The sequence below is a fragment of the Massilia agrisoli genome, from assembly GCF_020831365.1.
GTDB classification, from domain to species: domain Bacteria; phylum Pseudomonadota; class Gammaproteobacteria; order Burkholderiales; family Burkholderiaceae_D; genus Telluria_A; species Telluria_A agrisoli.
The window spans coordinates 1-57,671 of sequence record NZ_JAJHPV010000010.1 but is presented as its reverse complement, the minus strand read 5'-3'; the positions used below and the strand labels follow the sequence as shown (position 1 = coordinate 57,671).

46 protein-coding genes and 1 tRNA gene (1 of these 47 running past the window's edge) are annotated in these 57,671 nt (G+C 64.2%); 13 read left to right on the top strand and 34 right to left on the bottom strand.

Annotated elements, in window-relative coordinates; translation table 11 throughout:
* The 7 genes in view from LMJ30_RS06750 to LMJ30_RS06720 are tightly spaced (at most 14 nt apart) and all read right to left on the bottom strand, a layout consistent with a single transcriptional unit that may run on beyond the window.
* Positions 1 to 409: the 5' portion of a hydrolase 1, exosortase A system-associated gene (locus LMJ30_RS06750; protein ID WP_229431576.1), read on the bottom strand. It extends 434 nt beyond the left edge of the window; the window shows 409 of its 843 coding nt (coding positions 1–409); its start codon is at positions 407 to 409; the stop codon falls past the left edge of the window.
* Positions 406 to 1,245: a hydrolase 2, exosortase A system-associated gene (locus LMJ30_RS06745; protein ID WP_229431575.1), complete on the bottom strand. Its 840-nt coding sequence runs from the start codon at positions 1,243 to 1,245 to the stop codon at positions 406 to 408. The genes LMJ30_RS06750 and LMJ30_RS06745 overlap by 4 nt, the downstream gene beginning before the upstream one ends.
* Positions 1,246 to 1,491, bottom strand: coding sequence for an acyl carrier protein (locus LMJ30_RS06740; protein WP_229431574.1), 246 nt, complete (start codon positions 1,489 to 1,491; stop codon positions 1,246 to 1,248). It lies immediately after the preceding gene.
* Positions 1,492 to 1,502: 11 nt separating this feature from the next.
* Positions 1,503 to 2,558 carry a GNAT family N-acetyltransferase gene (locus tag LMJ30_RS06735; RefSeq protein ID WP_229431573.1) on the bottom strand — a complete coding sequence of 352 codons (1,056 nt, stop codon included), beginning with the start codon at positions 2,556 to 2,558 and terminating at the stop codon, positions 1,503 to 1,505.
* Complete coding sequence (locus LMJ30_RS06730) at positions 2,555 to 3,727, bottom strand: aminotransferase class I/II-fold pyridoxal phosphate-dependent enzyme (RefSeq protein WP_229431572.1); 1,173 nt, start codon at positions 3,725 to 3,727, stop codon at positions 2,555 to 2,557. The genes LMJ30_RS06735 and LMJ30_RS06730 overlap by 4 nt, the downstream gene beginning before the upstream one ends.
* 14 nt (positions 3,728 to 3,741) lie before the next feature.
* A complete protein-coding gene (locus tag LMJ30_RS06725; RefSeq protein WP_229431571.1) occupies positions 3,742 to 4,764 on the bottom strand; it encodes a polysaccharide deacetylase family protein in 1,023 nt (340 codons plus the stop codon).
* Positions 4,765 to 4,778: 14 nt separating this feature from the next.
* Positions 4,779 to 6,089 (bottom strand): putative O-glycosylation ligase, exosortase A system-associated, encoded by a 1,311-nt coding sequence (locus LMJ30_RS06720; RefSeq protein WP_229431570.1) that lies wholly within the window; start codon positions 6,087 to 6,089, stop codon positions 4,779 to 4,781.
* 177 nt (positions 6,090 to 6,266) lie between these two features.
* On the opposite strand from LMJ30_RS06720, the gene LMJ30_RS06715 reads away from it, so the two are divergent.
* The 3 genes from LMJ30_RS06715 to LMJ30_RS06705 all read left to right on the top strand — a co-directional run bounded on the left by LMJ30_RS06715 (position 6,267) and on the right by LMJ30_RS06705 (position 10,995).
* Positions 6,267 to 7,844 (top strand): acyl-CoA ligase (AMP-forming), exosortase A system-associated, encoded by a 1,578-nt coding sequence (locus tag LMJ30_RS06715; RefSeq protein ID WP_229431569.1) that lies wholly within the window; start codon positions 6,267 to 6,269, stop codon positions 7,842 to 7,844.
* A complete protein-coding gene (locus tag LMJ30_RS06710) occupies positions 7,841 to 9,067 on the top strand; it encodes a pyridoxal-dependent decarboxylase, exosortase A system-associated (protein WP_229431568.1) in 1,227 nt (408 codons plus the stop codon). Before LMJ30_RS06715 ends, LMJ30_RS06710 begins: the two co-directional genes overlap by 4 nt.
* A 95-nt stretch (positions 9,068 to 9,162) precedes the next feature.
* Positions 9,163 to 10,995 (top strand): asparagine synthetase B family protein, encoded by a 1,833-nt coding sequence (locus tag LMJ30_RS06705; protein WP_229431567.1) that lies wholly within the window; start codon positions 9,163 to 9,165, stop codon positions 10,993 to 10,995.
* Positions 10,996 to 11,097: 102 nt separating this feature from the next.
* Here LMJ30_RS06705 and LMJ30_RS06700 read toward each other — a convergent pair whose 3' ends face one another.
* The 14 genes from LMJ30_RS06700 to LMJ30_RS06635 all read right to left on the bottom strand — a co-directional run bounded on the left by LMJ30_RS06700 (position 11,098) and on the right by LMJ30_RS06635 (position 29,675).
* Entirely contained in the window at positions 11,098 to 12,870 is a 1,773-nt protein-coding gene (locus tag LMJ30_RS06700) for a DUF4214 domain-containing protein (RefSeq protein WP_229431566.1), read from the bottom strand.
* 207 nt (positions 12,871 to 13,077) lie between these two features.
* Positions 13,078 to 14,469 carry a phenylacetate--CoA ligase family protein gene (locus LMJ30_RS06695; RefSeq protein WP_229431565.1) on the bottom strand — a complete coding sequence of 464 codons (1,392 nt, stop codon included), beginning with the start codon at positions 14,467 to 14,469 and terminating at the stop codon, positions 13,078 to 13,080.
* On the bottom strand, positions 14,466 to 15,578 hold the full coding sequence (locus tag LMJ30_RS06690; RefSeq protein ID WP_229431564.1) for a glycosyltransferase family 4 protein: 1,113 nt from the start codon (positions 15,576 to 15,578) through the stop codon (positions 14,466 to 14,468). Before LMJ30_RS06690 ends, LMJ30_RS06695 begins: the two co-directional genes overlap by 4 nt.
* Positions 15,571 to 16,791, bottom strand: a complete 1,221-nt coding sequence (locus LMJ30_RS06685; RefSeq protein WP_229431685.1) for a TIGR04063 family PEP-CTERM/XrtA system glycosyltransferase — start codon at positions 16,789 to 16,791, stop codon at positions 15,571 to 15,573. Before LMJ30_RS06685 ends, LMJ30_RS06690 begins: the two co-directional genes overlap by 8 nt.
* A 44-nt stretch (positions 16,792 to 16,835) precedes the next feature.
* Positions 16,836 to 18,734 (bottom strand): XrtA/PEP-CTERM system amidotransferase, encoded by a 1,899-nt coding sequence (locus LMJ30_RS06680; RefSeq protein WP_229431563.1) that lies wholly within the window; start codon positions 18,732 to 18,734, stop codon positions 16,836 to 16,838.
* Positions 18,722 to 19,903: a TIGR03088 family PEP-CTERM/XrtA system glycosyltransferase gene (locus tag LMJ30_RS06675; protein WP_229431562.1), complete on the bottom strand. Its 1,182-nt coding sequence runs from the start codon at positions 19,901 to 19,903 to the stop codon at positions 18,722 to 18,724. Before LMJ30_RS06675 ends, LMJ30_RS06680 begins: the two co-directional genes overlap by 13 nt.
* The gene (gene xrtA, locus LMJ30_RS06670) at positions 19,900 to 21,444 is read right to left on the bottom strand and encodes an exosortase A (RefSeq protein ID WP_229431561.1); all 1,545 of its coding nucleotides are present in this window, start codon (positions 21,442 to 21,444) and stop codon (positions 19,900 to 19,902) included. Before xrtA ends, LMJ30_RS06675 begins: the two co-directional genes overlap by 4 nt.
* Positions 21,435 to 22,628: a TIGR03087 family PEP-CTERM/XrtA system glycosyltransferase gene (locus tag LMJ30_RS06665; protein WP_229431560.1), complete on the bottom strand. Its 1,194-nt coding sequence runs from the start codon at positions 22,626 to 22,628 to the stop codon at positions 21,435 to 21,437. Before LMJ30_RS06665 ends, xrtA begins: the two co-directional genes overlap by 10 nt.
* 3 nt (positions 22,629 to 22,631) lie before the next feature.
* On the bottom strand, positions 22,632 to 23,726 hold the full coding sequence (locus LMJ30_RS06660; protein ID WP_229431559.1) for a FemAB family XrtA/PEP-CTERM system-associated protein: 1,095 nt from the start codon (positions 23,724 to 23,726) through the stop codon (positions 22,632 to 22,634).
* A complete protein-coding gene (locus LMJ30_RS06655) occupies positions 23,726 to 24,598 on the bottom strand; it encodes an XrtA system polysaccharide deacetylase (RefSeq protein WP_229431558.1) in 873 nt (290 codons plus the stop codon). The genes LMJ30_RS06660 and LMJ30_RS06655 overlap by 1 nt, the downstream gene beginning before the upstream one ends.
* Positions 24,576 to 25,613 (bottom strand): XrtA/PEP-CTERM system-associated ATPase, encoded by a 1,038-nt coding sequence (locus LMJ30_RS06650; protein ID WP_229431557.1) that lies wholly within the window; start codon positions 25,611 to 25,613, stop codon positions 24,576 to 24,578. The genes LMJ30_RS06655 and LMJ30_RS06650 overlap by 23 nt, the downstream gene beginning before the upstream one ends.
* Positions 25,614 to 25,630: 17 nt before the next feature.
* Positions 25,631 to 27,166, bottom strand: a complete 1,536-nt coding sequence (locus tag LMJ30_RS06645; RefSeq protein WP_229431556.1) for a TIGR03016 family PEP-CTERM system-associated outer membrane protein — start codon at positions 27,164 to 27,166, stop codon at positions 25,631 to 25,633.
* Positions 27,159 to 28,115, bottom strand: coding sequence for an XrtA-associated tyrosine autokinase (locus tag LMJ30_RS06640; RefSeq protein ID WP_229431555.1), 957 nt, complete (start codon positions 28,113 to 28,115; stop codon positions 27,159 to 27,161). Before LMJ30_RS06640 ends, LMJ30_RS06645 begins: the two co-directional genes overlap by 8 nt.
* A gap of 24 nt (positions 28,116 to 28,139) precedes the next feature.
* Positions 28,140 to 29,675, bottom strand: a complete 1,536-nt coding sequence (locus LMJ30_RS06635; RefSeq protein WP_229431554.1) for an XrtA system polysaccharide chain length determinant — start codon at positions 29,673 to 29,675, stop codon at positions 28,140 to 28,142.
* 458 nt (positions 29,676 to 30,133) lie between these two features.
* Here LMJ30_RS06635 and LMJ30_RS06630 point away from each other — a divergent pair, with 458 nt between their 5' ends.
* The 6 genes from LMJ30_RS06630 to LMJ30_RS06605 all read left to right on the top strand — a co-directional run bounded on the left by LMJ30_RS06630 (position 30,134) and on the right by LMJ30_RS06605 (position 34,898).
* On the top strand, positions 30,134 to 30,937 hold the full coding sequence (locus LMJ30_RS06630; protein ID WP_229431553.1) for a S1 family peptidase: 804 nt from the start codon (positions 30,134 to 30,136) through the stop codon (positions 30,935 to 30,937).
* A gap of 152 nt (positions 30,938 to 31,089) precedes the next feature.
* Positions 31,090 to 31,725 (top strand): XrtA/PEP-CTERM system exopolysaccharide export protein, encoded by a 636-nt coding sequence (locus tag LMJ30_RS06625; RefSeq protein WP_371872982.1) that lies wholly within the window; start codon positions 31,090 to 31,092, stop codon positions 31,723 to 31,725.
* 347 nt (positions 31,726 to 32,072) lie between these two features.
* On the top strand, positions 32,073 to 32,642 hold the full coding sequence (locus LMJ30_RS06620) for a hypothetical protein (protein WP_229431552.1): 570 nt from the start codon (positions 32,073 to 32,075) through the stop codon (positions 32,640 to 32,642).
* The gene (locus tag LMJ30_RS06615) at positions 32,639 to 32,920 is read left to right on the top strand and encodes an HPr-rel-A system PqqD family peptide chaperone (RefSeq protein ID WP_229431551.1); all 282 of its coding nucleotides are present in this window, start codon (positions 32,639 to 32,641) and stop codon (positions 32,918 to 32,920) included. Before LMJ30_RS06620 ends, LMJ30_RS06615 begins: the two co-directional genes overlap by 4 nt.
* Positions 32,914 to 33,831: an HprK-related kinase A gene (locus LMJ30_RS06610; protein WP_229431550.1), complete on the top strand. Its 918-nt coding sequence runs from the start codon at positions 32,914 to 32,916 to the stop codon at positions 33,829 to 33,831. Before LMJ30_RS06615 ends, LMJ30_RS06610 begins: the two co-directional genes overlap by 7 nt.
* Positions 33,828 to 34,898, top strand: a complete 1,071-nt coding sequence (locus LMJ30_RS06605) for a nucleotidyltransferase domain-containing protein (RefSeq protein ID WP_229431549.1) — start codon at positions 33,828 to 33,830, stop codon at positions 34,896 to 34,898. The genes LMJ30_RS06610 and LMJ30_RS06605 overlap by 4 nt, the downstream gene beginning before the upstream one ends.
* A 102-nt stretch (positions 34,899 to 35,000) precedes the next feature.
* On the opposite strand, the gene pepA is transcribed toward LMJ30_RS06605, so the two are convergent.
* From pepA to LMJ30_RS06575, 6 genes are all read right to left on the bottom strand, one after another.
* Positions 35,001 to 35,855 carry a flocculation-associated PEP-CTERM protein PepA gene (gene pepA, locus LMJ30_RS06600; RefSeq protein WP_229431548.1) on the bottom strand — a complete coding sequence of 285 codons (855 nt, stop codon included), beginning with the start codon at positions 35,853 to 35,855 and terminating at the stop codon, positions 35,001 to 35,003.
* Positions 35,856 to 36,046: 191 nt separating this feature from the next.
* On the bottom strand, positions 36,047 to 37,162 hold the full coding sequence (locus LMJ30_RS06595; protein ID WP_229431547.1) for a nitroreductase family protein: 1,116 nt from the start codon (positions 37,160 to 37,162) through the stop codon (positions 36,047 to 36,049).
* A 12-nt stretch (positions 37,163 to 37,174) separates the two neighbouring features.
* Positions 37,175 to 38,083, bottom strand: coding sequence for a ThiF family adenylyltransferase (locus LMJ30_RS06590; RefSeq protein WP_229431546.1), 909 nt, complete (start codon positions 38,081 to 38,083; stop codon positions 37,175 to 37,177).
* Between the two features lie 55 nt (positions 38,084 to 38,138).
* Positions 38,139 to 38,903, bottom strand: a complete 765-nt coding sequence (locus tag LMJ30_RS06585) for an N-acyl amino acid synthase FeeM domain-containing protein (RefSeq protein WP_229431545.1) — start codon at positions 38,901 to 38,903, stop codon at positions 38,139 to 38,141.
* A 183-nt stretch (positions 38,904 to 39,086) separates the two neighbouring features.
* Positions 39,087 to 41,861, bottom strand: a complete 2,775-nt coding sequence (gene prsT, locus LMJ30_RS06580) for an XrtA/PEP-CTERM system TPR-repeat protein PrsT (protein WP_229431544.1) — start codon at positions 41,859 to 41,861, stop codon at positions 39,087 to 39,089.
* 251 nt (positions 41,862 to 42,112) lie between these two features.
* Positions 42,113 to 42,586 (bottom strand): c-type cytochrome, encoded by a 474-nt coding sequence (locus LMJ30_RS06575; RefSeq protein ID WP_229431543.1) that lies wholly within the window; start codon positions 42,584 to 42,586, stop codon positions 42,113 to 42,115.
* Between the two features lie 234 nt (positions 42,587 to 42,820).
* Here LMJ30_RS06575 and LMJ30_RS06570 point away from each other — a divergent pair, with 234 nt between their 5' ends.
* The gene (locus LMJ30_RS06570; RefSeq protein ID WP_229431542.1) at positions 42,821 to 43,879 is read left to right on the top strand and encodes a polysaccharide deacetylase family protein; all 1,059 of its coding nucleotides are present in this window, start codon (positions 42,821 to 42,823) and stop codon (positions 43,877 to 43,879) included.
* Here the strand turns inward: LMJ30_RS06570 and LMJ30_RS06565 are convergent.
* Entirely contained in the window at positions 43,876 to 44,766 is an 891-nt protein-coding gene (locus LMJ30_RS06565; protein WP_229431541.1) for a hypothetical protein, read from the bottom strand. The two genes, LMJ30_RS06570 and LMJ30_RS06565, sit on opposite strands and share 4 nt — an antisense overlap.
* Before the next feature lie 160 nt (positions 44,767 to 44,926).
* Positions 44,927 to 45,002, bottom strand: a tRNA-Arg gene (locus LMJ30_RS06560).
* Positions 45,003 to 45,173: 171 nt separating this feature from the next.
* Here LMJ30_RS06560 and LMJ30_RS06555 point away from each other — a divergent pair.
* Positions 45,174 to 46,079, top strand: coding sequence for a c-type cytochrome (locus LMJ30_RS06555; RefSeq protein WP_229431540.1), 906 nt, complete (start codon positions 45,174 to 45,176; stop codon positions 46,077 to 46,079).
* 165 nt (positions 46,080 to 46,244) lie between these two features.
* Here the strand turns inward: LMJ30_RS06555 and LMJ30_RS06550 are convergent, their stop codons facing one another.
* Positions 46,245 to 48,287 (bottom strand): M13 family metallopeptidase, encoded by a 2,043-nt coding sequence (locus LMJ30_RS06550; protein ID WP_229431539.1) that lies wholly within the window; start codon positions 48,285 to 48,287, stop codon positions 46,245 to 46,247.
* Positions 48,288 to 48,369: 82 nt separating this feature from the next.
* Positions 48,370 to 50,592 (bottom strand): TonB-dependent receptor plug domain-containing protein, encoded by a 2,223-nt coding sequence (locus tag LMJ30_RS06545; protein ID WP_229431538.1) that lies wholly within the window; start codon positions 50,590 to 50,592, stop codon positions 48,370 to 48,372.
* A gap of 269 nt (positions 50,593 to 50,861) precedes the next feature.
* Between LMJ30_RS06545 and LMJ30_RS06540 the strand changes: the two genes are divergently transcribed.
* A complete protein-coding gene (locus LMJ30_RS06540; RefSeq protein WP_229431537.1) occupies positions 50,862 to 52,307 on the top strand; it encodes a S41 family peptidase in 1,446 nt (481 codons plus the stop codon).
* A 20-nt stretch (positions 52,308 to 52,327) separates the two neighbouring features.
* Here the strand turns inward: LMJ30_RS06540 and LMJ30_RS06535 are convergent, their stop codons facing one another.
* The 3 genes from LMJ30_RS06535 to LMJ30_RS06525 are packed head-to-tail and all read right to left on the bottom strand — an operon-like array spanning position 52,328 to position 56,168.
* Entirely contained in the window at positions 52,328 to 53,398 is a 1,071-nt protein-coding gene (locus LMJ30_RS06535) for a sugar-transfer associated ATP-grasp domain-containing protein (RefSeq protein WP_229431536.1), read from the bottom strand.
* A 28-nt stretch (positions 53,399 to 53,426) separates the two neighbouring features.
* Entirely contained in the window at positions 53,427 to 54,929 is a 1,503-nt protein-coding gene (locus tag LMJ30_RS06530; protein ID WP_229431535.1) for a lipopolysaccharide biosynthesis protein, read from the bottom strand.
* A gap of 12 nt (positions 54,930 to 54,941) precedes the next feature.
* A complete protein-coding gene (locus LMJ30_RS06525; RefSeq protein ID WP_229431534.1) occupies positions 54,942 to 56,168 on the bottom strand; it encodes a glycosyltransferase family protein in 1,227 nt (408 codons plus the stop codon).
* Positions 56,169 to 56,428: 260 nt separating this feature from the next.
* On the opposite strand from LMJ30_RS06525, the gene LMJ30_RS06520 reads away from it, so the two are divergent.
* Positions 56,429 to 57,550 carry a beta-ketoacyl-ACP synthase III gene (locus LMJ30_RS06520; RefSeq protein ID WP_229431533.1) on the top strand — a complete coding sequence of 374 codons (1,122 nt, stop codon included), beginning with the start codon at positions 56,429 to 56,431 and terminating at the stop codon, positions 57,548 to 57,550.
* Positions 57,551 to 57,671: the final 121 nt, after the last annotated feature.

Sequence of the window (57,671 nt, the reverse complement as noted above, 5' to 3'; positions counted from 1 at the left end):
CCCACGGATTGGCCAGCACCACGCCAGTGACGCGCGCATCCTGCGGCGCGTAGAAAAGCGCGGCAGACGCGCCGTCGCACAGGCCCCACAGCACCACTTCGGTCACGCCGTATTCCGCGCCAGTGAAATGGTCGACAGCTGCGCGCAGGTCGTCGTCGATGTCCTCGAAGCTGCGCGGATCGCCCTGGCTGTCGCCCATTCCCCGGTAGTCGAAACGCAGCACCGGTGTGCCCCGCGCGGCCAATTCGCGCGCCAGCAAAGCAAACTGGCGATGGCTGCCGACACGGTATTGCGGACCGCCGACGACGATGATCACGCCGCGCGCACGCGCTTGCTCCGGCATTGTGGCAACGCCGTACAGCCAGTCGCCGCGGCACTGGAAGCGCAGCGCGCGCTGTTCGACGTTCATGAGCGCATGCTTTCAAAGGCGATGCAGGTCGCGTCGAGCAGCGCGGCGGATTCGGCAATCTCCTGGCTCGACCAAAATGGCGGCCCTGCCACCGGCGACGCGGTCAAGGCCACCCCGCCGGCACGCCACGCCTCACCGGTACGCACGGCGGCGGGCGGCATCGGACGCACGGCTTCGGCCACCATCTCGAACCAGTGCGCCGGGCAGGACAGCGGCGCGAGCGCGCGCAGGTCCAGCGCGCCGATATCGGCCGCCAGCGCGCCGGTGATTTCATAGCCGCCGATTTCCAGCATCTCGCCGGCGGCCAGGGCGGTGCGCAAGGTAGCGGTATTGGACGCTTCCGCTCCGTTGGCGCCAGCCATGCTGCCCGCCAGCTTCAGGCGCAGCAACTGGGTGATGAATGCCTCGCCGCTGGCCAGCGGCTGCCACAGCACGATGCCGGCGATACCGGCGCGGGTGCGCGCGAAGTCCAGCGCCAGCAACGCGCCCATTCGCAGGCCGAGCAGGTACAGGGGGGCGTCCAGCCGCGCGGCCAGCCAGTCGGCGCCAGCCGACAGGTCGCTCGTCCATCCGGCCCAGCGAACATCGCGCAGTTCGCCGTCACTGTCGCCGCAGCCTTCGAGGTCGATCTGCAGCACGCCGAAGCCAAGCGCGGCGAGGCGGCGCGCCTGCATCGCAAGCATGCGGCGCGACTTGTTCAGCTCATCGCCGAACGGCGGCGTAACCAGCACGGCGCCGAGGCACTTTCCGCCGGCAGGCGGATGGAAAACACAGAATCGCTGCCCCCCGGGAGACCCCAGGAAAAACGGTTCAGCGCCTGGATTTTCCCGGGTCATTTACGCGGTTTTTTCAGCGACGAAGTTGGCCAGGCTGCCAAGGGTGGCGAAGGTGCGGGCACTGATTTCGTCGTCTTCCACCGTGATGCCGAACTGCTCTTCGAGCGCGCCGATGACGTTGACGACTGCCATCGAATCGAGCTCGGGCAGGCTGCCCAGCAGGGGCGTGCCGGCATCCATTTCGGCCTGGTCGCCGGACAGGGACAGCACATCAATCAGGAGTCGTTTTACGTCGTCGAGGTACATGATCATTTTCTTCAGTTTGAATCGGGGCTGGCTTCCAGCCGCGCTGCCTGGCGCCGCGGACGGGCTTTCAGGAGTTGTTTGAGGGCGCCGAGGACGGGCCAGCGGAACGCGGTGACATGGTACATCGTGCGAACCTCATCAGTCCAGCGCGTGTGCCACTCCATCACCTTGCCATAAAACTCGATCACGCGTACATCGCCGCTGTCGAACAGCGCGCGGAACTGCTCTTCGCGCATCAGCAGCGTCGGCGACAGTCCTTGCGGCGCCGAAGCATCGTAAGCGGTTTTCAGGATGATCACGGTACCGTCCACCGCCAGGCACAAGTCCATCGCCACCAATTGCTCGCCGAACCAGTAGCGGTAAATGCGGCCCTGCCCGCGCGCGCACGCCGACTCGAACAGCGCGCGGTAGAAGCGGCCCTGCGCGGTCGATGCCTGCACCGCCGTGCCCTGGCCTGCCTTCCAGCCCGATTGTTCCAGCCGCGCGTAGTCGTCGATGGCGGCCGCGGCTTGCCCGGCGCCGGTCACCACATCCATGCGCGTGGCGATGCCTTCGCGCGCCAGCCGCGCGCGCTGCTTCTTCAAGTTGCTGCGCAGGTTTTTGCCCCGGCCAGCCCAGTAGTCGTCGAAGCTGCCCGACACCGTCACGCGCGCCGTGGCGATATAGTCCATGGTCGACACCCCGGCGCCGCCAGCGGGCCGCGCCTCCAGCGCAGGATCGCGCTGCAGGAGGCTGAGCACCAGCGGAAAACCGGGCAAGGCCCGCATCAGGCCAGCCATCAGCACGCCGGTATCGAGACCGGGCTGCTGGAGCCACATGCCCACCGGCGCCTGCGAAGGCTGGAAAGTCTCCCACGTGCCGGCGCGGCGGCGCGACAGCAGCGCCATGGCGACTGTCGCGCCGCCCTCCTCGCAGCGCGCCAGCACTTCCCCCTTGCCGAAATGCGTCAGCAACTGCGTCACGAATTCCGGTTCCAGCAGCGGCGACGCCAGCGTGGCCGCGTTAAGCACGCGCCACTGCTCCGCGCGCTGCGCGAAGGACGCCGCCGGTTCAATGGTCCATTTCATGCCGCGCCCACCACGGAACATATCGTAGCGGCCAGCCATCGGATCTCCGCATCCGTCAGCTCCTGGTGGCATGGGAAAGCGAACACCCGGCGCGACAGTTCGATGCTGTCGGGGCAGTCCACGCCGGGCCAGAGCTTTTCGGCGAAACGGATCACCGGCACGCCCGCCATTTTGAGCGGGGCAAAAATGCGCTCGGGATCGGCAACGACAACCGGGAACGCCCATGGGTACACGTCGGCGGGCAGCGCAGGAAACAGCGGAGCCATGCCCGGCAGGCCGGCGAGCGCAGCCTGCAAGGCGAGGTAGTTGGCGCGGCGGCGCTGCGCGATGCGCCCGCGCGCGGCGAAGCGCAGCACCAGCCGCGAAAACAATGAGGACCGCTTGTCGAGCCAGCGCGGGTCGAAATCATAGCTACTGTCCGACGATGACGGCGTCAGGGCGGCCGCTGCGCTCTTGCCCTTGCCCTTGCCGCGCCTGAGCAGCTTCCACAAGCCGTCCTTCAGCGCCAGCGGAAGCCGGGCCGCCGGCAGGCGCCCGTACTCCAGCCCGCGTTCAACGGCGGCCAGCGACGCCTTCAGTTCAAAGCCGATTCCTGCCGAGCGCAGGTCTACTTTTGCCAGGCTGTGGCGCGACGACACCAGGCAGCCGCCTTCGTAGATCGGCAAAAACTTCATCGTGCTGCCGATGGCGTAGTCGCCGAAGGAGCCGAGCGGACGGCCGCCGCTGGCCCCGAAAAAGCTGTGCGCGCAGTCTTCCACCATGGCCAGCCCATGGCGGTCGCAAAAAGCGCGGATCGCGGCCAGGTCCTGTGGAAAGCCGAAGTAATTGACCGCCACCAGTGCCCGCGCGCCCTGCGCTTTGGCCGCGATGTCGTCGAGGTCCGCCGATGCGTCGCTGCGGACCCGGTAGAACACCGGCTCGGCGCCGGCCGCCACGATCGGCGGAATCATCGACAGGCTGTGATAGGCCGGCACCAGCACCCGGTCGCCCGGCGCCAGGCCGATGGCGCGCATCGCCAGCGCAAGCGCAATGCGCCCGCTGGTGACGAGGCGCACCTCGCCGCTGTCGGTCATGGCGCTGATGTGGGGATCGCGCGGGCCAAGCAAGGCGCCGGCCGACAGCACCGGCGTGACCGGCACGTGCGCCCTTGGGTAAGCGTGGCTTGCCATGACGCGTTTGCCGGTCAGGCCGCGTTGACCGTGCGGGCCAGGTTCTGGATCATGCGCAGGGTGAAGCGCAGCTGGCCGGCGCCTTCGGGCGTGAAGCGCGGCAGCTGGAACAGGTCGGCACGCGCCGACGCGGCTCCCCAGGCGGTGGACACGGCGGCCTCGAACCCGGCTGCCTTGACCATGTCGACATGCTCGGCGCCGTAATCGCGGTGCGGTTTGCCGTTCGGGTAGGCGAACCAGCGCACCGGCGCGCCGGTGATGTCTTCAAGCTCGCGCTTGCACTCGGCGATCTCCTGGCGCGCCGCGTCAGGCGGCATGTTCGACAGGATCGGGTGGTTGACCGTGTGGGCGCCGATTTCCATGCCGGCCTGGTGCAGCGTCCGCACCTGGCTGGAGGTCATCATCAGGTCGCCCGGCTGGCCTTCCGGCAGCATGCCGCACAGGCGGTCCACCTGGGCTTCGCGCGCATCGAGCGGCAGGTACTTGAGCGATTCGAGCAGCGCGTCGATCGCATCCTGGCGCGCCTTGATCGAGTCGAGCGTCAGCTGGCCGTAGCCCAGGCTGCGCAGGTCGAGCGATTCGGGCGCGGTGCGGATCACTTCAATGACCTTGTCGTTCCACATGCGCCCGCCGTTCAGGAAGCCGGTCGCCAGGAAAAAGGTCGCCGAGATGCGGTGCTTGAGCAGGATTGGCAGCGCGATTTCGACGTTGTCCGCATAGCCGTCGTCGAAGGTGATGCAGGCCGCGCCGCGCGGCAAGGTGCCGTTGCGCAGCCCTTCCACCGCTTCGCTCAGCGAGATAATGGTGAATGCCTGGCCCAGCTGCGTGAGTTGTTCGTCGAAGCGCGCCGCATCGAGCTCGCTCGGGAACAGGGGGTCGGCCTCCGGCCGCACGCGGTGGTAAATCAGGATCGACAGCCTGTTTTTCAGGCTGGTGGCGACCACCGCCTGCATCAGCAGGCGGCTGGCCAGCGAATCGAGGAAGGAGCCCTTGCGGCCCGACATCCCGGCGATTGAGTTAGATCCCGCAAGCGGCATTCGTGCGATCCGGTTCAGTGGTAGTGAGGGACAGGCTTGCGGAGCGGCGCGTGCCGGCTCACGATCGGCGACCCGGCAGGCGCTTCTTTTGCGACGGTTTCCTCGACAAGGCGCCCGAGGATAACCACCATGGCCATCACATAGTAAGGAATGTCGAAATAGGCGAGGCTGAGGAAGGCGCCGCCGACCCCGAAACCGATCAGGCTGACCTGGATCATCGACGCCAATTCGGCCGCCCACGCCAGGTCCTCCCTCTGCTTGCAGGTGCGCCTGATCCAGCTCGCCCTGCGCCAGGTGAGGAAGGCCAGTGTCAGGTACAGGGCCAGCCCGACGAAGCCATGCTCGCCCATGACCTGGAAGTAGATACTGTGGGCGACGTGGACGTCGGTCGGATCGGGCGCGTAGATGGCGAAAATGGCCGGGGTCCAGGTGATGAAACCGCCCCCGGTCAGCGGGTCGTCCTTGGCCAGGTTGAACGCCATGACCCAGGCATTGATGCGGCCGACCGCCGACGCATCTTCATCGTAGGTCGCGATGGTGTCCATCCGCTCGGTCCACTTGGCCGGCATGAAATTGATCGCGAACGGAATCACGATGGCCATCACCAGGCCCGATTTGACCTTGCGCGGGCTGCGCAGCCACAGCACGACGACCATTGCGGCGATGCCGATCAGGGCGCCGCGCGAGTAGGAACCGAGCGCCGACAGGCCGCACATCAGCATCGCGATCAGGATGCCCCAGCGCGCCCAGACGTTGGTCTGGCGGCGCAGCAGGTAATACATCAGCGGGATAATGGTGACGAAGGCCAGTGCGACTTCGTTGTTACCGTAGATGAAGCTGTCCGGCGGACCCCATACGCGTTCGCCGCCGCCGCTGCGGATGGTGAACAGGCCGCCCTTGATGCCATAGAAGGCCAGTGCGCCGCACATCGTATAGAGCAGCATGTGCAGCTGGTCCTTGGTCCGCACCAGCATGATGGTCACCAGCGTCATCAGGAGGATCTTCATGACCTTCTCGAGCATATCCAGCGACAGCTCGGGCAGGAAGGCAGCCGCAGTCGTCACGCACATCCATAGCGCGAACGCGATGACCACCTTGACGATCGGCGTCATGGGCAGGTTCTTGGGCTGCTTCGATATGATCAGCGAGTACAGCGTGATGCCGGCGACCAGCGCGGCCCACGGGAAGGAATAGGCGAAGCCGTACGTCAGGCGGTGCGGGTTCATCACGCTGATCCATACCCACATCATGATGCCGATATGGGGCCGCCTGAAAATCAGGGGCAGCAGGGAGACAATAATCAGGGTGAGGACAATGTCTCTCATAGCAATCCAGGGGTAATCAACGATCAAAATACTTTACGCTTTGACATTCTTCCACGGGCGAAATCAAATTTCCCGATAGAATGGATGCCGTCCCGAACAATAGCGCATTTTTAGTATTCTTGAAACATCGCTACGTTACAATCGTACGCGGTGTTGACCACGAAAAAAAGGTAATTGATGACCCGGTTAATCCACGAATTCATCCTGCGTTCGGCGCGCGTTGCGCCCGGCGCGGAGGCGCTGGTCGACGGGGACGTGCGGATCTCGTATGGCGCGCTGGCGTCGCAACTGGAACTGGTCGCCGCCCGGCTGGCTGCGCACGGGCTGGAAAGCGGCGGCCGGGTCGCCGTCTACCTCGACAAGAATGTGGAAAACGTCGCGTCGATGTTTGGCGCCACCCTCGCCGGCGGCGTGTTCGTCCCCCTCAATCCGCAACTGAAAGCGCCGCAAGTGGCGCATATCCTGGCCGACTGCCAGGCGCGCGTACTGGTCACGTCAAACGCGCGCCTGCGCACGCTGGCGCCAGTGCTGGGCGACTGCGCCGGCCTGACCCTGGTGCTCGTCACCGGCAGCGGCGAGCGCGCCGCCCTGCCCGCCCATGTCATGGTGCTTGGGTGGGACGAGTTCCTGTCCCAGCCTGTCCAGGCGTCGCCGCATCCCGGGCGCATCGACGCCGATATCGCCGCCATTCTTTATACCTCGGGCAGCACCGGCAGCCCGAAAGGCGTTGTTTTATCGCACCGAAATCTCGTTGCGGGCGCGGAAAGCGTTGCTTCCTACCTCGGTAATACCCCGGAAGACCGCATCCTTGCCGTGCTGCCGCTCAGTTTCGACTATGGACTGAGCCAACTGACCACCGCCTTCAGCGTGGGCGCCACCGCGGTACTGATCAATTATTTGTTGCCGCGCGACATACTCGACGCGGTCGAGGCCGAGCGCATCACCGGCCTGGCCGCGGTGCCATCGCTGTGGATCCAGCTCGCGCGCCTGCCGTGGCCGGCCGGCTGCACGCTGCGCTACCTGACCAATTCCGGTGGCGCCATGCAAAGGCCGACGCTGGACGCCCTGCGCCAGGCCCTGCCCGGCGCTACGCCCTACCTGATGTACGGCCTGACCGAGGCATTCCGCTCCACTTACCTGCCGCCCGACCAGCTCGACCGCCGCCCCGACTCGATCGGCAAGGCGATCCCGAACGCCGAGGTGATGGTGCTGCGCCCGGACGGCAGCCAATGCCAGCCCGGCGAACCGGGCGAGCTGGTACACCGTGGCGCGCTGGTCTCGCTCGGCTACTGGAACGACCCGGCCCGCACTGCCGAACGCTTCCGCCCACTGCGCCCGGTCGAAGCCGGCCTGCCGCTGCCCGAAATCGCAGTCTGGTCGGGCGACACCGTGCGCAAGGACGAAGAAGGCTACCTGTACTTCATCAGCCGCAACGATGAAATGATCAAGACCTCGGGCTACCGGGTCAGCCCGACCGAGGTCGAGGAAGTGGCATGCGCCATCGACGGCGTACAGGAAGTGGTGGCCTTCGGCGCCGCCCATCCGGCGCTGGGCCAGGCCATCGTGCTGGTGGCCAGCGCCACGATCACCGAGGCCGAACTGCTGGCGCACTGCAAGCGCCAGCTGCCGGCCTACATGGTGCCGTCGAAAGTTGTCATCACTGGCGGCGCGCTGCCGCGCAACCCGAACGGCAAATTCGACCGCAAGCTGCTGGCCACCGAGTATGCCAGCGCATTTACCGGAGGCGCCCAATGAGCCGGCCGCACGCGCCGCTGACGCAGTTCGCCGTGGTCGACGACTGCCTGCAGATCGGCGGCATGCCGCTGACCCGGCTGGCCGAACGCGCCGGCCGCACCCCCTTCTACGCCTACGACCGCGCCGCGATGACCGCGCGCGTGGCCGAGCTGCGCGGCCGGCTCCCGGCCGGCATCCACCTGCATTACGCGATGAAGGCCAACCCGATGCCGGCGGTGGTCCAGCACATGGCCACGCTGGTCGACGGCATCGACGTCGCCTCCGGCGGCGAACTGCGCACCGCGCTGGACACCCCGGTCGATCCGGGCCGGGTCAGCTTCGCAGGCCCGGGCAAGAGCGACGCCGACCTGTCGTGCGCGATCGCGTCCGGCGCGGTTTTGAACATGGAGTCGGAAGGCGAAATGGCGCGCATTGCCGCCATCGGTGCGCGCCTCGGCCTGCAGCCGAAGGTCATGGTCCGGGTCAACCCTGACTTCGAACTGAAATCGTCGGGCATGAAGATGGGCGGCGGACCGAAGCAGTTCGGCGTCGACGCCGAGCGCGTGCCAGCCATGCTGGCCGAGATCGGCCGCCTTGGACTGGGCTTCGAAGGCTTCCATATCTTCTGGGGTTCGCAAAACCTGAAGGCCGAAGCGATCTGCGAGGCGCACGACAAGACCTTTGCGCTGGCAGCGCGGCTGGCAGCCGACGCCCCGTCGCCGGTGCTGACCCTGAACATCGGCGGCGGCTTCGGCATCCCCTACTTCCCCGGCGAGCAGCGCCTCGACCTGGCGCCCGTGGGCGACAACCTGGCGCGCCTGCTGCCGCATGCAAAAGCTGCGCTGCCCGACGCCCAGGTGGTGATCGAGCTTGGCCGCTACCTGGTTGGCGAGGCCGGCGTGTATGTCACCCGCGTCATCGAGCGCAAGGTCTCGCGCGGCCAGGTGTTCCTGGTGACCGACGGCGGCCTGCACCACCACCTGTCCGCCTCGGGCAATTTCGGCCAGGTGATCCGTAAAAACTACCCGGTCGCCATTGGCAACCGCATGGCCGGCGGCGAACGCGAAACGGCCAGCGTGGTCGGCCCGCTGTGCACCCCGCTCGACCTGCTGGCCGACCAGATGGAACTGGCCAAAGCCGATGCCGGCGACCTGGTTGTCGTGTTCCAGTCGGGCGCGTACGGGCTGTCCGCCAGCCCTGTTGCCTTCCTGGGACACCCGAGCGCAATTGAAATTATGCTTTAGCAATTAATTGGTAAAATGTACAGAATGTGTCATTGGTGTTTTGTTTAACGATTAATTAGCGAGTAAGTCATGCCGAAAATGATGGGGTTGCAGCAATGAGCGGCTTATGTGGATTCATCGGATACGGCGCGAGCGCCACCGATAACCGGGCGGTCATTGAAACGATGGCTGCGCCATTGGCGCGCTTTCACAGCGCCCCTCTGCAGAGCATGCAGGGCCGCAAGAGCGCTGTCGGCGTCGTCGCCAGCGCCGCGACCAGCCATGTATACCAGCGCGATGGCCTGATGGTGGCCCTGTGGGGACTGCCGGGCAAGGGTATCGGGCAAGGCGCCGACAGCGTCGCCGCCGGCATCGCCCAGGCATGGCGGCGCGATCCGGATGCGCTGTGCGCCAGCCTGAATGGCTCGTTCTCGCTGTGTATCGTCGATGATGACGCCGGTGAAGCACTGCTGGCGATCGACCGCATGGGCGTCGGCAATATGGCCTACCAGGTATCGGGCGAAGCGCTGGTGTTCGGCTCGTCCGCCGATTCCATCGTGCGCCACCCGCTGACCCCGTCCGTGCTCGACCACCAGGGCCTGTACAACTACGTCTACTTCCACATGATCCCGGGTCCGGGCACGGTATTCCAGAACCAGCAGCGCCTGCTGCCGGGCGAATTCCTGCGCTACCGCCAGGGCCGCATCGAGAAGCGCCAGTACTGGCGCATGAAGTTCGACGAACGTCCTGAGCGCCCGTTCGGGGAACTCAAGCAGGAATTCATGCGGCTGCTGGAAAGCGGCGTGCGCGATGCGGCGGCAGGCAGCGAAGTGGGCGCCTTCCTCAGCGGCGGCACCGACAGCTCGACCATCGCCGGCGTGCTCACCAAAGTGGGCGGCAAGCCGGCCAATACCTACTCGATCGGTTTCGAAGCCGAAGGCTACGACGAGATGGAGTACGCGCGCCTGGCCTCGCGCCACTTCGGCACCAGCCATCACGAATACTATGTGACGCCGGACGACGTGGTCGATGCGATCCCGAAGGTGGCGGCCGTGTTCGACCAGCCATTCGGTAACGCCTCGGCGCTGCCGGCCTTCTACTGCGCGCGCATGGCGCGTGCCGACGGCATCACCCGCATGCTGGGCGGCGACGGCGGCGACGAACTTTTCGGCGGCAACGAGCGCTATTCGAAGCAGCACGTGTTTGAAAAATACGAAAAGGTCCCCGGCCTGCTGCGCAAAGCGCTGCTGGAACCGGCGGTCTTCAACTTCCCGGGCGGCGAGCACATCAAGCTGATCCGCAAGGCGCGCAGCTACATCGAGCAGGCGTCGGTACCGATGCCGGCGCGCCTGGAAACCTACAACCTGCTGGGCCGCTACGGTCCGAGCCAGGTGTTCACCGACGCGTTCCTGGTGCACGCGGACACCAACGGCCCGCTCGAAAACCTGCGCCGCGACTACGGCGGCAATGAAGCGGCCAGCCTGATCAACCGCATGCTGGCGCTGGACTTCAAGATCACCCTGGCCGACAACGACCTGCCGAAGGTGATCCGCTCGTGCGAACTGGCAGGCATGGACGTCGCCTTCCCGTTCCTGTCCGACGACATGGTGGCGTTCTCCAGCCAGCTGACCGCCAAGCAGAAGCTCAATGGCACCAAGCTGCGCTACTTCTTCAAGGAGGCGCTGCGCGACTTCCTGCCGGACGAGATCATCAACAAGCAGAAGCACGGCTTCGGACTGCCGTTCGGCGTCTGGCTGCAGCACCACCAGCCGCTCAAGCAGCTGGCGATGGACAGCCTGTCGGACCTGAAGCAGCGCGGCATCGTCCGCCCTGCGTTCATCGACCAGCTGGTCGGGCAGCACCTGTCCGAACACGCGGGCTACCACGGCACCATGGTCTGGGTACTGATGATGATGGAGCAGTGGTTCAAGCAGCACGAACAGGCTTGATCCGAGCGGCGTAATAGGTTCTTCGCTGATAATCGCGAATCAAGCGCAACCCCGCTGCCTGGGCAGCGGGGTTCGAACGCGCATTTTGGCGTGAAAACCTGATCAGGCCGGCACGGCCGGGGCGCCCACCAGTACGATGTCCAGCTGGCCTGCGGCGCCGTCGGCAAACATGGCAATCGCCGTCAGTTCCGCAGCGTCAATCACGCCATTGTCGTCTTTGTTCACATACGCGAACAGGGCAGCGCCGCTGTCGCTGGTGGCGAGAATCAGCAGCTCATCTTGCAGGGCGAGCTTGGTGACGTCGAGCGCGCCGTTCAATGCCTGCAGGGATTGCTCGATGCCAGCCTCGCTGCCCACTCCTACGGCGCTGCCAACGGCAATGGCGACTGCTTCGGAGGTGCCATCCACCGTCGTCTTTCCCGTGCCCGAGCTGGCCCAGCCGAGCTTGCCGTCGGCGTTGTCATCGATTACGCTCGCCGCCTGGCCTTCCAGCACGATCGTGTCGTTGCCGGTGTCGAAGCCAAGGATCAGGTCAGGCGCCGCGCTGGCAAGGCTGTCCACCACAATAGCCAACGTTCCACCCTGGTCGACTACCACATCCTGCCCGCCGCCGGTGCCAATGCGCACGGTCGCCGTGGCGCTACCGATAAACGCCTCGTTGACGTCGTCGGCGGCGGCGCGTGCGACGTCGCTCGTCACAGTTGTCACCTTCTCGATGGCAAAGCCCTCCATGGCGAACACGCCCTCATGGCCGCCGGCAAACGTTGCCGAGCCTGCGGCCAGGTGGCCAGTCGCGGTGGTGAAGGTATCGTCCTTCCAGCTGATTCCGTACAAGCCCGCTTCCAGCGGCGCGGCGAAAACAAGCTGGTCGCCAGTGACGGTGTAGTCGAGCGCGAGCGCATCGCCGGACCCCGAGGCTTTGTCCTCGAATACCAGGGTGGTAGCGTTGCCGAGGCCCGTGACGCTGCCGGCGGCGGCCTTCAGGACCAGCGTAGCCGGGCTGTTCGCCAGGTCGAATTCCAGGGTCACGGCCGCGTCGGTGCCCGGCTCGACCGGGTCCGGCTTGTTGCCCATCATGTTGTCCAGGGTGGCCTTCAGTCCGCCTTTGCCCAGCTGGCCAACGAGGTCTTTCAGCGTGGTGCCCTCCGGCAGCGACTTCAGGAGCTGGGGCATGCCGCCGCCGCGCATCAGCGCCGCCACGGTGTTCGGGCTCTCTGCTGCGGAGCGCGCCACCTCGGCCATGGACTGGACCAGGCTGACCGGGTCGGTGCTGCCCTGTGCGGTGTCGAACAGGTCCAGCAGTTCGCTACCCGAGCCCATGGCGCTGACAACTTCCGGGGTCTTGCTGGCGACCTCGGTCAACACTGCAGTCGCCTTGACCAGGGCTGCGATGTCGCTCTTGTTGGCATTCATGGTAACCGCGCGCACCAGCACACGTGCGGCCTCGACCGCTGCAAGGCCACGGTAGGCGCCGCCTGACGCCTCAACCTGGGCGGTAAAGGTGTCCGCAGCCTCGAGGCGAAGGGTAGACAAGCTGGCGTCCGTACCTTGTGCACCGCCAAGTACCGCGATAGCGACGTCAGCCACCGTGGCGTGACCGTTGGCGATCGCATCGCTCCAGAATTTCAGGCCTTGGGCATCAGGATTGCGATTGAAGAGTTGCTGATAGATTTCGGTGATGCGTTCGCTCGCGGTGTCGGTACCGAAGCGCGCGCGCGCCTCGTCGGAGTCGGCAAAGAAGCTCTTGATGCTGTCGACATCGCCACCTGCCTTGCTGAGTTGCTCAGCCCAGAATTTCAGGCCTTCCGGATCGGCCGGACGGCCATAAAACGCGAGATAAAGGGAATTAACGGTCGAGTTGTGGGAGGTAGTCATCATCGTCTCCAAGAAGAAATAGCCATCGGGATTTTCAGGCTGGTCGATAAATTCTATCCCAGTGGAAACTATTTGCCTGTAGGAAATCCACCCGCGATGGCGAATTTCTCATGAGAATTGTGACAATTTGCAACAATTGATGATTTTTTTAGGGCGCGGTCCAACGCAAGGCGTCCGCGCGTAGCGCGGCGCTTGCGCGTACATACACTAGGTCCGTACCGCCGTGGAGTCGACCTTGCTGACGACGTAGCGGTACTTGCCCGACTTCTCAGGCAGGATCGCCTCGACTGGTTCGATGTCGACCTGCACACCCGCGCCGAGGCGCTTCTTGAAACCGGCTTCGATGGTGCCGCGCAGCGCCGTATCGGGCGGTGCGTCGCTGACCACCTGCACGCGCGTGTGGTCCACGCTCTCCTGGATGATCTTGAAGGACTTCACCTGCGGCAGGTCGCGCAAAATGTACACCAGCGCCAGCCCGTGCATCACCGCGCCGTCTTGCGTCACCAAAAAGTCGGTGCTGCGGCCCTGGATCTCCTGTAGTACCGGCAGGCCGCGCCCGCAGCCGCACTGCTTGGTGCCGAGCACGCCGACGTCGCCAGTGCGGTAGCGGATGAACGGATAGTCGCCGGTGGCCAGGTGGGTCACGACGATTTCGCCTGCAGTGCCGGCAGGGACCGGACGGCCTTCGCTGTCGATGGTCTCGACAATAATGTCCTCGGCCGTGATGTGCATGCTGCCCGACGGGCACTGGTGCGCGATGAAGCCCGCGTCGCGCCCGCCGTAGCCGTTGGCCACCGGACAGCCGAAGGTGCCCGAAATCTGGGCGCGCTGTTCGTCGTAGAGGCGTTCGGAGGTGACGAAGGCCACCCGGATGCCCAGGTCGTCCATGCGCCGGCCCTTTGCTTTTGCGTGGCGCGCGATATGCGAAAGCGCCGACGGATAGCCGAACAGCATGCGCGGCCGGCGGCGCTGGATCTCGTCGAGGAAGCCGTCCAGCTTCGCTTCCGACATTTCGAACGCGGGCAGCAGCGAGGTGCGCAACATTTTGTCGCGCGCGGCGCGCACGCTGTCCTGCGCACCCAGCTCAATCGGCGAACCCCACACGACGATTTCCGGGTCGCCGATGTCGACATTCCACCAGCGCGTGGCGCGCCATTTCGCGGCGACGTCGTGGCTGACCCGCTCCTTGCCGATGTAGAACACCAGCGGCTCGCCGCTGGAGCCGCCGGTATTGAAGCGCGCCAGGCCGCGCGCATCGTCGGCGCGCATGCGGTCGCTGTTGGCGCGGATGGTCGGCTTGTCGAGCAGCGGCAGGCGCGCCAGGTCCTCGACGGTCTTCAGGTCGCGCGCCGGGTCGAAGCCGATTTCCTGGAACAGGTCGCGGTAATAGGGCACCTTTGTTTGCGCGCGGGTCAACAACGCGCGCAGGCGCTTCATCTGCAGGTCGCGCAGGCGCGCGGCCGGCCACCACTGCGATTTTTCCATTGCGCGGCGTACCGCCACCGTGCTGTGGCGCTTCATCAGTTCGTGCAGCGGGAACAGCACGCCCGCGACGACGCGGGTGTACGGACTGGCGCTGCTTGGTTTTGCGGTAATCATGGGTTGGTCGCCATTTTCGGAGTGCCGGGTTTCAGGACGGAGCGGTACACCGCCATCAGGCGCGGCTTCACGCCCGCCCAGGCGTACTGCTGAACGTAGCGCAGGCCTGCGACGCGCAGTGCCGTGGCCAGCCCGGGTTCATCGGTAACGCGCAGCACGGCATCGGCCATCGCCTGCGGATCGCGCGGCGGCACCAGCAAGGCGGTCTTGTCGTGGTCAACCAAAAACGGCACGCCGCCGACATTGGTGCTGACCACCACCGCACCGCTGGCCAGTGCTTCAAGCACCGAATTGGGCATGTTGTCGACCGTGCTAGGGTTAAGCATGATGTCGGCGTCGCGGTACAGCGCGGCCATGCCGGCATTGTCGACACGGCCGGTGAAGGTCACCGCGTGGGCCATGCCAAGTTCGGCCACGAGTTGTTCGAGTTCGGCGCGCTGCGGGCCGGAGCCTGCGACGACCAGGCGCGCGCCCGGATGGCGCGCCAGCACCAGCGCAAACGCGCGCAGCGCGGTGCCGTTATCGTAGATCGGCTCGAGGTTGCGCGCCACCAGCAGGCGCGGCGCCTCCAGCGTCTGGGCTGCGACGCGGTCGCTGTTGAAGCGTTCGAGGTTGATGATGTTCGGGACCACGATGGTGCCGATGCCGTGCTTGCCGAATACCGACTCCAGGAAGCCCGACGGCACCACCAGCGCGGACGCGCGCTGCAGGCTTGGGCGCACCGACGCCAGCGATTTCGCCAGGAAGCTGCCCGCCTCGCCGCCCCGGTAGTTGACCACCACCGGGCAGCCGCGCAGCCAGCCGATCCAGATCGCCGGCGCGGCAAACAGGTGCCATGACCAGCCGGAATTGGCCATCACATGCATCAGGTCGACCCGGCCGGCGCTGCGCCACAGGGTCGCAAGATACGGCAGCATGCGCGCGACGGCGCGCACACCCTTGATGCGCCCGGCCCAGGCCGGGCGGTAAGGCGCGTTCACCTGGATCAGCTCAACACTGCAGCCCTCGCCCGACAGCAGCAGGGCAAGTTGTTCGGTCTGGTTTGCCATGCCGCCCGACGGCGGCGGCAGCGGCCCGACCAGGCCGATTTTTAAAGCATGTTCAGCCAATTGCGGTTTCCTTGCCGACCAGGCCGCGGTACACCGCCTGGTAGCGCGCCACGCTGGCGCGCCAGTTACGTTCCTGTTCGACGAAAGTGCGGCCAGCCGCGCGCAGCGCAGGCCAGCGCTGCGGCTCGGACAGCAGCGCCAGCACTTTGGCGGCGAGCTGCTGCGCATCGCCGGCGGCGAACAGCACGCCGGTCTTGCCGTCTTCGATCAGTTCCTTGTGGCCGCCGACGTCGGACGCCACCAGCAGCCGGCCCTGGGCCATGCATTCGAGCGGCTTGAGCGGCGTAACCAGGTCGGTCAGGCGCATCTTCAGGCGCGGGTACACCAGGATGTCGACCAGGTTGTAGTAGCGCTGCACCTGGTCGTGCGGCACGCGGCCGGTGAAGATCACCTTGTCGGCCACGCCCAGCTGGCGCGCCTGTTCTTTCAGGGCGGCGTCCTGCGGACCGCCGCCGACGAGCAGCACGCGCACGTCAGGGTTCACCTTCAACATCTCGGGCAGGGCCTGCAGCAGCACGTCCAGGCCTTCGTAGGCGTAGAACGAGCCGATGAAACCCAGTACCGGTTTGCCGGCGATGCCCAGCTCCACCGCCAGCGCTTCATCGCGCCTGCCGTCGGTGCTGAAGTCTTCAATATTGACCGCGTTCGGGATCACCGTGACCTTGGATGCCGGAATGCCGCGCCCGACGATCTCGGCGCGCAGGCCTTCGCAGATCGTGAAGGCCGCGTCGACCCGCTTCAGGGCCCAGGTTTCGAGCGCGCGCGTGAGCCGGTAGCGCAGGCCCCATTCGCGGCTGGTGCCATGGTCGACCGCCGCGTCTTCCCAGAAAGCGCGGATTTCGTAGACAACAGGGATACCGAGCTGGCGGCCTACACGCAGCGCGGCGACCGCGTTGAGCACCGGAGAATGGGCGTGGATCAGGTCCGGCTTGATTTCCTTCGCCAGCGGCAGCAGGCGCGCGGCGAGGCCGTCGATGACCGCCTTCTGGTTCAGCACCGGCAGGCGCGCCAGCAGGCCGCTTTCCGGCGCCGTGCGGTGGAACACCAGGCCGTCGACGGTTTCCTGGCCGGCGCTCTTGCTGCCCTGCTTGGAACCGGTCAGGTGATGGGTTTCCCAGCCGCGCGCGCGCTGCTGCTGCAAAATCGAGCGGCTGCGGAAGGTGTAGCCGCTGTGCAGCGGGATCGAGTGGTCGAGCACATGCAGCACGCGCAGCGGCGCGCCGGTGATGGCGGCGATATTTTCTGGTTTGCCCACGCTCATGCTCCGTTCAGTTCTTTACGCAGGAAGGCTTCGAACATCAGCACCGACCAGATCGGGGCGCTGTAGTCGCGGCGGCCGCTCTGATGCTGTTCGACCATCTCGGCCAGGAAGGCGGTGTTAAAGATGCCGGTGTCGGCCAGCGTCGAGCCAAGCAGCGACTCGCGCACGCGCTGGCGCAGCGGGCCGCGGAACCAGGCGGCCAGCGGCACCGCGAAGCCCATCTTCTTACGGTACAAAATCTCTTCCGACAGGTAGGGCTCCATCGACTTCTTGAAGATGTACTTGCCTTCGCTGCCCTTGAGCTTCATCTCCGGCGGCAGGCCGGAAATCCATTCGACCAGCTTGTGGTCCAGCAGCGGCACGCGCACTTCCAGCGCGTGCGCCATGCTGGCGCGGTCCACCTTGGTCAGGATATCGCCCGGCAGGTAGGTTTTCATGTCGAGGTACTGCACCATCGACAGCGGGTCGTCGGTCGGCGACTTGGCCGCGTGGCCGCGCATGACTTCCACCGCGCTGTAGCCTTGCAGTCCAGCCTTGAAGCGGTCGGAGAACAGGCGGTCGCGCATCGCGTCGGACATCAGCGACACGCCGTGGAAGTAGCCCTCGGTCAGGTCGCGCGACAGCGCTTCGAAGGTGGTCTTGGCGCGGAACACGCGCGGCGCCCAGTCGGCCTTCGGATAGTATTTGCCGAGCGGGCCGAAGACCATCTTGCGCATCCCGTCCGGGATCTTCGAACGCACCTTCTCTTCCGCCATCGCGTAGCGGTAGCGGCGGTAGCCGGCCAGGTTCTCGTCGCCGCCGTCGCCCGACAGGGCCACGGTCACGCGCTTGCGCGCCAACTGGCACACGCGGTAGGTCGGGATCGCCGAACTGTCGGCATACGGCTCGTCGTACAGGTCGGCCAGCGTGTCGAGCAGCGCGTAGTCGTCGGTGTCGACGGTTTCGGTGACGTGGTCGGTCTTGTACTGCTTTGCCACCTGTTCGGCGTACTGCGACTCGTCGAAGGCTTTTTCCTGGAACGCTATCGAGCAGGTGTTGACCGGGTCCTTGTTGAGGCCAGCCATCATCGCCACGACGGCGCTCGAATCGACGCCGCCCGACAGGAAGGCGCCCAGCGGTACTTCGGCCTTGAGGCGGATCTTGACCGCTTCGCGCAGGCGCTCGACCAGCTCGCCCTTGGCGTCCGATTCGGTCATTGCGTGGTGCAGCTTGAATGGCACATCCCAGAACTGCTTCGGCTGCGGCACCGGCTGGCCGATCTTGACGGTCAGGCAGTAGCCCGGCGAAAGCTTTTTGGCGCCTTTGTAAATCGTTTTCGGTTCCGGCACGTAGCCGTAGGCGAAGTACTCCTCGACCGCCTGCGGGTCGATCGCGTGCGGCAGGCCAGGGTGGGCGCGCAGCGACTTCAGCTCGGAGCCAAAGATGAACATCCCGTCCGGCAGTTCGGCGTAGAAGAAAGGCTTGACGCCCATGCGGTCGCGCGCCATGAACATGGTCTGCGCCTTGCGGTCCCAGACGGCGATGGCGAACATGCCGCGCAACTTGTGCACGCACGCCTCGCCCCACGCTTCCCACGCGTGCACGATGGTCTCGGTGTCGCTGCGGGTACGGAAAACGTAGCCGAGCTGTTCGAGCTCAGTGGTCAGTTCCGGGTAGTTGTAGATCTCGCCGTTGAACACCACGCCGACGTCGCCGGCGGCGTTGAACATCGGCTGCTGGCCGCTGGCGATGTCGATCACCGACAGGCGGCGGTGGCCGAAGCCCACGCCAGGTTCGGTGTACACGTCGCCTTCGTCCGGACCGCGGTGGTGCTGGGTCTCGTTCATTCGCTTTACCAGCGCCGGGTCGATCTCGCGCGCGCCGCGCGTATCAAAAATGCCTACTATTCCACACATGATTTAACCTGATTCCTGAATTTGGTCTTACGTTCGCACAAGCTGTCGTACAGCGACTGATAGGCGGCGACCATCGCCGCCATGTTGTATTTGCGGTGAACCCGCATGCGCCCCGCTTCGCCATGGTGTGCGCGCAGGGCCGGATCGAGCACGTAGCGTTCCAGCGCTTCGGCCATCGCGGCCGGGCTTGATGCCGGCACCAGCGCGCCGGTCACACCGTCTTCAATGACCTCTGGCAGCCCGCCAACGCGCGTGCCCACCACCGGCAGGCCGGCGCACATGGCTTCGAGCGCCGAGCCGGGCGTGCCTTCGGCGATTGAACTCATGGCAAAAATGTCGATGCTGCGCAGGATATCGGCGACGTCGTTGCGCGAACCCGGCAGCCAGGCAGCGTCGGCGATGCCCGCGGCGTCTACCTGCGCGCGCAGCTTCGCCAGCAGCGGGCCGTCGCCGACAATCGCCAGGCGCAGTTGCGCGCGCAGCTGCGGCAGGCGTTCACGCAGCAGCACGAATGCGGCCACCAGGCTGGCGTGGTCCTTGACGTCCTGGATGCGGCCGACCGCGCCGATCACGATGGCGTCAGGCGGGAATACGTCGAGCGCCCTGCCCTGGCCGGCCGCGCGCGGGTGGAATTTGTCCGAATCGATCCCGTTCGGCAGCAGCCGGCTTTTGTGTTCGGGCACGCCGATCACATCGCGGTTCCAGTCCTGCATGCTGGCCGAGTTGGCGTAGCAGCAGTCGTAGAACGGCAGCATTGCCCGGCGCAGCGCGTTGTGCTTGCGGTTGGTGCCGTGCGGGTCGTTGTGGTCGCGGCCATGGGCGCCATTGATCCGGATCGGCACGCCCGCGAGGATCGCGGCCGGCGCGTATTCGATCGCGGACAGGTTATAGCTGTGCAGGATGGCCGGCTTCAGGCGCCGCAGCAGCCTCCACAGCGCTGCGTGGGTGCCGAGCGACAGGCCTGGCTGCTTGTCGAGCGCATAGATTTCAACATCGGGACGGCTGATCTTTTTCGCGAAATCGGTATAGCCGGTCAGGCAGACGATCGCGTGGCGGTAGGCCTGGGCCGGCATGCGGTTGATGCGCTCGACCATCAGGTTCTCCAGCCCGCCGAAGTCGAGCCGGTAGATAAGATGCACCACCAGGGGTGCCTGGGACAGGCTGCTCACTGCGCACCCCTCGCCTTGGCCAGCGATGCTTCCACCGCGCCGAAGTTCTCGCCCAGGAAGGAGCGCAAGGCAGCGCGCGCTTCATCCGGGCTGTCGGCGTAAGGGGCGGACAGCATGACGGCCGCGCCGTCATCGCCGCGCATCATCAGCTTGGCGCCCGCCTGCCACATCTTGCCGGCATAGGCGCTGGTGGTGGCGCGGCCGTCGATCCACATCCAGTGCCATACCAGGAAGGTCCCTCGAGGGCCGCGCATGCGCGCTTCGCGCACGGCGATGCTGCGCTCGCCTACTTTTTCGGTGCGCACCGAGGAACCGACTTCGTGGAAGGCGTCTTTGGTGGCCGTCATGCGGTTCACGGAGCTGATCAATGCCTTGTCGCGGGTCTGGTTGCGGTAGTAGAGCACGTCCAGCGCAACCGGCGTGCCGTCCGATGGCGCGCGGAACACGCCATTGAAGCTGGCGTCGGGCTGCATGAAGTTGGCGCGCCAGGAGCTGAAATCCTGGGCCGGCGCCCAGCTGACGGCAGGCGCTTCGAGCACCACTGGGTCCGGGTTGAAGGCGGCGCGGTCGAGATAGGTGAGCAGCGCAGGCCAGATGGCCATTGCGGCAAATACCGCAGCCACGATCGGCGCCAGCGGAACCGGGCCGCGCGCGCCGGCCGCCGGCGCCGCAGGGACAGGCTCCGGCAGGTGGTCCTGGCGCCAGAAGCTGCCGGCCCAGAACAGCGCGAACATCACGATGCCGAAAAATGCCCAGCCATAGATCAGGTGGTCGACGCCGACCGCCATCGTCATGCCGCTGGTGTGGCCGATCATGACGATCATGTAGGCGCGCAGTCCGTTGGCGATGATCGGCACGAGGATCGAGAAGCCGATGAAGATCAGGCGCCGGCGGGTCGAACGGTAGGTCAGGTAGGCGTACAGGCAGCCCAGCGTGAACGACGAAATCAGGTAGCGCACGCCGCTGCAGGCCTCCACCACCGACCAGCTGCCGGTTGGCAGGTCGAAGCGGGTGCCGTTGCGCAGCACCGGAATGCCGGTCAGCTGCACTGCCCAGATGGTGAAGTCGGCGGTAAATTCAATCAGCGGCGGGATGAACACTTCACCGAACGGCACGGCGAACAGCACGAACAGCAGCGGGAAGGTGAATTCCTTTGCCAGGCGCGGGCCGAACACGCACAGTGCGACCAGCGGGATCATCGAGGCCAGCGCGAACTGCTGCACCACCCGAACTTCGCCCATCCCGGCCAGCATCCAGCCGGCGCCCGCCGCAAGCAGCAGCACCAGCGCGGGCCAGTATGGCTGCGGCGGCAAAGCGTCGAACACCGCGCGGCGGCGCCAGGCCAGCCACAGGGCGATCGGCAAGATGACATACCCGTGCGCAAAGGTTTCGGAGGTGTTCCAGATCGATACGACCGAGCGCGCGGTGTCGAAGAACAGCACGAAAGGCGACAGGAAGGCGAGCGCGATCAGGAGCCAGGCGGCGCCGTCAAGGCGCGATCGGGGTGCGTTCATGACCGTGGACGATGGGTTCAGGTACATTCAAGCCTCGCATCGATGCGCGCCAGGTTGCTCGGCCAGCTGTACAGGTTTTCGACGGCAGCACGCGCCGACGGGCCCAGGGCGCCATCGGCCTGGTTGAGCAGATTGGTTACGGCGGCGGCAAACGCCGGTGCGCCGTCGGCCAGCACCAGGTCGGTGCCGGGCGCCGCCTCGATGCCTTCGAGCGCCTGCGGCGACACCACCACCGGACGCGCCATCGCCATCGCCTCCAGCACCTTGTTCTGGATGCCGCGCGCCACCCGCAGCGGCGCGACCGCCACTTCGGCGTGGGCGATGTACGGGCGCACGTCCGGCACGGTGCCGGTGACTACCACGCCCGGATTCTGGGCCAGCGCCTGCACCGCGGCGCTCGGGCGCGCGCCCACGATGTAGAAGCGCGCCTTGGGGAACTTGACCAGCAGCTGGGGGAATACCTCGGCGGCAAACCACTGCACCGCGTCGACGTTCGGCCAGTAATCCATCGCGCCGGTGAACACCAGCGCGCGCTCGCCATCCTTGTATGGATTGTCGTAGCTGCGCAGCGGCGAGAAGTAGTCGGTATCGACGCCATTGTTGAAGAAGCCGATCTTGGCGCGGCTTTCCGGCGCCAGCTGGCGGAACAGTTCCGCTTCGGGATCGGACACGAACAGCGACGCGTCGCACTCAAGCGCCACCTTGCGCTCGTAGCGCAGCAGCTGGCGCGCCTCGTGGCGGTACAGGGCGCTCATCGGCCAGCGCTTGTTGTCGGCGTACTGGCGCCACTTGTCGGAATCGACATCGCAGAAATCGACCACGCGGCGCGCGTCGCCATACGGCTCGGCATATTGCGCCATCTGCGACGAAAACACGACGATGCGGCTGATCGGATGCGCGGCCATGGTTTTGGCGACCCAGTCGCGCATGCCGGCGTGCTGGTAGTAGCGCAGCGACAGCGATTCGTTGGCCAGCAGCCCGACCAGGCTGCGCACGCGGCCCATCAGGGGATTGAGCCTGGCGAAGTGGCTGCTGGCGCACATCTTCTCGACCAGCGGCACGTGCTGCCAGTCGTCGGCGTCGTCGATGAAGGTGGCCAGGTGCACGCGGTAGTTCTGCGCCAGGTGCTTGAGCAGGTGGTACGACCGGATCTTGTCGCCCTTGTTGGGCGGATAAGGCATCCGGTGGATCAGCAGGAGCAGGTCTTCCACGGCTTACCCCAGGTTCCTGACAATGAACGGGCCAAGGAAATTGGCCAGCTTGATCGGCATCTTCTGCCACATCTTGATGAACAGCTGGTACTTCGGGTTCAGCGGGTTATTGTCCGGCAGTTCGGCCGACGCATAAAGGCGGTATTCGTAGGCCAGCGGGGTCGGCTCGAAGCCCCAGTTCTTCTTGAAGTCGAAGGCGCCGGTACCGAGCTTGCTGCGGCCGAAGTCGAAGATGCGGCAGCCGCGCGCGGCCGCTGCCTGCATCAGGTTCCAGTACATGAAGTCGTTGCCCGCGCATTCACGCGCGGCCGGCATGCCGCCGCCGTAGTAAGGCAGCACTTCGTCGCGGAAGTAAAAGCTCAACACGCCCGCGATGATCTCGTCGCCGCGCACGATGGTGCGGATCTCGCAGTCGTCGCCGAACACTTCCTTGATGACCTTGAAGTAGGACTTCGGGAAAACCGGGGTGCCGAGGCGGTGCACGCTGGTCGAATACGCGGTGAAGAAGCGGTCGACGTGCTGGTCGATCTCGCCGGTCAGCCCGAGCTTGATCCCCTTGCGCACCATCGCGCGCTGCTTGCGCGGGATGGCGTTCATGTTGGCTTCGTCGTCGGCGCTGATCTCCTTGCGGAAGGTGACGTACAGCTCTTTCTGGTACCAGTTCGGGTCGCCCGCATGCTGCGGCACGAGGTTGCGCATTTCGAGGTGGCCGACGCCGAGCGAGCGGGCCAGCTTGTCGGCCGCGTCGTCGAGCAGCGGCCGCGCCGCATCCGATGTGGCAACGACGCCGCCGAGCACGCAGAACGGCAGCGAGCCAAGCGAGTGGCCGAACATGCGGCTCTTGATTTCGGCGAGCGGCAGCACGCCGACGATCTTGCCGTTCTGTTCGACGTAATAGAACCAGGTCTTGTGGCCGTAGACCCGTTCGATCACGGTCTGCCAGCCGGCGCGGTGGAAGAAGGTCGCCTCCGGGCAGTTGGCGACGAACGCATCCCAGCGCGCCATGTCCTTCGGCTCCATCAGGTGCAGGGTCGGGCGCGCGGCGATTGCCGCTGCGGCGGCCTTTTTTTCTTGTACTGCTTCGATGATCGAGCTCATTACTTACCTAAAAAAATACGGTCCATCCGGTCCCACTTGAAATCGCGGGTCAGCTGGGCGATGCGCCCTTCCATCCGGTCCAGGTTGACGTAGTGGCGGAAACGGCTCTTCATGCTGGCGCCTTCAGGGCGCGGCTGGCCAGGGTCGATCTCCCACGGGTGGAAGTAGAAGATCGCGCTTTGCTGGTCGACCTGGTTGACCCGCTCCATCATCCAGCGCGACAGCGCGTACGGCAGCAGGCGGAAGTAGCCGCCGCCGCCGGCGGGCAGCTTGCGCTGCATGACCTGCACGGTGGTGATCGGCACTTCCAGCAGGCCGTCAGGCCCGTTCGGGTAGAAGGCGAAGCGCGGCGCGTCCGGCATGCCGTAGTGGTCGTGCTGGATCGGGTAGATGCTGGAGCTGTAGCGGTAGCCGGCTTCCTGCAGCACGTCGAGCGCCCACAGGTTGGCGGTGCCGATCGAAAAGCTCGGTGCGCGGTAGCCGAGTACCTGCTGGCCGCCGATGTCTTCCAGCAGCGCCTTGCTGCGGGTGATATCGTCGCGGAATTCCTCGCGGGTCTGGTCGGACGCGCGCAGGTGGCCGTAGCCGTGGCTGGCCAGCTCGTGGCCGCCGGCGACGATCTTGCGCACTACCTGCGGATAGCGTTCGGCGATCCAGCCGAGGGTAAAGAAGGTGGCGTGCACGTTCCCCCTGGCCAGCAGCGCGAGGATGCGGTCGACGTTGCGCTCGACCCGGCATTCGCGCCCGGCCCAGCTGTCGCGGTCGATCACGGGGGCGAACGCCGACACCTGGAAGTAGTCTTCGACGTCGATCGTCATGGCGTTGCGGATCACAGCGTCCGCAACGGCTTTAGGGTGGAGTCGGTCGTTCATCTTGATTATTGTCCGGGGCTTGCGTTGGCGCGGGCAGCGAGCTGACGATCTTCTTCAGGATCGACAGTACCGAGGCCATTGATTTTTCCATCTTCATCATGCGCTCATCCATGTAACCGGGGTTGTCCAGGTTCGGCATCTGCGCATGGCGCTCGTTGTCCTGTACGCCATCGGGCTGCGCGCCCTGGGCGCTTTGCGGCACCTGGTACTCCGACTGGATGTCGCGAATGACTTCGTTGACGTCCTTTTCCTTCAGCGCGTGCAGTTCTTCCAGGTAGCCCATCAGCAGCAGGCGGTCGCACAAGGCGTTGACCTTGCGCGGGATGCCGCCCGAGTATTCGTAGATGGCGGCGTAGGCGTTGTCGCTGAAGGTCGGGTCGTCGCGCCAGCCGACCGTGTGCAGGCGGTGCTCGATGTAGGCACGGGTTTCTTCCGCATCCATCGGGCCGAGGTGGTAGCTGGCCGTGACGCGCTGGCGCAGCTGCTGCATGCCGGCGCTGTGCAAGGTGGTGCGAAATTCCGGCTGGCCCAGCAGGAAGGTCTGGAGCAGCGATTTTTCATCGGTCTGGAAGTTCGACAGCATGCGCAGTTCCTCGACCGCGCGCGGGGTCAGGTTCTGGGCTTCGTCGACCACCAGCAAGGCGCGCTTGCCTTCCTGGTCGCAGGCGCGCAGGAACTGCTCGAGGCGCGCCAGCATCGCCGTCTTGCTGGCGTTTTCATACGGCAGCCCGAAGGCCGCCACCACGGTGCGCAGGGTGTCCTCGGCGTCCAGGTGGGTGTTGACGATATGGGCGGCGACGATCTGGTCCGACGGCAGCTGGTTGAACAGGTTGCGCACCAGGGTGGTCTTGCCCGCGCCGACTTCGCCGGTGACGACGATGAAGCCTTCGCCGTGCGAAAGGCCGTACTCGAGGTAGGCCATGGCGCGCTTGTGGCCCTTGCTGCCGTAGAAGAAGTGGGGGTCGGGCCGCAGGCGGAACGGCTTGTCGGAGAGCCCGTAATAATTTTCGTACATTGCGTTGCTCGCTTCTCTTAAAACTGCATCAGCACGCCGGCCGACAGCGCGTTTTCGACGTATTTGCCGAAGCCCTGGGTGATCGGGCCGGTGACGTGGCGGACCTCGATCACGCCGGACAGCTTGCGTTCAAATTGATGGGTCAGCGACAGCCGTGTTTCGGTATGGTTGCGCACCACGCCGGTCGTAATCGATTCGACCCGGCTGGTCTGGAGGCTGGCGTTGAAGTCGGTCTTGCCATCGAGGCGGTAGCTCCACAAGGCGCTGGCGCCGCGCTGGCTGGTGTTGTCGTTCAGGGTCAGCGAGCTCGGTCCGAGGATCGCGCTGTCCGCTTCAGCCGTCGACAGCGCGGTGCGGCGCGTGCCGAAGCCGGTGAACACGGTACGGGTGCGCGAGCCGCGCAGCACGACAGCGGCGCGCAGCTGCTTTTGCAGGAAGTAGCGGTTGCTGAAGTAGTTGATGCTGTCGGCCAGCGATGGCGGCAGGCCGGTGGCCTGCATGTAGGCCTCGACCGCCTGGCGGCGCGCGACCGGGTCGGGGAACGCCGACAGGAACAGGCTGTCGAGCAGGGCCGCGGTATCGACCGTCGACGGCAGCAGGAACTGCGAGCGGCTGTTGGTCACGGCGTCGCTGTAGCTGAGCGAGAACGCGGCGCGGCGCGCGCGGTGGTTGGCCGACAGGTGGTAGCTGTCGCCATAGAAGCGGCGGCCGGCGCTGGCGTCGATGCGGGTGCGGCTGCTCGGCGTGTAGATAAAGCCGGTGGACCACGAACGGCCCTCGGTCACCCCGCCCAGCGCCGCGTAGTCGTATTTGTCGTAGCCGACGTTGCCGGTCAGGGCCATCGTGCGGCTGAGCGAATAGCGCAGGCCGGCCGAGGCGGTGGCGGCGCTGGTTTCCGGCGCCAGCTCGTCGTCGATGCGCTGCTCGCGCACCAGCAGGTTCCAGCCAAGGTCGGCAAAGCGCGAACCGCTGACCACCGACAGGGCGACGGTCTCGCCGTCGCTGTTGCCAAGGCGTTCGCGGCCGGTATCGACCTTGTCGCGCACATAGCGCAGCTCCACCGTCGCGGTGGAGCCGAAGCGGTGGCGCAGGTAGGGGCTGGCGCTGAAGCTGCGCAATTCGGTCTGGTTGATGGCGGCGTAGGAGCGGCGGCTCAGCAGCGGGCCGAAAGCCGACACCGGCTGCTGGCTGATGTTGGCGGTACCGTCGAAATACAGCCAGTCGCCCACCACTTCGGCAGCCAGGCGCGCGGCCAGCGCCGACTGGGCGCGGTCGACTTCCTCGCCGATGTCATCGGCGCCGGCAAAGTAGTGCAGCCGGTAGGTGGCGTCGAAACGCACCTGGTCGGAGCGCTTCGCGACCGTGAAGCCAGGCGTGACTTCGGTGATCCAGTCGCTTTGCTCGCGGCCGCTGCGGGCCAGCCGCAGGTTGTCGGTATAGGTTTCGCGCAGCTCCAGGGTCGGCGTGAACTTCCACGACGCCTGGGACGGCTGCGACAACAACAGGGCCAGCGGGGCCAGCGCCAGCGCTGCGTGACGACGCTGCTTAGCCATAGTTGTAATTGTAGGTTTCCGTGCCCGGGAACTCATGCGTCTTGTTATAGATGAGGTTGACGTTGTCCAGCCCTTCGAGCTGGCTCAGCGCTTCCTTGACGGCGTGCTGGGTGGTCGCCTCGGCTTCCACCACGACCACGATCTGGCCCATGTGGGCAGCCAGCACGTGCGCTTCGCTGGTCAGCAGCAAAGGCGGCGAATCGAAGATCACGATGCGGTCCGGGTAGCGGTGGGCGATTTCCTCGACCAGCGCGTTCATGGCCTGGCTGGCCAGCAGTTCGGTGGCGCGCGGGTTGCTGCTGCCGGCCGAAATGATCGACAGGGTGTCGACGTTGGTGCGCAGCATGACGTCGGCCACGTCGAGCTTGTCGTCCAGCAGCACGTCCATCAGGCCGCGGTGGGCCGGCAGGCCGAGCGTGCTCAGCACCGATGGGCGGGCGACGTCGGCGTCGATCAGCAGCACGGTGTGGTCGAGTTCCATGGCGATGCTCATGGCCAGGTTGATCGCGCAGAAGGTCTTGCCTTCGCCCGGCAGCGAGCTGGTGATCATGATCAGGTTGCCGGGGCGGCCATTCTGGGCCGGCTCGGCAAAGGCGCGCTTGAGGAGCGGGCGCTTGATGATGCGGAAGTCTTCCACCAGCGCGGTGCGTCCGCCGGCGGCGGTGACCAGGCCCATCGACTGCATGCGCGCAAGGTCGAGCTCGACAACGCGGGCGCCTGGGCGCGGTGCGATCGAGGTCTCGGCCACAGGCGGTGCGCTGTGCTGCGGCGCGGCCTTCGCTTCGGCAGCTGCGGCAGCCGGAGCTGCGGCAGCCGGTGCGGCAGGCGCGGCGGCGTGCATCGAACGCTCGATGATGCTTTCCGGCGCGCTCAACGGTGCTGGAGACCCGATGGTCGGCTCTTCCTTCTTGTGTTCGATCCTGCCTGCTGCTTTTTCAATAATGCTCATATTATTTCCTCTCGGTCGCCGCTGTTACAGCGATGGCCTCATCAGAATTGCCGTCATCACGCCGCCATACACGCCGAACAGCACGACGACTGCTGCGGAAAATGCGTACAGGCGGGAGCGGCGCTTCACTTTTTGTTCGGGCGTCCAGTTCATGCTGATCGAGCCAAGCACCGGCAGGCCGGTCGCTTCACGCAGCGTGCTCTGGGCCATGAAAGTCGGGCGCAGCTGGCTCATCAGGAATGCCACGCCGAGGCCGGCGCCCAGCGCGGCCAGGAACACCAGCGAGAACAGCTGCGGGCGGTTGGGGCCGGTCGGCACCAGCGGCGCGGTCGGCGGATCGACCACGCGGAAGGTCAGCATGTCGGTCGCCGAGCTGAGGTCGCCCGACAGCTTGGCGGCTTCGCGGCGGCCCACCAGCTTGTTGTAGTTGTCCTTGTTGACTTCGTAGTCGCGGTTCAGCTGGGCCAGCTGGGCTTCGACTTCCGGCGCCACCGAGCTTTGCGAACGCAGCTTGGCGCTGCGCGAGGCGTATTCGTTGACGCGGGCGCGCAGCGACGCGACGCGGGCTTCTTCACCGGCCAGTTGCACCTTGAGCTGCTGCATCATCGGGCTGACCGGGGCGACCGGGTCGGACGCGGTGCGCACGCGCTTGGCGTCTTCCACCTTCTTCGCTTCGAGCTGGGTCAGCAGGCGCTTGGCGGCGACGATGTCCGGATGCTCCTCGGTGTACTGCATGCGCAACTGGTCGAGGTTCTTCTGCAGGTTGTAGATGCGGGCGTCGAGTTCCGGATTGTCGACGGCGGCGGGGGCCGTGCTGCCGGCGCTGGCCGCACCGCTGTTGGCGCCGATCTGGCGGGCGATCGCGTTGCGCGCCTGCTCGGCCTCGGCCAGTTCCAGGCGGGCCTGGCTGAGCTGGTCGGTGACCGAATTCATCTGGCTGTTGAAGCCGCCTTCGCGCGGCAGCATGCCGATGTTCTTGATCTTGAAGTCCTTCAGCGCGTTCTCGGCTTCGGCCAGCTTGACCTCGTAGCTCTTGATCTGGTCGTCGATAAACTGGACCGCGCGTTCCGAATCCTGGCGCTTGTTGCCGAAGCTGCCTTCGACGAAGATATTCAACAGCGCCTGCACGACTTCCTTGCCCACTTTCGGGTCAGGATTGCTGTACGAAATCGTATAGATGTCGTCGCGCTCGGTGCCGGTGATGGTGATCTTTTCCATCAGCTCATCGACCATCGCTTCATGCTGGGCCGGCGTCTTCGCCTTGATGTCGAGGTCGACCGTGCGAATCACTTTTTCGACGTTCGGGCGGCTGATCAGGGTGCGGCGCATGAAGCCGACCTGCTGGTTAATGTTAGGCACCGTGGTCATGCTCGCCAGCAGTGGCGCGAGGATGCTTTGGGTATCCACGTAGACCCGGGCCGAAGCCTGGTAGTCGTCCGGCATGCGGTATACAAATACCCAGCCGGCGATCGCGACGATCCAGGAAACAATGACCGCGTACCAGCGGTACTTCCAGATCGCCTTCAGTAAGGTAGTAATCAGGGCGCTTAATTCTGCCATCTTGTCGTTCTCGCCTTTAATGGCTGGCCGGTTTTCCGGCCATGCCAGGAGCGGCCTGTGCGGCCGCCACGTATGGTTAAACGCACCGTCGGCAATCCCTTCCAGGCTTCGTATCGCTTGGAGAAAATTGCTTCTGGGCATTGATTCGTGTCATATCATACATGACATTTCATTACTTGTTGCTACTAAATCCGCGTTTTTTCCTTAGCTTAACGTCAAGATATGACAGGCTGACGAAGTGTGAAAATATCCAACGCGGGTTAAGTTATTTCTGCGAATAAAGAGTTTCGCACAGACTAGAAAAGCGCGATGCCAAAACGCAATCGTGCGCGGCAAATAAGACAAAATGACAACACTCGACGCGCCCGACAGGCGTTCATTTGGGCAACTCTTGCGTTTCTGGCTATTGGCGTATAGGCTGAACCGGCCTGTTAAGCGTCCACATCCATTTCTGCCTTATGATCGCCCGCAACCGTATTTATCGCAACGCTTTAACGCTTCGCTGGGCCGCCTTGCTGCTTGGCGGCCTGCTTTGTGTTGCGCAAACGCCCGCCCGCGCGGCCGACTTCAGCAAGACTATTGCGACGGTTAAACAGTCGGTGGTCGGCGTCGGCACCCACCAGCGCACCCGCAGCCCTGCAATCCGCTTTGTGGCCACCGGCTTCGCCGTGGGCGACGGCCTGTCGGTGATTACCAATGCGCACAGCATCCCGGACGTGCTCGACACCACAAATTTGGAGACCCTCGGCATCGTCGTGGGCAGCGGCAACCAGGTGCAGTTCCGCGCCGCCACGCTTGCCGGCCTGGACAAGGAACACGACCTGGCCCACTTGCGTATCAGCGGGGCGCCGCTGCCGGTACTGGCGGTCGGCGACTCGGCCACCGTGCTGGAAGGACGCGACTTTGCCTTTACCGGGTTCCCGCTCGGCATGCTACTGGGGCTGCATCATGCCACCCACCGCGCCATGCTGTCGGCCATTACGCCGGCCGTGATGCCGTCCATCGGTTCACGGAACCTGAACCCGCGCGTGCTGGCCCAGCTGCAAAAGTCGCCTTTCCTGATCTTCCAGCTCGACGGCACTGCGTATCCGGGCAACAGTGGCAGTCCCCTGTACGATCCGGAGACCGGGGTGGTGTACGGAATCATCAACTCGGTACTGGTCAAAGGATTGAAGGAAACGGCGATTACCAGTCCGAGCGGCATCAGTTATGCGATTCCGGCAAGCTACATTCGGGCGCTATTGGATCGAAAAACCAACTAAGCCACAATTTTGCAATCGTGCAGCTTTTCCTAAAAAAATTGCATGCTAAAATAGAAATACTTGAAAGCATAGTTGCTTGCGGGAATCACGGTCTCCAGGACTGCAGGCCCCGCCGCAAGCGCTCCACCATTTCGGCACAAAAGGATATCCAGGTGAACACCCTTCAACAAAAAATGATGAAATTGCTGGCTTATTCCGCGCTCGCCCTGTCGGCGCTGACCCTCGGTGGTTGCGCCATGATGAGCAAGCCGGCCACCGCCCAGCCGCAAGTGGCCGCCCCCAGCAACGACTACCTGATCGGACCGGGCGACAACCTGTCGATCGTGGTGTGGCGCAACCCGGAAGTTTCGCAGAGCGTGCCAGTGCGTCCTGACGGCAAGATCACCACCCCGCTGGTCGAAGACCTGCAGGCCGCCGGCAAGACCTCCACCGAACTGGCGCGCGATATCGAAAAGGCGCTGGCCAAGTTCATCCAGCAGCCGGTCGTCACCGTCATCGTCACTGCCTTCGTCGGCAACTTCAGCGAGCAGGTGCGCGTGATCGGCGCGGCTGCCCGTCCGCAGGCGCTGCCGTTCCGCCGCAACATGTCGCTGATGGACGTGCTGATCGCGGTCGGCGGGGTAACCGAGTTCGCTTCGGGCAACCGCGCGACCATCATCCGTACCATCAACGGCCAGCAGCAAACCCTGAAAGTGCGCCTCGACGACCTGATCAAGGACGGCGACATCTCGGCCAATACCTTCATGTATCCGGGCGACGTGCTCGTTATTCCGGAAAGCTACTTCTAAAGTCCCTCCTGGTAAGGACGAGGTTCGGCGCCGCGGCCCATGGCCGCGGCGTCTTCGCTTGGCGCCCTTCGACAGCGTTGTATTTCGGCAAATCAGCACGCTGTTCCCTGCTGTCCTGTGTCATGATCGGCACGCGCACTGTCGAGATACCTTACAAACCTTTGCGTCATATCAAGACTGAGCGACGGCGGATTTGCGCCAGCGCAGCATAAGTGTTTGATTTGCAAAGCAATTCACGCTGAAGTATTTCCAAGTGGAATGAATATTGCTTGGAGTCCTTTACCTGCGCTTCGCGCAGGCCCAACGCATGCCGGTGCGCCCGGCCAGAATTTTTTCGAGGATTTGACGTGACCACTCAAGACCAGCAAGCCGCCGAGCCAACGCCATCCCAGATCAGCGCACGCGGTGCGGCGCGCCGCCGATTCGCCCGCGCCGGCATCGGCGCCTCGGCCGCCCTCGTCACCATCTCCAGCAAGGCCGGCATGGCGGTCGACATCTGCACCGCACCGTCGGGCTCGCTGTCGGGCGGGCTGCAAAGCCGCGTTCCAGGCACCGTGCTGGCTTGCGAAGGCCGCTCCCCTGGCTACTGGAAAACCCACAACGGCTGGCCATGCGACCGCCAGAAAACCTTCGGCAGCGTGTTCTCCTGCCCGGTCGATTCGCCCTACAACGCCGTCACCATGGCGGACATCCTCGATCCGAAAAAATGGGATGCCGAGGGCATCGGCCGCCACCTGGTCGCCAGCTACCTGAATGTCCTGTCGGGCAAGATCAACTTCCTGTCCGTGCCGATGCTGCAAAACATCTGGAATGACCTGAGCCGCCGCGGCTCGTACAGCCCGACCGCAGGCGTCAACTGGTATCACGCAGACGTCGTCGAGTACTTCCAGGGAACGATGGACACCATCGAGCAGTGAACGAGCGCATCTGGCGGGTTCCGCCCGGCCAGGCCCTGCAACACCGGGCCTGGGAAGACGGGTTCGTCGTATTTAATAACTTGTCCGGCGACACCCACCTGCTGGGCGAGGGCGAGATGCAACTGCTGCTCGCCGTGGCTGCCCAGCCGGGCGATACGGCCACAGTCACCGCGCGCCTGCGCGCCACCCTCGGCCTGGACGACCAGGAAGCCGGCGATATTCCCGCCATGCTGTCCGACCTGCTTGCGCTGTCGCTGGTGGAAGCGGCGCCATGCTGACCGTAGCATCCCTGACCAGGGCGGAACTCGGCAAACGCATGGCCGGCCCCGGCCTTTGCCTGCAGACAGGCGCTTTTGTCACCCGCCTGTCCAGCCCGATCCGCGAGGTCGCCGACGGCATCGCCTTGCTGTACGCCGACTATCCCCTGCGCGACGATGCGCAGTTTGCCGACTTCCATGTTGCCCTGACCCGCCCGCGCGGCCTGCGCCGCTGGTTCCGTCCCCAGGTGAAGTTCGAATACGACGGCGGTTCGATGTTCCGCCCGCTGCCGCTCGACCAGGCCTTCCCGATGTTCGAATGGGGCCTGAACTGGTGCGTGTCGAGCCGCGCCCACAGTTACCTGGTCATCCACGCGGCCGTGGTCGAAAGGGATGGCCGCGCCGCGATCCTGCCGGCCCCGCCCGGCTCCGGCAAAAGCACCTTGTGCGCCGCGCTTGTGCACAATGGCTGGCGCCTGCTGTCCGATGAGCTGGCGATGATCCGCCTGGAAGACGGGCTGGTCGAGCCGCTGCCGCGGCCGATCAGCCTGAAAAACGCGTCGATCGGCATCATCCGCGACTATGTGGAAGGCACCGTATTCAGCCGCCTGGTGCACGACACCGTCAAGGGCACGGTGGCCCACCTCAAGGCCCCGGCCGCCAGCGTGGCGCGGGCCGGCGAACCGGCGATCCCCGCCTGGGTGATCTTCCCGAAATACGAAGCGGGCGCAGCGCCCCGGCTGGCGCCGATGGGCCGCGCCGGCGCATTCATGCAGCTGGCCGCCAACGCCTTCAACTACACCGTGCTTGGGCAGGCCGGCTTCGACGCCATGGCCGGCGTGATCGACCGCTCGGGCTGCTACAGCTTCAATTACAGCAAGCTGGACGATGCGTTAGCGGCGTTTGCCGCGCTGGCCGGGGAGCCGGCGTGAGGCTGCCGCTGGTGGTCGAAGCGCTGCGCCAACCCGGCATGATGGCCGGGCTGACGCTTGCCGACTGGGATTTGCTGCTGCGCCAGGCAGGCAGCGCCCGCCTGGTCAACCGCCTGCGCGCGATGCTCGCGGAAGGCGGCATGCTGGACGCCGTGCCGCCGCAGGTGCGCACCCACCTCGACTGGTCGCACACCCTCGCCGCCCGCCACCGCCGCGCGGTGCACTGGGAAGTCGAACAGATCCGGCGCGCGCTCGACGGCCTGGGCCTGCAGCCTATCCTGCTCAAGGGCGCGGCCTATGCGGCGGCCGCCCTGCCGCCGGCCGAGGGCCGGATGTTTTCGGACATCGACATCATGGTGCCCAAGGACCGGCTCGGCGAAGTCGAGGCGGCCCTGATGATGCATGGCTGGGTAGGCACGCACACCGACGCCTACGACCAGCGCTACTACCGGGAATGGATGCACGAGTTGCCGCCGATGCAGAACGTGAAGCGCGACACCCTGATCGACGTCCACCATGCGATTCTGCCGGAAACGGCGCGCGCCACCCCGGCGCCGGCGAAGTTGCGTGCGGCGTCGGTGGCGATTCCAGGCCAGCCCGGCTTTCGCACGCTGGCGCCCGCCGACATGGTGCTGCACAGCGCCACCCACCTGTTCTATGGCGAATTCGAGCACGGGCTGCGCGACCTGGTCGACATCGACCGCCTGCTGGGCCACTTCGGCTCCGACCGCGCATTCTGGGATGGCCTGGCCGCGCGCGCGCGCGAACTGGAACTGGGACGGCCGCTGTTTTACGCCCTGCGCTCGGCCCAGCGCCTGCTCGCCACCGAGGTGCCCGCGCAGGTGCTCGAGGACAGCCGGCGCGACGCCCCGAATGTGGCGTTGCTGGCATTGATGGACTGGCTGTTTGGCCACGCCATGTTGCCAGCGCATTCGAGCATCGACCGTTTCGCCACCGCGCCGGCGCGATTGCTGCTGTACATCCGCGCGAACTGGCTGCGCATGCCGCCGCTGCTGCTGGCGCGCCACCTGTTCCACAAGGCCTTCATTTCCCCGAAACCTGGCTGACTGTCCTGATCAGGGCCGCAAATAAAAAATGCCGTTCAGTCAGACTGAACGGCATTGAGTGATTGAGCTAGTCAACCAACGCTGCTTTCGCAGCGGTTTTTTTTATGCTTTTTTGCCGCGGCGGGTGAATGCAACACCAGCCAGTGCCAGGCCGAACAGTGCCAGGCTTGCTGGCTCTGGTACAGGTACTGGCTCGAACGAAGCGTTACCCGAACCGTCGATGGTGATGTCGGTGGTGGTAGCGAACGGGCTGCCGGCTGGGATGCCTTCGATCAGGCTGTTCACGCCGTTGATGTCGGTGCGTGCGCTGCCGCTGGCGAATGCTTCGCCGCCGAAGAAGCCATTCATTGCCATTGCGCTGGCGATGACGTCGAAGTCACCGTTTGCCAGGCCGTCAGCGATGTGGAAGCCGCCGGTCACCAGGGTGCCGCGCAGGACTTCGATATCGTCCGACAGGCCGCCGGTGCGGACAACGGTTTCGTTAATGCCATTCGGGCTTGGGTCGGTCAGCGCCGAATCGAACTCAGGGTCGAGGTAGACCGAGTAGTTAAACGCGGTGAAGGTACCGTCGATGGTGCCCAGGCCGCCTGGAGCCGTGTTGCCGGCAGCGGTGAACACGAAGTACATCTGGTAGCTGTTGCCCAGGCCGGTACGTGCAACCGGGCTACCGCCCAGGTCGGTACGGAAGGTGCCGAAGAAGCCGCCGCCGGTTTCGGTGAACGATGCGCTGAACGGGCTGGTGCTGACCTGGTCTACTTCAGCGCGATAGCTGAAATCGATGAACTTCGCGGTGCAGGTGCCACCGTTGCAACCTTCCAGGCCAACAGCGCTTGGGTTGATGGTGAAGGTGGTCTCGCTGAACGCCAGGCCTGGTACGTGGTCAGCCATTGCTACCGAGCTCGACAGTGCCAGAACTGCGCCGGCGACCAGCTTGCCGATTTTGTTGAATTTGATCATTTGTGGCTCCGATTACTTTATTAGGTTATGTCGCTGGAATCTTAAAATTCTTGCTTGCCAACCTGTATAAGCAGTAACCGTGCCAGCTCTTCCCAATCTGTTTAACTTCAATGACTTACATGATCTAGCGCAAGTCCATGTCACTGAATGGATGAGCGGCTGTAAAGTAAACCGACAGTGCGCCAGCACACTTAAGCGGCGGGTTGGTCAGGCTGGCCGGGTGTTGTCTTATGCATCAGGTTTGCCAGTTCTGGACGGGTCGAACGCGCCACCGCCGTTTTGCCCTGTCCCAGGCGTCCCATAAAGACCGGGAATCCCGGCTGTTTGCCCAGCAGCTTGTCAAACTGGCCCGCCAGGCCCACCGCCATCTCCTTCAGTTTGCCGGTGTCGGTGAAATGGCGGCCGTTGCGGACATAGGAAGAAAAGATCAGCGGCGTCATTTCTGGCTGCATCACCAGGCCCAGCTGGGTGAGCGTGAGCCAGAAGCGCTGCATGGCGCGGCCGGCGGCGACGTAGTCGGCCACCGATGCCGGCTGTACCTTGGCGCGGATCACGAAGTGGGCCGCGCAGGCCAGGCCCGGGACCAGGTCCATCTGCAGGCGCGGCGCCCAGGTTCCCATCAGGGTATTCATGCGCTTGAGGCGGTCCCAGCTGACCATAGCCCATTTCATCAGGTGGATCGTCATGTTGTCGACGCCCAGCGCCTGGTCGGGCACGCCCCACTCGGAGGTGACCTTGCCCCACTTGATGATGCGCTTGTGGACCTTGTACGCTTCCGGCATCAGGAGGCGCAGGCGGGCGTTGTTGTACATCAGCCGGGCCGCGTCCATGCGCGCGCCGCCCTCGATCCACTGGACCTGGTAGCCGGCGCCGACGGCCTGCTCGAGCGCCTGCTTTTCCGCCGCAGTCAGCGCGCGCCGGCTCATCGGGCGGCGCTGCACGCTGCGCACCTCGATGGCGGCAATCAAGGGGTCGGGCGCCAGCCCGGGCTGCGCGGTAAAGCGCACGTCGAACACCGGGTCCTTGTCGCTGCAGCCTTCGCAGCGGCGCACGTCGGTAGCCAGGCCATGCGCGGTGGCCGCGATGGCCATGGTCTCGAGCATGGCACCGATGGCGATCTGGCTCGGCCAGCCTTCCAGGTCGTACACGCAATGGTCGCTGGTGTCGCTGCAGTGCACCCGCACCCGCGAACCGTCAAGGATTTCGAAGCGCCACGGCTGGTCATTGTCGCCGCTGGGCGCCCATTTGGCTTTTTCGAGGATGGCGACGATGCGGTCTCGTCCGGCGCTGGTGTGCTCTGGGGTCATGGTGGGTTCCGGCTAGTGATGGGCGGCCTGGCGCGCGCTGGCGGCGGCGCTCTCGCGCAGCAGGCTGTCCAGGTGGCGGCGGCCAATGGCGATGGCGAGGCGCTGGATCGGGTTCTTGTTGCCGCCAGGGCGCCAGGTATGGGCCAGCTTGTTGCGGTAGGGATCGAACTGCAGGCCGTGCGGCGCGGCCAGCACCTTGCCGCGCTTGAGCAGGATTTTCAGGGCCTGGGTGGCGGCGATGCCGGCGCACATCTGCACCGACATGATGGTGGACGGCCCCCGGCGCTCGGCGAAATTGACCGCCGACGGATCGACCAGGTAGGCGCGATGCAGTCCGGCCGGCGACAGCCCGACCAGGAAGCGGATGGCCTTTTCGTTTTCCGGCAGCTCGCCCCACTGGAAATATTCCTCGAACGTCATCTGGCCGGGCAAAAAGTTCAGCACCGCCGCGCCCATGCCCAGCGGCGCCACCGTGGTGGACGGGATGCGGCGCTCGGCGCAGGCGGCGAACGTTTTCTGGCGGATATCGAACACGAAGAAGTCGAGGCCGTCGACATACAGGTCGATCCCGTCGAGGAAGGCCGGCAGGCTGGCCGCATCTACGCCTTGGGGAAAGATTTTGATGTTGGCTTCGGGATTGATGTCGCGCACCATGTCGGCGATCACCTCGACCTTGGGCTTGCCGCGGGTCGACATCATGGCGCCGACCTGGCGGTTGAAATTGGCGATGTCGTAGGTGTCGAAGTCGGCCAGGTGAAAGTTGCCGACCCCGAGGCGCGCCAGGGTGACGGCGTAGATGCCGCCGACGCCGCCCATGCCGGCGATGGCCACCCGCGCGCCGCGCAGCTTTTCCTGCTCCTCCCGCGTGACCCAGCCGATGTTGCGCGAGAAAGCTTCAGAATAGGAAAAGGGATTGATCATGACGAAAAGCCCCTGAAGGGCGAGTTTGTTCAGAAGGAACTACAGCGAACGTAGTTTAGCCGATGTTGAACAGGCGGTTGGCAATACCGATTTCTTCCCGCTTGGAGAAGAAATAGGGATACAGGGAACGCTCGTTGCCGGGGTTGTCGCTGGTGCCGCCGAGCCGGTCGATTTCATTGCCCATGTGTTCCAGGCTGAGCCACAGCAAATAGGCCGGGGCGTCGACGCGCGGATTGCTGCGCACTTCGGTCAGGGTCTTAAAGCCGAGCATGTGCTCGTAGTAACGGCGGTGACGCGGATTAATTTCAATAAACGCATCGGTGCACTGGTACAGATGGTGCGCGTAAATGTAGAGAATGTGAAACAGCGAGCCAAGCGCCATTTTCGACCGCACGGTGGGGTCGAAGGCCAGCTTGCTGATCTCGCAGACCTTGGCGCCGCGCTGGCGGAACAGGTCGATCTGGTCCTTGAACACTTCGTCGGCCAGGATGCCGATCGACGAGTCGATGCCGAGCGTAACCGTACCGATGACGGCGCCCTTGTCGGAAGCTGACAGCGTGATCCGGTTCGGATTATCGTCAACGCGATGGCTTCCTGCATAGCCACGCCACGCATACATCTTATTGATGAGCATGCTAGCGTGATTTCGGCCTTCTTCAGTATCTGCGACGCGGATACCGAAGGCTCTTTCGTTGATCGTCATCTCACTGATGGTATCAGATGATTCTGAACGTGTCCCGCTGAGCTCGCTATCGTGCGCGCTCCCCGGCCCTTCGGAATCGAACCCAATTGTTACCACTTCATCAAGGATCTTTTCCATCAGGTCTACTCCAGGGTTGTTACTTGCGCGCCAAAAAAAACAGGCTTAACTGAACAATATCCTATCACCGACTTCACAATGCTGCAAAAATATTAATTCTCTATCGCATCGTTTGTTGCATTTCTTACAGTGGTCGCAACGACGGGATGTCGCCGTCATCGCGCCACCAGGCGTTACATGTCGTTACAAAGTTTGCTGTAGCGCGCGCGCCTCATCCATCTTCTGGAAGCCTTTCGAGGCCATGACTTTCTCTAGTTCCTTGCGCGCCGCGGCCTTGTCGCCCGACTTGGCCAGCGCCTGCGCCAGATGGAAGCGGATGTTGGCGTCGTTGGGCGACTTATCCACCGCCGTCTGCAGGTAGCCCAGGCCGCGCTTGGGGTTGCCCTGCTCGACCAGGATCGTGCCCAGCGTGTCGAGGATGGCCGGACTATCGGCGGCGCCGGCCAGCGCCTGCTCAGCCGTCTTGAGCGCGCGCGGGTCCTTGACCTGCTGGTAGGCCCAGGCAAGGTTGTTCAGCAGGATCGGGTTATTCGGCGCTTTTTTCAGCATCGGCTCGAGCTGGGCAATCGCTTCCGTGTACTGCTTGTTGGCCAGCAGCGTGTCGGCGTGATACATGGCCAGCATGGCGTCGTTCGGCGCCTGTTTCAGCCACTGCGCAAGGCGTGCGTCTGCTTCCTTGGCCTTGCCGGAGCGCGCCAGGGCACTGTGCAGCTTGGTTTTGGCCAGCGTGTGCTTGTCGGCCAGCGCGACCGCCTGCTCGTACGGACGCACCGCCAGCGCATCCTTGCCCTGCGACTGCAGCACGCTGCCTTCCAGTACGAAGCCGACCGCGTCTTTCGGGCGCTGCTTCTGGATCTGGCGGGCAATCGCCATCGCATCGTCGAATTTACCGTTGCGCACTGACAGCTCGGCCTGGGCCAGCTGGGCGTCGAGGAAATTCGGGTCCAGCGCGAGCGCTTTCCTCAGGTCGTCCGCGGCGGCGTTCGGGTTGTTCAGCGCCATGTGCACCGACGCCAGGCGCATCTGGGCCTGCGGCGATTTCGGCGTCATGCCGGTCAGCTTGCTGTACGACTCCAGCGCGCCCTCACGGTCGCCGTTGGCCATCTGCGCCTGGCCAAGCAGGTCCAGCAGCTCAGGATTCTTCGGGTGCGCTACCTGGAACTTGCGCGCCAGGGAGAGCGCCTTGTCCTTGGCGCCAGTCCGCAGGTAATGGCTGCCCAGCAAGAGAGCCGGGATGACCTCGTCCGGGTTTTCCGCCAGCGCCTTCTCGCGCCACTGCGTCACTTCGGCCGTCTTGCCCTGCAGCTGGGCCAGTTCGGCCAGGCCCGACATCGCCTCGACGCTCTTGTTGTTTTTCTCCAGGAAGGCGGTCAGTTGTTTTTTCGCCATCTCCGGCTTGTTTTCCTTCATTTCCAGCTGGGCCAGGTTGGCCGCCGCCGGGAAATAGCTAGGCTGCAAGGCCAGCGCTTTCTCGAAGCTGGCGCGGGCATTGGCGCTGTCGCCCTTGCTCAAGTACACGCCGCCCTTCAGGTTGTGAACCACCGGGTCTTTCGGCTGCTGCGCCTCCATCGCGCTGGCGGCGGCCAGCGCCTTGTCGTAATGCTTCAGGCGCATCTCGGTCAGCACCAGCATGGTGCCGGCCTTGGTCGATTTGTTGTCGAGACGGGTGGATTCTTCCAGCTCGGCGATGGCGCGGGCGTCATCGCCCTGGGCCAGCTTGCTCATTGCCAGCGAGGTACGCACCGCGGCCGCCTTCGGCGCCATCTTTGCCGCGCGCTCCAGGTAATCGGTGGCCTTGCCGAAGTCACGCGCATGCATCGACAGCTCGCCTGCCAGCGCCAGCACCTGCGGGTCCTTGTCGGCTTCGGGCATGATCGGCGCCAGCACCGCCTGCGCCTCGGTGATATTGCCCAGCTTGATCAAGGTAGCGACCAGCAATTTGCGGGCGTAGCTGTTGCCTGGCACGGTTTCAATGTATTTTTTCAGGTGCTGCTCGGCCTGGGGCATCGAGTCGAGCGCATGCTCGACCGAGCCTGCCAGCAGCACGCTTGGCATATGGTCCGGGGCGACCCGCAGGACTTTTTGCAGCGACTCCTTGGCCGCCGCGTGCTTGCCCTGGGTATGGTCGAGCAAGGCCTGGGTGTAGAACACCATCAGGCTGCCAGGGGTGGCCTTGTTGGCCGCGTTGATGTCGGCCTGCGCCGCTTCGAACTTGCCGGTGGCGATTTCGATGTACGCCTTTTCGATATTGGCGCCGCGATGGCCGGGCTTGACCTTCAATGCCTGGTCGTAAGCGGCCAGCGCCTCGTCGGCCTTGCCCTCGGCGCGCAGCAGGCCGCCTTTGAACATCCACACGGCCGGGTCGTTCGGGGTTTCGGTGGCGGCCTGTTCCGCCAGGCGCTTGGCGCCATCGAAGTCTTGCTGCATCAGGGCATGGCGCGCCAGGCCGATCAGGCCCGCGCCCAGCTTCGGGTTCACCTGCAGGGCCTGCTCATAGGACTGCTTGGCCAGGTCGCCCTGCCCAAGGCCCAGGTGGGCGTCGCCGCGCAGCGCCAGCAAGTCGGCCTTGCCTGCCGAGGTAGCGGCAGTCTCGTCCAGCACTTTCTGGAACTGGCCTTGCGCCAGCAAGGCATTCGCCAGGCCAGGCACCGTCTTGTCCGGCCCTGCGCCCAGCTCGGCGGCCTTACGGAATTCTTTTTCGGCCGACACGGAGTCGCCGGTATCGTTGTACAAGGCGCCGAGGGTCAGGCGCGCTTCCACGTCGGATGGGTTTTTCAGCAGTGCATTCTTGAGCTGGATGACGGCGGACTTGGTGTCGCCTTTCTGGATGAACTGCTTCGCTTCGGCAACGAGGGCCTCCGAGCTTTCAGTCTTGCTGCAACCTGCCAGGCCGCCCATCAACAAAACGGCCGAGGCCATCGTTGCGCCGACGAGTTTCTTGCTCTTTGTGTTTCGCATGGCTTACCTTGTAACAACTAAATGAATGGAATAACCGTCTGGCAGACAGGCTGCCGTGCACGATAGAAAGATTCCTTCATTCTATATCGAGATAACAACAAAACAACAAGAAACGTTGTACCGCGCGAACTGTTGAGGCAACGCGCGGACACAATTCATACCTCAAAGAAACATACTAAGGAAAATACCCCATCGCGTCATGATGTTCAACATGCGGCACGGGATTCGGTACCTAACAGCAACACCCTGGCCTAGTCGCGCTGCAGCGTGATGTTGCGCTGCGCCTCCAGCGCGTCCGACGGCCAGCTGCTTTTAATATAGGCGAGCACCGCCACGATGTCTTCATCCTTCAGCAGTCCGGCATAGGCGGGCATGTCGCTTTGGTAGCCTTCCGGCGCGGTCTTGCCCGGCACCAGCCCGTGTTTGACGATATCGACCAGCACCTGGTCAGGGTGGTGCCAGGTATGGCCGTTGACATCGTGCGGCGGCGCCGGCAGGCGGCCGTTGGGCAGGCGCTGACGCCAGTTTGCCTGGCCCTCGAGCTTGGCCCCATGACAGGAGGCGCAGTTTTGGTCGTACACGATCCTGCCGCGCGCCACCTGGGCTGCGTCGGAGGGCGAAATGAACCCGGGGACAGCGGGCGTAGCTGGCTGCGTGAACCACACGGCGGCGACGGCGGCAGTGACGGCGGCCGCGGCGGCGATGAGCAGGAAGGTTTTATTCATTTGGAAGCCTCGTCAGACGGTTGTCCAGTTGGAAAAATTTCGGGTAGGCACCAACGGAACAAGCCTTTATCAAAAACTGTATATCATTCGTTATTAAATGCAAACACGCAAGTCACCGACCGCCCCTTTATTGACCGGCGCCGGCGGCCGGCATGTCAATCGATTGTTTATATTTAACAACTATATTGCGTTCTTTTCAGATAAACTTTTAGCCTGCCCCACGCTAGTACCCACATGTCGAAACAGTTAAAACTCAGCTTTCTTCGCGCCGCACGCACCTTCGGCGTCTTTAAGCTATTCCGTTACCTGACCCAGTCGCAACTGCGCATTCTCTGCTACCACGGCGGCGCGATCGGCGACGAAAGCGAGTACAACGGAAAACTGTTCTTCTCCAGGCAAACCTTCGAACAACGGATGAAATGGCTGCGGGAAAAAGGCTTCAATGTGGTATCGCTCGATGAAGCCGTCGAAAGCGCCGGCGGAAAGCGCCCGGCGCCGCCGCTGGCGACGGTCATCACCTTCGACGACGGCTGGTACTCGACGCGCAGCGAACTGCTGCCGGTGCTCGACAAGCTGGAGATGCCCTCCACGCTCTACCTGTGCACCAGCCACGTGCTGGAAGGCACGCCGGTTGCCACCGTCACCACGCGCTACATCATCTGGAAGTCGCCGCTCAAGAGTGTCGCGCTGAGCGGCTATACCCCGGCGATTGACGGGCAATATGATTTGTCGAGCGGCGCCGGGCGCGAGGAACTTGCGAAGAAGGTCGCGGCATGGATCGAAGGATTCGGCGCCGACAACACCGCGGCGGTCGACGCGCTGGAACGGTTTGCCAAAGACCTGGCGGTGCCCGCCGGCGAGCTGCAGCTGGGAACGCGGCGCTTCCAGTACATGACCGGCGACGAACTGCGCGAACTGCCGGCCCAGCGTTGCGCCGTCGAGCTGCACGGCCACGTCCACCACTACCCGGTAGGCGACCCGGCGGCGCTGAAGGACGATTTGCGCCAATGTTCGGGCGCGATTCAAAGCCTGGGCTTGCCGGTGCCGAAGCACTACTGCTACCCGAGCGGCAGCTTCGACGCCGATGCCGCAGGCACCTTGGGTGAGCTGGGCGTGGTCTCCGCGACGACCTGCATCCCCGGATTGATTTCCAAAGCCGAGAATGAACAGGTGTACTTCCTGCCGCGCTTCCTCGATGGCCGCGACGTGGAAATGCTGGAGTTCGAGGCGGAAATGAGCGGTTTTTCCGAATTCCTGCGCCGCGTCACGGGCCGCGCCGCCAGCCCGGCTTAGGCCACCGCAACCTGCGGCTGCCTTGCAGCCCACGCAATCATCTGCTTCTTTCCCCAGATAAGCATGTATGTCTTGGGCACATACTTGCCTTCCGCATGCAGCCTGCGGCGGGTAGGCGACGTGGCCAGCGCATCGATGGCAGCCTGACCGGCTTCTTCGACGAACATCACGTGGCCGCCGTGCTTCAAGGGCGTCTGGCTGAAATAGGCCACGCGCGGGCTGATCACCGTGACTGCGGGATCGTAGAACCAGCTGCCGGCGATGATGCCGCGCACGGCTGGGAACAAGTCGAACAGCGCGATACAGCCGCGGTAGCAATCCTCCCTGCCCTTCTCGTCGAGCAAGTCCAGCATGAACTCATGCGCATGGACCTGGAAGAACGGGCGGAAGCCGCCCAGCCCGAGCATGGTCAGCATGCGGCGCGGCACATCGGCCAGTCCGCCCTTGAGCATGTAGGAACGGGGCACACCGCAACGCGGGTCGACCAGCTGGGCGCCGGCGGCGTACAGGCGGAAGCTGACGATGCCGAACTCTTTTTGGAATAAATCGTTATCGAGGCACAGCCATTCAGCATGCAGGTCGGAATTGGACACGACCCGACCAAGCTCGCGCGTGTGCGCGGCGGCGATCACTGGCGGCAGGCGCCCCAGTTCAGCGGAGCCAAGCGCGTTGATGGCGCCCTGGGCGAGCGCCGCCCGCAGGAAAGCGCGCACGCCGATCTCACCGGCGCTCGCCGCAACCTGCTTGACGATGTTGCGCGCTTCGACAGGCACGACCTTGTAGTGGTCGAAGTCACCCACCCGCGATGCCGCAGCGAGGAAGGAGTCGACCGAGACGCCATCCGGCAGCTTGCCCACGGCACCCAGTGCGGAGGCGCGCGTTACCAAGGCCTGTTCTTGAATGGCATGCAAATTCATTTGGTCACTATCCCTGTTGCCGTACGTTTGCTTTAACAATACGTCAATAATAATGCCTAGCGAAAATTAGTGTCGCCACGCCGGGAGAAAGTGCCGTCAGGCTTTTCGTGACAGGAAAAGATGCTGGAGATGGTGCGGCTGGCGGGGATCGAACCCACGACCCTTGGCTTCGGAGGCCAATACTCTATCCACTGAGCTACAGCCGCGTAGGGGAATTTCTGAAGTGAGGCGAAGGATACAGTTTTTCCAACCTGCCGTCCATGGAAACTGTCGTGCTGGCCCTTGATTTCCGTTCCAAAGCACGTGCTTTACGTCTATAATCGCGGGTTTGGCGGGCTTTTTCGCCTTGCAGGTTTGAAAATTGCTTTAAGGACATCATGAGCGACGCACACAACGAACACCACTCCCCTATCCGGACCCCTGGCCAGCTTGCAGCTGCTGTCGCTGCTTTCTTCCTGGTTACTGTCATCGGCATCATCCTGCTGGTGTCGTTCGTCACCACTGGCACGCTGGAAGGCGCCGGCACCGACAGCCAGAGCCCTGAAGCAGTTGCAGCCCGCCTCGCGCCTGTCGCCGACGAAGGCTTCACCCTGAAAGACGTCAACGCACCGAAAGTACTGCTCGCTGGCGACGCTGTCTACACCGCTAACTGCGCAGCCTGCCACACCAGCGGCGCTGCCGGCGCTCCTAAGCTGGGCGACGCAGGCGGCTGGGGCGCACGTATCGCCCAAGGCTATGACACCCTGGTCAAGCACGCCATCGAAGGTATCCGCGCAATGCCAGCCAAAGGCGGCAACCCTGACCTGGATGACGTAGAAGTTGCCCGCGCTGTTGTCTACATGGCTAACCAGAGCGGCGCATCGTTCAAGGAACCTGCAGCACCAGCGGCGGCTCCAGCAGCGGCGACGGCTGAAGCGGCTCCTGCGGCAGCGGCTCCTGCCGCTGCACCAGCGGCTGTTCCAGCTGAAGCACAGGCACCGGTTGTCGCTCCTGCGGCAGTTGCAGCAGCGGCCGCACCAGGCAAGCTGTCGGGTGACGTCGGCAAGAGCATCTACAACGCTTCGTGCGCAGCATGCCACGGCGCCGGTATCGCAGGCGCGCCTAAGCTGGGCGACAAGGCCAATTGGGCCGCACGCATCAAGCAGGGCGACGCAGTGCTGTACGAGCACGCGATCAAGGGCTTCCAGGGCAAAGCAGGCATGATGCCTCCTAAAGGCGGTTCGACCGCTTCGGATGCTGAAGTCAAGGCAGCCGTTGATTACATGGTTGCTTCGTCCAAGTAAGACGATTCAGGCTTGATGAAAACCGCCCTCGCAGGGCGGTTTTTTTTGGCCTGTACCAGGTTGATTCGGCGGATGCGCTGCGCTTATCCGCCCTACCGGACTTCCAAACGGCGCGCATAAAAAAGCCGCTTCGGTCAGAAGCGGCTTTTGCTTTTCAGCGGGCGATTACCAGATGGTGACGCGGTCTTTCGGCGCCAGGTACATCTTGTCGCCTTCCTTGACGTCGAACGCTTCGTAGAAGCCCTGCTGGTTGCGCATCGTGCCGTTGGCGCGGAACTGGCCTGGCGAGTGCGGGTCAGTCTTTACCTGGACGATCTGCGCGGCTTCGCGCATCTTCATGCGCCATACCTGGCCAAAGCCCATGTAGAAGCGCTGGTCGCCAGTCAGGCCGTCAATCACAGGCGCAGGCTTGCCGCCCAGGGACAGCTTGTAGGCCTTGTAGGCGATCGCCACGCCCGAGTTGTCGCCGATGTTCTCGCCGAGGGTAAGGGCACCGTTGACGTTATAGCCAGGCAGCGGGCTGAAGGCGTTGTACTGCTTGACCAGCGCGTCGGCCTTGGCCTGGAACTTGGCGCGGTCTTCGGCCGTCCACCAGTCGCGCAGGTTGCCGTCGCCGTCGGACTGGCTGCCCTTGTCGTCGAAGCCGTGGCTGATTTCGTGGCCGATCACCGCGCCAATTGCGCCATAGTTGACCGCGTCGTCAGCGCGCATGTCGAAGAACGGCGGCTGCAGGATCGATGCAGGGAACACGATCTCGTTCATCGTCGAGCTGTAGTACGCGTTCACCGTCTGCGGCGTCATGCCCCACTCGCTGCGGTCGATCGGCTTGCCCAGCTTGTTGATGTTGCGCTTGTAGCCGAAGGTACGGGCGCGCATCACGTTGCCAACCAGGTCGTTGCGGTCGATGCTGAGGGTGGAGTAGTCGCGCCATTTGTCCGGGTAGCCGATCTTCGGCGTGAACTTGGCCAGCTTGGCTTGCGCTTCCTTCTTGGTCTCAGGTCCCATCCAGTCGAGCGTGTCGATGCTCTGGCGGTAGGCTTCCAGCAGGTTCTTGACCAGCACGCCCATGCGCTCCTTGCGCTCGGCCGGGAAGTGCTGGCTGACATACAGCTTGCCGACCGCTTCGCCCAGCGCGCTTTCCACTGTCGATACGCCGATCTTCCAGCGCGGGCGGTTCTCCGTCACGCCGGTCAGCGTGGTGCCGTAAAACGCGAAGTCCGCATCGACGAACGGCTTGGACAGGTATTCGGAGTAGCTGCGCAGCAGCTGGTATTCGAAGTACGACTTCAGGGTCGCCAGGTCGGTCCTGGCCAGGATGTCGTTAAAACCTTTCAGGTAGCTTGGCTGGTTGACGATCACGTAGTCGACCTTGTTGGCGATGCCGGCCGAGGCCAGCGCGGCCTTCCAGTCATAGCCAGGGGTCAGCTCGGCCAGCTTGGCGATTTCTACCTTATTGTAGCGCTTGACCGGGTCGCGGTTATCGACCTTGGTCCATTGTACTTCAGCGAGCTGGGTCTCGAAGTCGAGGATCGCTTTCGCGGCAGCGGCGGCGTTCTTCTCGCCTGCCATCGCCAGCGTCTTCTCGACGTGCTTTTCGTAGGCGGCGCGGGTCTTGGCCAGCTTCTCGTCGTCCTTCTTCAGGTAGTAGTCGCGGTCAGGCATACCAAGGCCGCTCTGGGTGACGTAGGCGGCGTAGCGGGTCGATTCGCGCGCGTCCTGGCCGACATAGATGCCGTATGGGACAGGCACGCCGATTTGCGACAGGTGGGCGATCATCGCCGGCACTGCCTTCTTGTCACGCATGCCGCGGATGCGCTGCAGCTCGCCGGTCAGCGGCTTGTAGCCGAGCTTTTCCAGGCGCGCTTCGTCCATGAAGCTGGCGTACATGTCGCCGATCTTGCGGGTTTCCGAACCTGCCTTGGCGCCCTTGTCCTTTTGCGCGGCTTCGATCAGCGCCAGCAGCTGCGGCTGGGTGTCGTCGCGCAGCTTGGCGAAGCTGCCCCAGCTCGATTTGTCGGCGGGGATCTCGGTCGCCTTCAGCCACTTGCCGTTCAGGTGCACGAAGAAGTCGTCCTGCGCGCGCACGGTCGGGTCGATGTACTGCACGTCGATGCCCGAAATCGGGCCGGCAGGCTTGGCCACGTCGCCCGCGTTGGCAAAGGCGGCGATGAGGCTCAGGGACAGGGTTGTCAGCAAATGTCGTTTCACAGGATTGTCCTTATGGGTCTGGATAAAAAGGCTCGTGGCCATTTGGTGCGTCTCGGGCGAGGGTCTCCACCTGCCCGCTTTACTACAATTTCATCTCAAGCTTAACACTCACGCTCGGGTAGCTGCGAGCGGCCGTGAAGGAGGTCTGCGACAGGCCGCCGGTGTGGACGATGCGGCCGCTGTCGTAGTCTTCGCCAAGCAGGTTGCTGCCCGAGACGCGCAGGTGCAGGTCAGGGGTGAACTTCCACAAGCCGTACAGGTCCAGCTGGCGTTTCGGGCCAGTGCTTACGCGCTCGGTCAGGCTGGTCTGCACTTCGATCGCGGGCGTCCAGTTAAAGCCGCCGCCAAGGGTCAGCGGCACCGCCTTGAGGCGGTAGTCGAAGCCGATGTTGGCGGTTTGCTTTGCCTGCTGGTCGAGCCGGTTGTCCGGGCCCGGAATGCCTTCGACATCCGACCAGAAGCGGCTGTAGTTGGCGCGGAAGTCGACGTCTGGCGCATCGGTCATCAATTCGGCCAGCTGGAACTTGGCCTCCAGTTCGATGCCGCTGGTGCGCGCGCTGCCGATGTTGGCCGGGCTCGATACCCAGCGCCCGTTGCGCAGGCTGATCTCGCGGCGCATCAGGTTGTCGATGTTGCGCACGAAGCCGCTGGCCGAGATGATGCCGTTGCGGCCCAGGTAGTGCTCATACGCGATGTCGATGCCCTTGGCCAGTTCCGGTTTCAGGTCCGGGTTGCCGATGCGGTCGGGGCGGGTGGCGCTGTTCAGGCGCGAGAACGACGGCGCTGCGATCAGGTCATTCAGGTCGGGCGACTTGTAGCTGTGCGTGTAGCTGGCGCGGATCTGGTCCTTTTCGAAACCGGGAATGCGCCAGACCGTGTGCAGCACCGGGCTGAACACGCTGGTGTTGTTCTCGACGTCCGCGCCGGCACGCGTGCTTTCGGTGCGGATGCCTTCCCAGCGCAGGCCAAAGTAGGCCGACCAGGTTTTGCTGATGTCCCACTCGTCCTGCACGAAGGCGGCCAGGCGGCGGGTGTCGGCCGACAGGTCGGAACCGGAGTCCTCGAACTGCGGCAGGCCGTTGTCGAGCGATACCCGGGTGGTGCTGCGGCTGCCCGTTTCGATGTCCCAGCCTGCGGCGAGCGTGTGCCCGGTGCCTACCCGCTTGGTGTACTTGCCGCCGAAGCTGAAGCTGGTGCTGCGCGATTCGTCGCCGTCGAAGAAGCGGTCGGTCAGCGCGCCGTCGGCGTTGTAGTGGTAACGCTCGGAGTCGCTTTCGCTGCGCCCGCCGCCAAGGCCGAACTTGACGTCCGCCTTGCCGCCGCCTTCAAAGCGGTGGACCCAGTTACCGAAGCCGCGCGTGAAGGTCGAGGTGGAGTCGGACGTGCCTTGCGACAGCGCATATTCCGGCGCAATCAGGCCGACACGCTGCGCCAACACGCTGTCGGTGGTGCCCACGCTCTTGGCGTGCATCAGGAACTGCTGGTAGGTCAGCGTATCGCCGTTTTCAAATTTGTACGACACGCGCGGGCCCAGGTGCACCCGGGTCGAGCGGCGCTCGCCCCTGCCGAAGATTTCCTGCTCCTTCTGGATCTCGCCGCTATCGAGGATGTCCTGGTCGAAGGAATAGCTCTCATCGCGCTCGCGGCGCACGCCGACCGAGCCATTGAGCAGCCATGTCAGCGCGCCCTGCTTGCCCGGCACCGTCAGCGATACGTCGGGGCTGTGCAGGCCATTTTCGATGCTGTCGGTGACGCGCAGCTGGATGTCTTTTTGCTGGTAGCCCTCGCGCAGCACGATGTTGATGGTGCCGGCGATGGCGCGGGTGGAGAATTCGGCCACCGGGCCGTGCATCACTTCAATGCGCTCGACCTGGTCGGGCGCCAGCGATTCCAGCGAAAAGCCCGGAGGCGGACGCTCGCCGTTGACCAGCATCTGGGTGTAGCCGTTGCCAAGCCCGCGCATGCGCACGCCGCCTCCGCCCCGGCCCGGCGCGCCGCCCATCGTCACGCCCGGCAGGCGCTTGAGGATTTCGCCCACATTGCTGTCGCCGTTGCGGTCGAGTTCTTCACGGCCGAAGATCATCTTCGCCGCGGTGGCATTGCGGCGTGCTTCGGTATCGTTGGCGCGGGTGCCGGTAACCGTCACCTGCTGCAGCTTGTTCTCTGCCGCGGGGGCCGGCGGGGTGGCTGGCGTGGTGTCGGGCGCCGGCTGGGCGGCGGCGGGCTCGCTTGCCACCTGCGCCGCAGCGTAGCCGCTGGCGCCGTTCAGCAGGGCCGCGCACGCGAGGGGGATTATTTTTTTCATTGGGCCATTCAAATTTTTACCGCAAGCGGAGGTGGAGCATGCCGCTCAACACGGGGATGGGGGATGATGGCATTCTAGCTTCTGTTACCTCCCCGCAAATGCGCGGAAGCCGTTTTTTACTTTTCGATACAGAACGACACAATGTATGCATGCCATAGGGCGCCGTTGCTTGCGCGGTGGGTGCGCGCAGGTGGCAATCGGGTTTATACTGGTCCGTGCGCGAACTCAGCGCAAACACATTGAATATCTAGCATCGGTCAGGTGATCTCATGGGCTCAACACTTAAAAATACCAGCCTTGTCGGCCTGGGCGTCATCGCCGGCGTCGCAGTGTCGATGCAGTTCTCCGCGCTTGCCCAGCGCCCGGTCAATCCGGGCATGCCGCTTGAAGAGCTGCGCCAGCTGGCCGACGTCTATGGCCTGATCAAAAGCGATTACGTCGAGCCGGTGCAGGACAAAAAACTGCTGACCGACGCCATCTCCGGCATGGTCGCTTCGCTCGACCCCCATTCGGCCTACCTCGACAAAAAAGCCTTCCGCGAACTGCGCGAAGGCACCGAGGGAAAATTCGTCGGCCTCGGCATCGAGATCGCCGAAAGCGAGGAAGGCTATATCCGCATCGTCTCGCCGATCGAGGACTCGCCGGCCTACCGCGCCGGCATCAAGGCGGGCGACCTGATCACCCGCATCAATTCCGTGCCGATCCAGGGCCTGGCGATCGATGAGGCGATCAAGAAGATGCGCGGCGAGCCGAAGACCAAGGTCAACCTGACCATCTTGCGCAAGGACGCGCCGCAGCCGCTGACCTTTACCATCACGCGCGAAGAGATCGTGCAAAAGAGCGTCAAGGGCAAGATCGTCGAGCCGGGCTACGCATGGCTGCGCATCTCGCAGTTCCAGGAGCCGACCGTGGACGACATGGCGGCCAAAATCAAGGACCTGTACAAGCAGGACCCGAACCTGAAAGGCCTGGTGCTCGACCTGCGCAATGACCCGGGCGGCCTACTGCAAGGCGCGATCGGCGTGTCTGCGGCATTCCTGCCGAAGGATGCCGAAATCGTTTCGACCAATGGCCAGCTGCCCGACTCGAAGCAGAGCTTCTACGGCCGCGCCGAGTACTATTCGCTGAGCGACAACGACGCGCTCGCGCGCCTGCCGCTGGCCGTCAAGAACGTACCGCTGGTGGTGCTGGTCAATACCGGTTCGGCGTCGGCGTCGGAAATCGTGGCTGGGGCGCTGCAGGACTACAAGCGCGCCATCGTGATGGGCAGCCAGACCTTCGGCAAGGGCTCGGTGCAGACCGTGCGCCCGCTGACCAACGACACCGCCGTCAAGCTGACCACGGCGCGCTACTACACGCCGAAAGGCCGCTCGATCCAGGCCAAGGGCATCATGCCTGACCTGCTGGTGGACGAACATGCCGATGGCGATGGCCTGAACGGCCTGCGCATGCGCGAGGCGGACCTGGAAAAGCACCTGTCGAACGACCGCGACGAGGAAGCCGCCAGCGCGCGCAACGATGAGATGGAAGAGCAGATGCGCATCATCGCCATGGAGCGCAAGCGCGGCCCGCTGGAATATGGCAGTACTGAAGACTTCCAGCTGAAGCAGGCCCTGAACCACCTGAAAGGCCAGCCAGTCCAGCTGTCCAAAACCCAGACCAGGACCACCGTCGCCCAGCGCTCTGCCAAGCCTGCCGCGCCGCTGAAGCCTTAAGCCTCAAGCTGGAACGGGGCTCAGCCGCCCCGCATCCACTGGTCGACCTGCTTGAGCGGCAGGTCGATGCGGGCGCAGCCAATCTGGTCCGGCCGCACATTCAGTTCGATCATCTTCGGGCCATCGATGGCGATGGCCACATCCACTCCAGCCACGTTCACATGCGGGAAAGCCTGCATGGCGCGCGCCGCCACATCCTGGCATTCGCGCCAGAACGGCAGCTGCACGCCGGCGATGCGGCCGCCGGTATCCGGGTGGCTGTCCATCGTCTGCAAGGGGTTCTTGGCGTTGGCCGCGTAGCGCAGCACGCCGGTTTTCAGGTCCACCGGACAGAACACCCCGCCGCTGCTGGTATTGTCGACCAGGCTGCCCTTGCGGCCCACGCGCAGGAAGGCGCCGGCGATCTTCACTTCGCCGCGCGCCTGGTACAGCCAGATGCGCAAGGTGTTCACCGAGTTCGGATGGATATTCGACAGCACCTCGTGCTGCTGCAGGTAGTGTTCGACGATGTAGCCGTCGCGGTCTTGCGAGGCCTTGGCATACCAGTCTGCGATGCTGGTTTCGGCGCCGCTGATCGGATGGACGAAGACTGGCTGGCCGCCCGACTCGCCGATGCTGAACGCGGCAAAGCCCGCGCCGCCGTAGCCTTCGACCAGCTTGAAGCAGACCTTCTGGCCCACCATTTCGCGGCACAGGCGCGTCAGGTCGTCCAGGCCGCGCAGCGGCGTGCCGTCGGCGCGCGCGCCGCTGTTCGGGTGCAGGAAGCCGATGAACTCCGGTGTAGGCACGCCCAGCAGCTGCAGCACGGCCTTTTCGACCACCTTGTGCTGCGAGGCCTTCTGGTACGGCCGCGCATTCCAGCGGTCGATGAAGGCGTTGTATTCCTTGCGGTTGGTGTGCGCCCACTTGTCGGCGAACGGCACGCTCGGGCGCCACCAGCGCGCCTGCAGGTAATAGCCGGGGCCGATGCCGCGCACGCCCCACAGCGCCGCCATTTCCAGCAGCTGGCGCCAGAATGGCAGGTAGGCGGTGTCGGCCTTGCGCGTCTCAAGCAGCGTCCACGCGTGTTGTATGTCTTTGATCACTTGCATGCGAAATCCGATGGGTGTGTTGTTGGACTCAGGCGGGCGGCATGGCGCGGTTGAACGGCCAGCGGTCCAGCTTCTTGGCGGACACGCCCAGCTCGCGCAGCACCTCGTAGCAGTCGTTCAGGCCGCTGCGGCGGATATACACGAGGAACAGCAGGTAGCTCAGTCCCCCGACCACGGTTTTGCTGATGAGCAGCCACAGCGGCAGGTCGAATCCGGCCCTAACCGACAGGTAGTGGTAGCCGAGCACGATGGAAGCCATCCATACGCAGCCTTCGATCGGCGTTTGCAGCGCGCGCAGGTAGCGGCGCATCGAGAAGTCGAGGTGGACCTGCGCCGAACGGAACAGGTAGATCGACGACAGCGGATACGACACCGCCATGCCGATCGCCACGCCCACCAGCCCGCCGGTAATCGCGCCGACATACACGCTGACCGGGATCACCACCGCGCACAGGGTCGTGTAGCGAGCCGTAACGTGGGCCTTGCCGATCGAGATAAACGCCTGCGTGATCAAGGGATCGACCGACTTGAACAAGCCCAGGACGCACAGGATCTGCAGCGGGAACACCGCCTCGATCCAGTTCGGCCCCAGCAGGACGGGCACCAGCTCGGTGGCGGTCAGCGCCATGCCGGCCATGACCGGGAAGGCGATCAGCGCGATGCCGGAGGTCAGGCGGCGCATCGCATTGTCGAGGCGCGGCAGGTCCAGCTGCAGCTTGGAGAACAGCGGCGAGGCGATCTGGATCACCATGCTGGTGATGTGCGTGGACGGCAGCGTGGCGAGGGTCGACGCCATCGAATACACGCCCAGCAGCTGCGGGTTGAGCACCTTGCCGATGATCAGGGTCTTGGCGTTGTTGTAGAAGTACCAGGTCAGGCGCGAATAGGTGACGGTGGCGCCGAACTTCATCAGGTCGGTGGCGGCGCCCAGGTTGCCCAGGCGCGTAGGCCGCCAGTTACTGAAGTAGAAAATGCAGCTGGTCTTGAACACCTGCGCGGCGACAAAGCCCCAGGCCAGCGCCCATACCTGGTAGCCCAGCCATGCCAGCACCAGCGTGACGACGCACTGGATCAGGATCATGCAGAAATCGATGCCGCCGTAGATCTTGAAGCGCATGTCGCGCGCCATCAGCGCGTCAGGCACGGTGGCCACGGCGCCAATGATGAAGGTCAGCGCGATAAAGCGCAGCACCGCCGTGATGTCCTGCTCGTAGAACGCCGAAATCTGCGGACTGACGGCGTACAGCGCGAGGTACAGCGGAATGCTGATCAACAGCGCCAGCGCGAAAGCGCCGTTGAGCTGTTCCTTGGTGATGTCGAGGCGCTGCTTGATCGCGCTGCCAAGGCCGATCTCATTGAAGAAGCCGATAAAGCCGACCACCACCATCACGATCGACATCAGGCCGTAGTCTTTCGGCGACAGCAGCCGCGCCAGCAGCAAGGTGTTGACGAAGGAGATCAGCCGCCCCAGGCCCTTGCCGAATCCAAGGTACATCAGGCCCTGCAGGGTTTTACTTTTAAGCTGATCCACTATGCGTCCACGTTATGGTTTTGCTGCCGCCAGGCCTTCAAGCGCCGTGGCAAGCTGGCGGGTTCGCCCGCGGCGGCTGTATTTTTCCAGTTCCGGCGCTGCCAGCGGCGCGGCAAACCGGCCTTTCAGGATGTCGGCGAGCGCCGCGGCCAGCTCGCTGTCGCTCCACGCGCGCCAGACATTCGGAATCGCCGCGCACACGTTGGCCGTGGCGCTGCGTTCCGGGCAGATGGCCAGGATCGGCTTGCGGCTCTGGATGTAATCGTACAGCTTGCCAGGAACCTGGTAGCGGAATACCTCGTCCTGGATGAGCATATTTGCCGAGCACTGTTGCATTTCGGCCAATGCCTGCTGGAACGGCACCGGCGGCGCGAATTCGACGATGTCGGCCACGCCATGGGCGGCAAGCTCGGCGTCAAAGCGGCCGGGCTTGGCGCTGCCGCGGAAGCGCAGCACGAAGTTGTCGGCGTTAATCAGCTGCTGGTCCTTCAGCTGGCGCAGCGCGCGGAAAATGCCGTTGATGTCGCGGCCATTGCCGTACAGGGCGCCGCTGTAGAGCAGCATGAACTTTTCCGGCGTCGCCGACGGCGGCAGATCGATCGAGGCAAAGCCGTTTTCGATGACGAAAAACTTGTCGGCCGGCTCGCCCGGATACAAGTCGCGGTACAGCTGGGCCGACTCGGCGCTGGTCAGGCAGACCTTGCTGGCCGAGCTGACGATCTTGCGCTCGAGGTGGCGGGTCAGTCCGTTGAAGTTCTTGTAGTGCGGGTTGTAATGGCACTGGATCGGATCGCGGAAGTCGGCGATCCACGGCAGCTTGAAGCGGTTGGCGAGGTTGCGGCCGATCAGGTGCGCGGTCAGCACCGGGTAGGTCGACCAGATGGCGCCCACCTTATGCTTGCGGATCAGCTCGGCGCCGAGCTTGGTTGCGCTGAAATACCACGGCCAGTAACGGTCGGACAAGGCCAGGAAATCCGGCGAACGTCCGGCAATCGACACCACCTTGTTGATGTCGGCCGCCTTGGCGCGGTAAATATTCGACGCCAGTGCGGGCGGAACCTGCAATTCATGGTCGAAACGGCCGTATACATCGGTGGTGGCGGTCAGGATGATCGGGTTCCAGCCCATTTCCAGCAAATACTCAGCGAAGCGGTATGGCCGTTGCACTCCGGCACTCCGAGCAGGAGGCACTTCCAGTGCGATCATCAATACGGTCTTGTTGTGCGACTTGTCAGTCATGTTTCGCTGCGCCTAAATGGGAAAGTGCCGGCTGGCTCGCGCGTGGCGGACCGCCAGCACGAAATAACAGGGAATTATAGACGAATGATTATCAAAATATGCGTTTGGTCAACTATTCTCGCACGGCAATTTCTTGAGCCGCGCGCGGTTCGAATGTCTCCTCCAAAGAGCAGCAGTTTTCTATGCCTGGCTTGAACCCCGCGTGTAGAATCACACGACCTGCCGGGCGCGCCCCGGCTTACCCTATTTGAAAGTTTGATATGAAAAAAGTCGTCATCAGTGGCACTGGCCTTTTCACGCCGGCCAATTCGATCACGAATGAAGAGCTGGTCGCCGCCTTCAACGGCTACGCCGAACTGTTCAATGCCGAGAATGCCAAGGCGATTGCCGAAGGCACCGTCACCGCGATCGAGCCGTCCAGCGCCGCCTTCATCGAAAAAGCCTCCGGCATCAAGTCGCGCTACGTGATGGAAAAGTCCGGCATCCTCGACCCCACCCACATGACCGCGCGGATTCCCGAGCGTGGCGACGATGAACTGTCGCTGCAGGCGGAGATCTGCGTCAAGGCCGCGCATCAGGCCCTCGACAACGCCGGCCGCGCGCCCGCCGATATCGACATGGTGATTGTCGCATGCAGCAACATGCAGCGCGCCTATCCGGCGATGGCGGTCGAAGTGCAGGAAGCGCTCGGCATCGAGGGCTTCGGCTTCGACATGAACGTCGCCTGTTCGTCGGCCACCTTCGGCATCCAGACCGCGATGTCGGCCGTGCAAAGCGGCCAGGCCCGCGCGGTGCTGGTGCTGAACCCCGAGATCACCAGCGGCCACCTGAACTACCGCGACCGCGACAGCCACTTCATCTTCGGCGACGCCTGCACGGCGATCGTGATTGAAGCCGAGGAGACTGCCAAAGGCCGCCACCAGTTCGAGATCCTCGAATCGAAGCTCAAGACCCAGTTCTCGAACAACATCCGCAACAACTTCGGCTTCATGAACCGCTTCGACGAATCTGGCGTGGGCAAGGCCGACAAGCTGTTCCGCCAGCAGGGCCGCAAGGTATTCAAGGAAGTGTGCCCGATGGCCGCTGCGATGATCAAGGATACGGTCGAGCGCGCGGGCCTGCAGGTATCGGATATTTCACGCTTCTGGCTGCACCAGGCGAACCTGAGCATGAACCAGCTGATCGCGCGCACGCTGCTTGGCCGTGAAGCGGAGCCGCAAGAGGCGCCGGTGATTCTCGATACGTATGCGAACACCTCGTCGGCCGGATCGATTATCGCGTTCCACAAGCACCATGAAGACATGCCCTCGGGCGCGAAAGGCGTGATTTGTTCGTTCGGCGCGGGTTACTCGATCGGTTGCGTGGTCGTGCAGAAGAAGTAGTCTCGTAGATACCGTCTTGATCGTCAAGCCTGAACGGCAAAATTTGCCTCGTATGCCCGTCCAGTTTTGACGACACCGAAGCACAAATGTGCAAGCTTCCGCATGGCGGCCCCAATGGCCG

Coding starts and splice junctions, on each gene's coding strand:
- LMJ30_RS06745 (WP_229431575.1), bottom strand. CDS start 1,245: ATGACCCGGGAAAATCCAGGCGCTGAACCGTTTTTCCTGGGGTCTCCC.
- LMJ30_RS06740 (WP_229431574.1), bottom strand. CDS start 1,491: ATGTACCTCGACGACGTAAAACGACTCCTGATTGATGTGCTGTCCCTG.
- LMJ30_RS06735 (WP_229431573.1), bottom strand. CDS start 2,558: ATGAAATGGACCATTGAACCGGCGGCGTCCTTCGCGCAGCGCGCGGAG.
- LMJ30_RS06730 (WP_229431572.1), bottom strand. CDS start 3,727: ATGGCAAGCCACGCTTACCCAAGGGCGCACGTGCCGGTCACGCCGGTG.
- LMJ30_RS06725 (WP_229431571.1), bottom strand. CDS start 4,764: ATGCCGCTTGCGGGATCTAACTCAATCGCCGGGATGTCGGGCCGCAAG.
- LMJ30_RS06720 (WP_229431570.1), bottom strand. CDS start 6,089: ATGAGAGACATTGTCCTCACCCTGATTATTGTCTCCCTGCTGCCCCTG.
- LMJ30_RS06715 (WP_229431569.1), top strand. CDS start 6,267: ATGACCCGGTTAATCCACGAATTCATCCTGCGTTCGGCGCGCGTTGCG.
- LMJ30_RS06710 (WP_229431568.1), top strand. CDS start 7,841: ATGAGCCGGCCGCACGCGCCGCTGACGCAGTTCGCCGTGGTCGACGAC.
- LMJ30_RS06705 (WP_229431567.1), top strand. CDS start 9,163: ATGAGCGGCTTATGTGGATTCATCGGATACGGCGCGAGCGCCACCGAT.
- LMJ30_RS06700 (WP_229431566.1), bottom strand. CDS start 12,870: ATGACTACCTCCCACAACTCGACCGTTAATTCCCTTTATCTCGCGTTT.
- LMJ30_RS06695 (WP_229431565.1), bottom strand. CDS start 14,469: ATGATTACCGCAAAACCAAGCAGCGCCAGTCCGTACACCCGCGTCGTC.
- LMJ30_RS06680 (WP_229431563.1), bottom strand. CDS start 18,734: ATGTGTGGAATAGTAGGCATTTTTGATACGCGCGGCGCGCGCGAGATC.
- xrtA (WP_229431561.1), bottom strand. CDS start 21,444: ATGTACCTGAACCCATCGTCCACGGTCATGAACGCACCCCGATCGCGC.
- LMJ30_RS06660 (WP_229431559.1), bottom strand. CDS start 23,726: ATGAGCTCGATCATCGAAGCAGTACAAGAAAAAAAGGCCGCCGCAGCG.
- LMJ30_RS06655 (WP_229431558.1), bottom strand. CDS start 24,598: ATGAACGACCGACTCCACCCTAAAGCCGTTGCGGACGCTGTGATCCGC.
- LMJ30_RS06650 (WP_229431557.1), bottom strand. CDS start 25,613: ATGTACGAAAATTATTACGGGCTCTCCGACAAGCCGTTCCGCCTGCGG.
- LMJ30_RS06645 (WP_229431556.1), bottom strand. CDS start 27,166: ATGGCTAAGCAGCGTCGTCACGCAGCGCTGGCGCTGGCCCCGCTGGCC.
- LMJ30_RS06640 (WP_229431555.1), bottom strand. CDS start 28,115: ATGAGCATTATTGAAAAAGCAGCAGGCAGGATCGAACACAAGAAGGAA.
- LMJ30_RS06635 (WP_229431554.1), bottom strand. CDS start 29,675: ATGGCAGAATTAAGCGCCCTGATTACTACCTTACTGAAGGCGATCTGG.
- LMJ30_RS06630 (WP_229431553.1), top strand. CDS start 30,134: ATGATCGCCCGCAACCGTATTTATCGCAACGCTTTAACGCTTCGCTGG.
- LMJ30_RS06610 (WP_229431550.1), top strand. CDS start 32,914: ATGCTGACCGTAGCATCCCTGACCAGGGCGGAACTCGGCAAACGCATG.
- pepA (WP_229431548.1), bottom strand. CDS start 35,855: ATGATCAAATTCAACAAAATCGGCAAGCTGGTCGCCGGCGCAGTTCTG.
- LMJ30_RS06595 (WP_229431547.1), bottom strand. CDS start 37,162: ATGACCCCAGAGCACACCAGCGCCGGACGAGACCGCATCGTCGCCATC.
- LMJ30_RS06590 (WP_229431546.1), bottom strand. CDS start 38,083: ATGATCAATCCCTTTTCCTATTCTGAAGCTTTCTCGCGCAACATCGGC.
- LMJ30_RS06585 (WP_229431545.1), bottom strand. CDS start 38,903: ATGGAAAAGATCCTTGATGAAGTGGTAACAATTGGGTTCGATTCCGAA.
- prsT (WP_229431544.1), bottom strand. CDS start 41,861: ATGCGAAACACAAAGAGCAAGAAACTCGTCGGCGCAACGATGGCCTCG.
- LMJ30_RS06575 (WP_229431543.1), bottom strand. CDS start 42,586: ATGAATAAAACCTTCCTGCTCATCGCCGCCGCGGCCGCCGTCACTGCC.
- LMJ30_RS06570 (WP_229431542.1), top strand. CDS start 42,821: ATGTCGAAACAGTTAAAACTCAGCTTTCTTCGCGCCGCACGCACCTTC.
- LMJ30_RS06555 (WP_229431540.1), top strand. CDS start 45,174: ATGAGCGACGCACACAACGAACACCACTCCCCTATCCGGACCCCTGGC.
- LMJ30_RS06545 (WP_229431538.1), bottom strand. CDS start 50,592: ATGAAAAAAATAATCCCCCTCGCGTGCGCGGCCCTGCTGAACGGCGCC.
- LMJ30_RS06540 (WP_229431537.1), top strand. CDS start 50,862: ATGGGCTCAACACTTAAAAATACCAGCCTTGTCGGCCTGGGCGTCATC.
- LMJ30_RS06535 (WP_229431536.1), bottom strand. CDS start 53,398: ATGCAAGTGATCAAAGACATACAACACGCGTGGACGCTGCTTGAGACG.
- LMJ30_RS06525 (WP_229431534.1), bottom strand. CDS start 56,168: ATGACTGACAAGTCGCACAACAAGACCGTATTGATGATCGCACTGGAA.
- LMJ30_RS06520 (WP_229431533.1), top strand. CDS start 56,429: ATGAAAAAAGTCGTCATCAGTGGCACTGGCCTTTTCACGCCGGCCAAT.